Source organism: Flavobacterium sp. GW823-FHT06G12, from assembly GCF_058794775.1.
The window spans coordinates 343,149-390,335 of sequence record NZ_JBXAHE010000006.1 but is presented as its reverse complement, the minus strand read 5'-3'; the positions used below and the strand labels follow the sequence as shown (position 1 = coordinate 390,335).

45 protein-coding genes (1 of these 45 cut by a window edge) are annotated in these 47,187 nt (G+C 33.4%); 20 read left to right on the top strand and 25 right to left on the bottom strand.

Annotated features, from left to right (window positions below):
• Positions 1-209 precede the first annotated feature (209 nt).
• Positions 210-1,436, bottom strand: coding sequence for a bifunctional folylpolyglutamate synthase/dihydrofolate synthase (locus AC1Q5Z_RS22355; protein WP_492446887.1), 1,227 nt, complete (start codon positions 1,434-1,436; stop codon positions 210-212).
• 130 nt (positions 1,437-1,566) lie between these two features.
• On the opposite strand from AC1Q5Z_RS22355, the gene AC1Q5Z_RS22350 reads away from it, so the two are divergent.
• Together AC1Q5Z_RS22350 and AC1Q5Z_RS22345 are read left to right on the top strand one after the other, a co-directional pair.
• On the top strand, positions 1,567-2,262 hold the full coding sequence (locus AC1Q5Z_RS22350; RefSeq protein ID WP_198857833.1) for a MotA/TolQ/ExbB proton channel family protein: 696 nt from the start codon (positions 1,567-1,569) through the stop codon (positions 2,260-2,262).
• 3 nt (positions 2,263-2,265) lie between these two features.
• The gene (locus tag AC1Q5Z_RS22345) at positions 2,266-2,661 is read left to right on the top strand and encodes an ExbD/TolR family protein (RefSeq protein ID WP_008464192.1); all 396 of its coding nucleotides are present in this window, start codon (positions 2,266-2,268) and stop codon (positions 2,659-2,661) included.
• A gap of 409 nt (positions 2,662-3,070) precedes the next feature.
• Here AC1Q5Z_RS22345 and AC1Q5Z_RS22340 read toward each other — a convergent pair whose 3' ends face one another.
• From AC1Q5Z_RS22340 to AC1Q5Z_RS22330, 3 genes are all read right to left on the bottom strand, one after another.
• A complete protein-coding gene (locus AC1Q5Z_RS22340) occupies positions 3,071-3,976 on the bottom strand; it encodes an energy transducer TonB (protein WP_492446884.1) in 906 nt (301 codons plus the stop codon).
• A 361-nt stretch (positions 3,977-4,337) separates the two neighbouring features.
• Positions 4,338-5,564 carry a Glu/Leu/Phe/Val dehydrogenase dimerization domain-containing protein gene (locus tag AC1Q5Z_RS22335; RefSeq protein ID WP_492446882.1) on the bottom strand — a complete coding sequence of 409 codons (1,227 nt, stop codon included), beginning with the start codon at positions 5,562-5,564 and terminating at the stop codon, positions 4,338-4,340.
• 144 nt (positions 5,565-5,708) lie between these two features.
• On the bottom strand, positions 5,709-6,284 hold the full coding sequence (locus AC1Q5Z_RS22330; protein ID WP_198857830.1) for a chalcone isomerase family protein: 576 nt from the start codon (positions 6,282-6,284) through the stop codon (positions 5,709-5,711).
• 496 nt (positions 6,285-6,780) lie between these two features.
• On the opposite strand from AC1Q5Z_RS22330, the gene AC1Q5Z_RS22325 reads away from it, so the two are divergent.
• From AC1Q5Z_RS22325 to AC1Q5Z_RS22300, 6 genes are all read left to right on the top strand, one after another.
• Positions 6,781-7,923 (top strand): acyl-CoA dehydrogenase, encoded by a 1,143-nt coding sequence (locus tag AC1Q5Z_RS22325; protein ID WP_198857829.1) that lies wholly within the window; start codon positions 6,781-6,783, stop codon positions 7,921-7,923.
• A 141-nt stretch (positions 7,924-8,064) separates the two neighbouring features.
• A complete protein-coding gene (locus AC1Q5Z_RS22320; RefSeq protein ID WP_198857828.1) occupies positions 8,065-9,042 on the top strand; it encodes a M28 family peptidase in 978 nt (325 codons plus the stop codon).
• A 35-nt stretch (positions 9,043-9,077) separates the two neighbouring features.
• The gene (locus AC1Q5Z_RS22315; RefSeq protein ID WP_492446880.1) at positions 9,078-9,755 is read left to right on the top strand and encodes an SDR family NAD(P)-dependent oxidoreductase; all 678 of its coding nucleotides are present in this window, start codon (positions 9,078-9,080) and stop codon (positions 9,753-9,755) included.
• Positions 9,756-9,782: 27 nt separating this feature from the next.
• Positions 9,783-9,959: a four helix bundle protein gene (locus tag AC1Q5Z_RS22310; protein ID WP_492446878.1), complete on the top strand. Its 177-nt coding sequence runs from the start codon at positions 9,783-9,785 to the stop codon at positions 9,957-9,959.
• Positions 9,940-10,152: a four helix bundle protein gene (locus AC1Q5Z_RS22305; RefSeq protein ID WP_492446876.1), complete on the top strand. Its 213-nt coding sequence runs from the start codon at positions 9,940-9,942 to the stop codon at positions 10,150-10,152. The genes AC1Q5Z_RS22310 and AC1Q5Z_RS22305 overlap by 20 nt, the downstream gene beginning before the upstream one ends.
• Positions 10,153-10,164: 12 nt before the next feature.
• Positions 10,165-10,767: a SprT-like domain-containing protein gene (locus AC1Q5Z_RS22300; protein WP_492446875.1), complete on the top strand. Its 603-nt coding sequence runs from the start codon at positions 10,165-10,167 to the stop codon at positions 10,765-10,767.
• 80 nt (positions 10,768-10,847) lie between these two features.
• On the opposite strand, the gene AC1Q5Z_RS22295 is transcribed toward AC1Q5Z_RS22300, so the two are convergent.
• From AC1Q5Z_RS22295 to gcvP, 6 genes are all read right to left on the bottom strand, one after another.
• The gene (locus AC1Q5Z_RS22295; protein ID WP_492446874.1) at positions 10,848-11,609 is read right to left on the bottom strand and encodes an ABC transporter ATP-binding protein; all 762 of its coding nucleotides are present in this window, start codon (positions 11,607-11,609) and stop codon (positions 10,848-10,850) included.
• Positions 11,609-12,355: an MlaE family ABC transporter permease gene (locus AC1Q5Z_RS22290; protein WP_198857822.1), complete on the bottom strand. Its 747-nt coding sequence runs from the start codon at positions 12,353-12,355 to the stop codon at positions 11,609-11,611. The genes AC1Q5Z_RS22295 and AC1Q5Z_RS22290 overlap by 1 nt, the downstream gene beginning before the upstream one ends.
• A 79-nt stretch (positions 12,356-12,434) precedes the next feature.
• The gene (locus tag AC1Q5Z_RS22285) at positions 12,435-13,283 is read right to left on the bottom strand and encodes a glycosyltransferase family 2 protein (protein WP_492446872.1); all 849 of its coding nucleotides are present in this window, start codon (positions 13,281-13,283) and stop codon (positions 12,435-12,437) included.
• 94 nt (positions 13,284-13,377) lie between these two features.
• Positions 13,378-13,899, bottom strand: a complete 522-nt coding sequence (locus AC1Q5Z_RS22280) for a methyltransferase (protein WP_492446870.1) — start codon at positions 13,897-13,899, stop codon at positions 13,378-13,380.
• A 141-nt stretch (positions 13,900-14,040) separates the two neighbouring features.
• Positions 14,041-15,099: a 3-oxoacyl-ACP synthase III family protein gene (locus AC1Q5Z_RS22275; protein WP_198857819.1), complete on the bottom strand. Its 1,059-nt coding sequence runs from the start codon at positions 15,097-15,099 to the stop codon at positions 14,041-14,043.
• A gap of 414 nt (positions 15,100-15,513) precedes the next feature.
• Positions 15,514-18,363 carry an aminomethyl-transferring glycine dehydrogenase gene (gene gcvP, locus AC1Q5Z_RS22270; protein ID WP_492446868.1) on the bottom strand — a complete coding sequence of 950 codons (2,850 nt, stop codon included), beginning with the start codon at positions 18,361-18,363 and terminating at the stop codon, positions 15,514-15,516.
• 196 nt (positions 18,364-18,559) lie between these two features.
• On the opposite strand from gcvP, the gene AC1Q5Z_RS22265 reads away from it, so the two are divergent.
• On the top strand, positions 18,560-19,372 hold the full coding sequence (locus tag AC1Q5Z_RS22265; RefSeq protein WP_345158194.1) for a UbiA prenyltransferase family protein: 813 nt from the start codon (positions 18,560-18,562) through the stop codon (positions 19,370-19,372).
• Positions 19,373-19,816: 444 nt separating this feature from the next.
• Here the strand turns inward: AC1Q5Z_RS22265 and AC1Q5Z_RS22260 are convergent, their stop codons facing one another.
• The 7 genes from AC1Q5Z_RS22260 to AC1Q5Z_RS22230 form a co-directional block, all read right to left on the bottom strand.
• A complete protein-coding gene (locus tag AC1Q5Z_RS22260) occupies positions 19,817-20,212 on the bottom strand; it encodes a DUF1090 family protein (protein WP_492446866.1) in 396 nt (131 codons plus the stop codon).
• A gap of 65 nt (positions 20,213-20,277) precedes the next feature.
• Positions 20,278-20,733 carry an SRPBCC family protein gene (locus tag AC1Q5Z_RS22255; protein ID WP_492446865.1) on the bottom strand — a complete coding sequence of 152 codons (456 nt, stop codon included), beginning with the start codon at positions 20,731-20,733 and terminating at the stop codon, positions 20,278-20,280.
• A gap of 149 nt (positions 20,734-20,882) precedes the next feature.
• A complete protein-coding gene (locus tag AC1Q5Z_RS22250; protein ID WP_492446863.1) occupies positions 20,883-21,788 on the bottom strand; it encodes a TIGR01777 family oxidoreductase in 906 nt (301 codons plus the stop codon).
• 109 nt (positions 21,789-21,897) lie between these two features.
• A complete protein-coding gene (locus AC1Q5Z_RS22245) occupies positions 21,898-22,284 on the bottom strand; it encodes a hypothetical protein (RefSeq protein ID WP_492446861.1) in 387 nt (128 codons plus the stop codon).
• Between the two features lie 12 nt (positions 22,285-22,296).
• The gene (locus AC1Q5Z_RS22240; protein WP_198857814.1) at positions 22,297-22,650 is read right to left on the bottom strand and encodes a hypothetical protein; all 354 of its coding nucleotides are present in this window, start codon (positions 22,648-22,650) and stop codon (positions 22,297-22,299) included.
• Positions 22,651-22,669: 19 nt separating this feature from the next.
• The gene (locus tag AC1Q5Z_RS22235) at positions 22,670-23,407 is read right to left on the bottom strand and encodes a YqjF family protein (RefSeq protein WP_492446860.1); all 738 of its coding nucleotides are present in this window, start codon (positions 23,405-23,407) and stop codon (positions 22,670-22,672) included.
• A gap of 60 nt (positions 23,408-23,467) precedes the next feature.
• Complete coding sequence (locus AC1Q5Z_RS22230) at positions 23,468-23,971, bottom strand: GbsR/MarR family transcriptional regulator (protein ID WP_177211992.1); 504 nt, start codon at positions 23,969-23,971, stop codon at positions 23,468-23,470.
• Between the two features lie 329 nt (positions 23,972-24,300).
• Between AC1Q5Z_RS22230 and AC1Q5Z_RS22225 the strand changes: the two genes are divergently transcribed.
• The 3 genes from AC1Q5Z_RS22225 to AC1Q5Z_RS22215 all read left to right on the top strand — a co-directional run bounded on the left by AC1Q5Z_RS22225 (position 24,301) and on the right by AC1Q5Z_RS22215 (position 27,795).
• Complete coding sequence (locus AC1Q5Z_RS22225) at positions 24,301-24,714, top strand: DUF1842 domain-containing protein (protein ID WP_492446859.1); 414 nt, start codon at positions 24,301-24,303, stop codon at positions 24,712-24,714.
• Between the two features lie 136 nt (positions 24,715-24,850).
• Positions 24,851-26,338 carry a hypothetical protein gene (locus AC1Q5Z_RS22220; RefSeq protein WP_492446857.1) on the top strand — a complete coding sequence of 496 codons (1,488 nt, stop codon included), beginning with the start codon at positions 24,851-24,853 and terminating at the stop codon, positions 26,336-26,338.
• A gap of 194 nt (positions 26,339-26,532) precedes the next feature.
• Positions 26,533-27,795 (top strand): cation:proton antiporter, encoded by a 1,263-nt coding sequence (locus tag AC1Q5Z_RS22215; protein ID WP_198857810.1) that lies wholly within the window; start codon positions 26,533-26,535, stop codon positions 27,793-27,795.
• A 100-nt stretch (positions 27,796-27,895) separates the two neighbouring features.
• Here the strand turns inward: AC1Q5Z_RS22215 and AC1Q5Z_RS22210 are convergent, their stop codons facing one another.
• The 7 genes from AC1Q5Z_RS22210 to AC1Q5Z_RS22180 form a co-directional block, all read right to left on the bottom strand.
• On the bottom strand, positions 27,896-28,555 hold the full coding sequence (locus AC1Q5Z_RS22210) for a SanA/YdcF family protein (RefSeq protein ID WP_492446855.1): 660 nt from the start codon (positions 28,553-28,555) through the stop codon (positions 27,896-27,898).
• A gap of 156 nt (positions 28,556-28,711) precedes the next feature.
• On the bottom strand, positions 28,712-30,739 hold the full coding sequence (locus tag AC1Q5Z_RS22205) for a M3 family metallopeptidase (protein WP_492446853.1): 2,028 nt from the start codon (positions 30,737-30,739) through the stop codon (positions 28,712-28,714).
• A gap of 127 nt (positions 30,740-30,866) precedes the next feature.
• On the bottom strand, positions 30,867-31,352 hold the full coding sequence (purE, locus tag AC1Q5Z_RS22200) for a 5-(carboxyamino)imidazole ribonucleotide mutase (protein WP_198857803.1): 486 nt from the start codon (positions 31,350-31,352) through the stop codon (positions 30,867-30,869).
• Positions 31,353-31,699: 347 nt separating this feature from the next.
• The gene (locus tag AC1Q5Z_RS22195; protein WP_492446851.1) at positions 31,700-32,848 is read right to left on the bottom strand and encodes a 5-(carboxyamino)imidazole ribonucleotide synthase; all 1,149 of its coding nucleotides are present in this window, start codon (positions 32,846-32,848) and stop codon (positions 31,700-31,702) included.
• A gap of 189 nt (positions 32,849-33,037) precedes the next feature.
• A complete protein-coding gene (locus AC1Q5Z_RS22190; protein WP_198857801.1) occupies positions 33,038-33,589 on the bottom strand; it encodes a HEAT-like fold family protein in 552 nt (183 codons plus the stop codon).
• A 23-nt stretch (positions 33,590-33,612) separates the two neighbouring features.
• Positions 33,613-35,712, bottom strand: a complete 2,100-nt coding sequence (locus AC1Q5Z_RS22185) for a TonB-dependent receptor (protein ID WP_492446849.1) — start codon at positions 35,710-35,712, stop codon at positions 33,613-33,615.
• Between the two features lie 212 nt (positions 35,713-35,924).
• On the bottom strand, positions 35,925-37,208 hold the full coding sequence (locus AC1Q5Z_RS22180; RefSeq protein ID WP_492446847.1) for a PQQ-dependent sugar dehydrogenase: 1,284 nt from the start codon (positions 37,206-37,208) through the stop codon (positions 35,925-35,927).
• Positions 37,209-37,395: 187 nt separating this feature from the next.
• Here AC1Q5Z_RS22180 and hpt point away from each other — a divergent pair, with 187 nt between their 5' ends.
• From hpt to AC1Q5Z_RS22145, 7 genes are all read left to right on the top strand, one after another.
• Positions 37,396-37,926: a hypoxanthine phosphoribosyltransferase gene (gene hpt / locus AC1Q5Z_RS22175; RefSeq protein WP_233074177.1), complete on the top strand. Its 531-nt coding sequence runs from the start codon at positions 37,396-37,398 to the stop codon at positions 37,924-37,926.
• 66 nt (positions 37,927-37,992) lie between these two features.
• Positions 37,993-38,565, top strand: coding sequence for an adenylate kinase (locus tag AC1Q5Z_RS22170; protein ID WP_233074176.1), 573 nt, complete (start codon positions 37,993-37,995; stop codon positions 38,563-38,565).
• 201 nt (positions 38,566-38,766) lie between these two features.
• The gene (locus tag AC1Q5Z_RS22165; protein ID WP_198857798.1) at positions 38,767-40,041 is read left to right on the top strand and encodes a hemolysin family protein; all 1,275 of its coding nucleotides are present in this window, start codon (positions 38,767-38,769) and stop codon (positions 40,039-40,041) included.
• A 102-nt stretch (positions 40,042-40,143) separates the two neighbouring features.
• Positions 40,144-41,145 (top strand): GTPase ObgE, encoded by a 1,002-nt coding sequence (gene obgE / locus AC1Q5Z_RS22160; RefSeq protein WP_278020373.1) that lies wholly within the window; start codon positions 40,144-40,146, stop codon positions 41,143-41,145.
• Between the two features lie 174 nt (positions 41,146-41,319).
• Positions 41,320-43,464 carry a S46 family peptidase gene (locus AC1Q5Z_RS22155; protein ID WP_492446844.1) on the top strand — a complete coding sequence of 715 codons (2,145 nt, stop codon included), beginning with the start codon at positions 41,320-41,322 and terminating at the stop codon, positions 43,462-43,464.
• Between the two features lie 373 nt (positions 43,465-43,837).
• Positions 43,838-44,524, top strand: coding sequence for a tetratricopeptide repeat protein (locus tag AC1Q5Z_RS22150; protein WP_492446842.1), 687 nt, complete (start codon positions 43,838-43,840; stop codon positions 44,522-44,524).
• Between the two features lie 14 nt (positions 44,525-44,538).
• A complete protein-coding gene (locus tag AC1Q5Z_RS22145; RefSeq protein WP_492446840.1) occupies positions 44,539-45,894 on the top strand; it encodes a UDP-N-acetylmuramate--L-alanine ligase in 1,356 nt (451 codons plus the stop codon).
• Positions 45,895-45,967: 73 nt separating this feature from the next.
• On the opposite strand, the gene AC1Q5Z_RS22140 is transcribed toward AC1Q5Z_RS22145, so the two are convergent.
• Positions 45,968-46,597, bottom strand: a complete 630-nt coding sequence (locus AC1Q5Z_RS22140) for a DUF1287 domain-containing protein (protein WP_492446839.1) — start codon at positions 46,595-46,597, stop codon at positions 45,968-45,970.
• Between the two features lie 106 nt (positions 46,598-46,703).
• Between AC1Q5Z_RS22140 and radC the strand changes: the two genes are divergently transcribed.
• A protein-coding gene (gene radC / locus AC1Q5Z_RS22135; protein WP_488755311.1) for a RadC family protein crosses the window boundary here: on the top strand, positions 46,704-47,187 show its 5' portion. The gene runs 206 nt beyond the window's last position; only the first 484 of its 690 coding nucleotides appear in the window; its start codon is at positions 46,704-46,706; its stop codon lies beyond the right edge, outside the window.

The following is a 47,187-nucleotide window of genomic DNA, read 5'->3' as shown; positions in this document are numbered from 1 at the left end:
AGGTGCTCTGAACCAGCTGAGCTAATCGCCCTATTTTACTAGGTTGCTATCGTTTGTGATTGCGAGTGCAAATATACGCCTGTTTTTGAGTTCTGCAAACAAAAAACAATAAAAAATAAAACTTTTTTAAAAATAACTTATATCTATTTGTTTATGAATTTGTTATTAAAAAGAATTTTTTAAGTTTTTTTCTAAATCAAAAGTATATTTTAATCCAAAGGCAATTCGGCAACAACAAAAGTACTTCCGCCAACGTAAATAAAATCATTTTCTAAAGCATTTTTCTTTGCTTCCGCGAAAGCGATTTCAACAGAATCGTATTTTTCTCCTATTAAACTGAATTTTTCAGCCGCATTTTTTAAAGTTTCAGCAGGCAAAGCTCGTGACGAATTTGGATGACAGAAATAATATTGCGCTTCTTTTGGGAAAAGTGGCAAAATAGAATCTAGATCTTTATCATTCACAACACCCAAAACAATATGCAGTTTCTCGTATTTTTCATTCTTCAGCTGATTCATTACAACCGATAATCCGTGTTTATTGTGAGCAGTGTCGCAAATAATTTTTGGGTTTTCTCCCAATTGCTGCCATCTGCCTTGTAAACCAGTATTTTTTACAACATGCAATAAACCTTCTTTTAATTGTTCAATCGAAACTTTAAAATCGGTTTCATTGTTCAAAATCGAAATCGTCTGCTGAACCGTCTTTTTATTATGAAACTGATAATCTCCAATCAAGTCCGACAAATAAATCTGATCAATCAAATCTGATGCAAAATAAATCGGCGCATTGTTTTCTTCGGCTTTAGCCAAAAATACAGGTTTAGTTTCGTCATTATATTCGCCAATAACAACTGGAACATTCGGTTTTATAATTCCCGCTTTTTCTCCTGCAATCGCTTCCAGAGTATTTCCTAAAAATTGAGTGTGATCTAAACCAATATTAGTAATTACCGAAACCAAAGGCGTAATGATATTGGTAGCGTCCAATCTTCCGCCAAGACCCACTTCGATTATAGCAATATCCACTTTTTCTGCAGCAAAATAATCAAAAGCCAATCCAACCGACATTTCGAAGAAACTCATATCATTGGCTTCAAAAAAATCTTTGTGTTTCGCAACAAATTCAATAACAAACTCTTCCGAGATTTCTTTACCGTTTATTTTAATTCTTTCTCTAAAATCCTTCAAGTGCGGAGAAGTATATAAGCCAACTTTATATCCTGCTTCTTGTAAAACAGACGAAAGCATATGCGAAGTAGAACCTTTTCCGTTTGTTCCCGCGACGTGAATGCATTTTAGCTCGTTTTGCGGATTATCAAGATGAGCTGCCAACAATTTGATATTCGTTAAATCTTCTTTATACGCAGAAGCACCTTGCAATTGGTACATTGGAAGTTGATTAAACATCCAATTGGTAGTTTCTTGATAGTTCATTTGTTTAGATAAAATGGTTGTTGATTGAAATAAATTTCGATTTTTGTAGTTTAATATTACAGCGAAAATTATCTTTATTGCAAATTTCAAATATTTTTTAGAATTAATTATTAAAAACCAGAATTAATATATGTTTAGTTTTATTCAGTTACAAACAGATACAATCGCAAATGCCTCAAATGTAGTGGTCGAGAAGATCGCAGCGCCACAAAATGAAATTTCAATGTTTGGTTTCATCATGAAAGGGGGAGTGTTCTTAATTCCGATCGCGATTTTATTGTTTTACACTATTTACCTGATTTTTGAACGTTATATGTACATCAGCCGTGCGTCTAAAATCGACAGCAGATTAATGCAAGATATTAGTGAAAAATTACATTCTGGAAATATCGAATTGGCAAGAACAATTGTAGAAAGAAATAATACTGCAGCTGGAAATATTTTAAAAGAAGGCGTTTTGGTAATTGGAAGACCAATTTCTGAAATTGAAGCTAATATGGATCGCGCTGCCGATATCGAAATTGGCGAAATGGAAAGACATTTAGGTCACTTAGGACTTATTGCTGGTATTGCGCCAACATTAGGTTTCATCGGAACTATTTCTGGGGTTATCAAGATTTTCTACAGTATTTCGGTTACTGAAAATATCAGTATCGGAAATATTTCTGGAGGTTTGTACGAGAAAATGATCAGTTCTGGTTCTGGATTAATTGTGGGTATTATTGCTTATAGCGCTTACCACTTATTAAACGGAAAGATTGATAATTTTGCTTTAAAAATTCAGAAACAGATTTTAGAATTTGTCAATATAATTCAAAGAGCATAAGCCATGTCTATTAAAAGAAAAAGAAGATTTCACGCCGAAGTTGCGACTTCATCTTTGAGCGATATCATGTTTTTCCTGCTGTTGTTTTTCTTAATTATCTCAACACTGGCAAATCCGAACGTGATTAAGATGACATTGCCAAAAGCTAAAGCGAATGAAAAGACCAATAAACAATTAATTAGTTTATCGGTTACCGAAGATAAAAAGTTCTACATAGACAAACAGGAAGTAGATTTCGAAAATCTAGAAACCAGTTTAATGTCAAAAATAGGAACAGACAAAGAGCAAACTGTCGTAGTTCGAATTCCGTTTAATTTGCAAGTTCAAGACTTAGTAGATGTTTTACAGATAGGAGTAAAGAACAATTTGAAGTTTGTAATCGCAACTAGTCCGAAGTAAAAATAATTATTAGGGCGTGACCACAATAAAAAAATGGGCCAATTAGCATAACGTTGATTTGCCCATTTTTTTATTGTGGTTGTCCCGATAGCTATCGGGAGCGCTACTTCGGTAGCCAGCTTCTATCCCTCACGCGAACTAATTGATAATCTTGACCTGACAGGTTTTTAAAACCTGTTATTTAATAGGAGAAGTAAAAAACGCAATTTTGTCATTTCGACGAAGGAGAAATCTCCACAAGTAGCTCCGCAACGAAAATCCAATCTTTGTAGAGCTTCTCGCGAAGATTTCTCCTTCGTCGAAATGACAAACTGAACGAAAGAAATGAGTCAAACAATTTCTATAAAAAAGGCTTTCAGATTTCTGAAAGCCTTTTTTATAGAAAACAGATTTAGTGTAAATCTGTTTTTTAATCCAAACTGAAATTATAAATAATTTTTCCAACTTGTTTTGCAGGAGCATCACTGTCAGATTCCCATTTGGTATTCATTGCTGCAATTCTTGCTTGATCTAATAAGCATTTTGCGGTATTGGTTGTTCCTTTAATTCCTGGAGTTGCGCTTATTGTTTTTCCGTTTTGGTCAACACTTACTTCAACAACCACTTTTCCTTCTTCGTTACAAGTATATTTTGGTGCTGGTTTAGATAAAGCTTTTCTGTTTCCTAGAGAATATCCAGATCCTCCGCCAGAACCACCGCCAGTTCCTGCTCCGTAACCGCTTCCAGTGCCAATGCCATTTCCGGTTCCGTTACCGCCTCCAGTTCCTCCGCCAGAACCACCAGAGCCATAATATCCGTTAGAGTTTAAGCTTCCGTTAGCTTTTCCTTTATTTCCTGCTGCTTTATCATCTCCATCACCGCCTTTGTTTGAGCCTTTCATAATACTCGCTAAAGCATCGTTTGTTGAGTTAGAAACTTTTGGTTTCTCCGGGACAGGTTTTTGTATCGGTTTTTCAACAGGAACAGGTTTCTTCGGTTTTTCTTTTGTCGGAATCACAACATCATTTTCTGTTGTCGTGTTTTCCTGCGTAATAATCGATTCTTCTTCTGGAGTTGCTTTTGCAGGAGCTTGTTTTACATTGTTTTTTACATCCAAAACTTCGCTTTTATAATTGGCACCAGAACCTAAATCGCTATCTCCAAAATTTACAGTTACGCCGCCGCCACCTCCGCCGCCATCTGCAAGTGCAACATTGTTTTCAGGATTATAAGGAGGCCAAAAACGTATAAAAAACAGCAACGCAATAACTACCGCATAAATAGCGATTGTGAATAGTAATGATTTCTTTTGATCTGAAGAAATAGAGGAACTCATTTAAATTCTGAATTTTGAAATGTATTATTTTAAAAACGTTTAAAAGTAGTAAAAATTGTTTAGAATGAAAGAGAGAATTTAACCGCAAAGGGTGCTAAGGTTTTTTAAAAAATTATAACGCAAAGCACGCTAAGATTTACGCAAAGAAACGCAAAGTTTTAATTGACTTAAATTTGAGTGAATCTTAAGATTAAAAGTTCACAAAGCTTTGTCAAGATAAAGCTTTGCGAACTTAATATTTAGATATTGCTTGCGCTCTGAATAAAAATATCTTAGCATACTTTGCGTTAAATATTTACAGTACAAAAAAACGAGCCAAACAATAAATCTGGCTCGTTTATATATTAAAGTGTAGAATATATTACACCAACTGTTTCAATGCAATCTCAAAAGCAGTTGCACTAATATTTGTTTTTGACGAACTCAGAGCGTGAGCTTTAACAATCGCATTTTTAATGGTATCAGATGTATCGTTAAAAATAGCCTCATCGGTCATTTGAACTTTTTTCTCCATGAAATAAGCAAAAACTCTTGCCATTCCGCAGTTCGAAATAAAGTCAGGAATCAAACTTACTTTACGGTCTACTTCTTCCATGATAGAACCAAAGAAAATTTCTTTGTCAGCAAAAGGAACATTTGCTCCGCATGAAATTACTTCCAATCCGTTTGCGATCAAGCTGTCAATTTGAGCTTGAGTTACCAATCTTGAAGCTGCACAAGGAGTAAATATTTCAGCACCAATAGTCCAGATTTTAGAATTGATTTCCTCAAACGGAATCATATTATCGGCTATTAATTTGTTTCCGTCTTTGTTTAAAAACAACGTTCTAATTTCTTCAAAAGAAAAACCTTCTTCTTTTATTAATCCGCCATCGCGATCAATGATTCCGATAACTTTCGCTCCCATTTCTGCTAAATAAAAAGCAGCTGCAGAACCTACGTTTCCGAAACCTTGAACAATCGCTTTTTTACCTTTAATGTCTCCGCCGTAAGTTGCGTAAAAATGACGAACTGCTTCTGCAACACCAAAACCAGTAATCATATCGGCAACGGTATATTTTCTAGTAACGTCTGGTGAGAATTTAGGATTTTCAATTACTTTAATTACACCTTGACGTAATTGTCCGATTCTATTAATTTTATCAGCTTCGGTTGGTTTAAAGTGTCCATTAAAAACACCTTCCTGCGGATGCCAAACACCACATTCTTCCGTCATTGGAATTACTTCGTGAATCTCATCAACATTTAAATCTCCTCCAGTTCCATAATAGCTTTTTAATAAAGGAGAAACGGCTTTGTACCAACGTTGCAAAACACCTTTTTTGCGAGGATCGTTTGGATCAAAATTTATTCCAGATTTAGCTCCTCCAATTGCAGGACCAGAAACTGAGAATTTAACTTCCATAGTTTTAGCCAATGACAAAACTTCGTTCATGTCTAAGCCTTTTCTCATTCTTGTTCCTCCACCCGCAGCTCCTCCACGAAGTGAATTAATAACAGTCCACCCTTCGGCTTCTGTTTCTGAATCTTTCCAATTGAAAACAATTTCAGGTGCTTTGTTTTCAAATTGTTGTAATAAATCTTTCATTTTGTTGTGATATGTTTATTTTGCGTAAATGTATAAAATAGAATAATGCGAATAATGTATTTTGCATCAAATTTATAAAACAAAAAAGAAAAGCCGTCCCGAAATTTTTCGGGACGGCTTTTTGAATATTCAGAAAATTAAGAATTATTGTCCTAATAAATGTTTTTTCAAAGTTTCGTCAACTGGTTTGTCAGAAAGCCAGATTCCAAATAATGCTTTTTTGAAATCGAATCCAGGAATTTTTCCTTTCAAAACTTCGTTTTTAGAAACATAAACATTTTGGTCTAATGGGTTGTATGCTAAAATGAAAACATCTTTTTCTGTAATGGCATCGCTTAAGAAACTTTTTAACTGCTCAATTCTAGGACGTAATTGTTCAAGATTTGCACCCGCAGATTTTTCAAAACCTGTGTTCATAGCTTTTGTCAGTTTATTTGAAGAAACCATAGAAGAAGTAATTTCGATTCTAACTGCCATTTCAGTATCACTATCAATAATGAATTGAGGATCCTGCGCTAGTTGAGATAAATACAATGCCTGCACATAAACTTCCAACCACATTTTTGATCTTCCACCAGCACCGTTAAGTTGTAAAGTCTTACCAAGAAAATCTATTTTTCTAGGAACTGTTACGCCATTAACATCGATTTGAGTTTGTGCCGAAACAGTAGAAAATTGTAAGCTTAAGAGGAATGTTAGTAATAGTAAAATCTTTTTCATGTTCTATCAATTATTTATTTTTTGGTCAAAAATAATGTTAATTTATTAATATTTGGTTCATTTTTAATATGTTTTTTTTCTGTAAAATTTACATTTAATTTTTGTATTACATTAAAAATCAATTTAGTAAGACTAATTTTACGTAGATTTACGTGTTTTAAGAATTGTTTAATTAAAGACTGCTAAAAAGTCATCAAAAATGTTCGTTTTTCTATACTTTAAAAAGAAAAAAAGACTTTTAAGTTTTAAAAGAATTGTTGCGAGATTAACGCTCATTTGGAGAAAAAGCTAAATAATTACGAAAACGTTATCGTTATCTTTGCTGATCTATTAATTTTGTATGCATGCATTGTAAATTACACTTTTAAAAAGTATCTTTGGAAGCCTTTGCTTTAAAAAAAGAGGCTTCGAAAAAACACAAAAAACATAAAAAAACTATCAACTAAAGAAATCTGTTTTGAAATCTGGTTGAGAAAAACATTTAAAGTAAACTACTATGGATTTTAATCTTACCGAAGAACATTTAATGATTCAACAGGCAGCAAGAGATTTTGCTCAAAATGAATTATTGCCGGGAGTTATTGAACGAGACGAAAAACAAATTTTTCCAACTGAGCAAATCAAAAAAATGGGTGAGCTTGGATTTATGGGAATGATGGTTGATCCTAAATACGGAGGAAGCGGTCTTGACGCTATTTCTTATGTTATTGCAATGGAAGAAATTTCTAAAATAGATGCTTCTGCTTCTGTTGTAATGTCTGTAAACAATTCATTAGTTTGCTGGGGATTACAAGAATATGGTACCGAAGAACAAAAACAAAAATATTTGCCAGGTTTAGCTTCTGGAGAAATTCACGGAGCTTTCTGTTTAAGTGAGCCTGAAGCAGGAAGTGATGCAACTTCTCAAAAAACAACAGCGGTTGATATGGGAGATCACTATTTAGTGAACGGAACTAAAAACTGGATTACAAACGGAAATACAGCTTCTGTATATTTAGTAATTGCACAAACTCATCCAGAATTAAAGCACAAAGGAATCAATGCTTTGATTATGACGAAAGATATGCCAGGTTTCTCAGTTGGTCCGAAAGAACAAAAAATGGGAATTCGTGGTTCGGATACACATTCTTTAATGTTTTCTGATGTTAAAGTTCCAAAAGAAAACAGAATCGGAGAAGATGGTTTCGGATTTAAATTTGCTATGAAAACTCTTGCGGGAGGAAGAATCGGAATTGCATCTCAAGCATTAGGAATTGCTTCTGGAGCTTATGAAATGGCTTTGAAATATTCTAAAGAGCGTAAAGCTTTTGGAACTGAAATCTGCAATCATCAGGCAATTGCTTTTAAATTGGCAGATATGGCAGTGAATATTGAAGCAGCGCGTCATTTATGTATGAAAGCAGCTTGGGATAAAGACAATCATAAAAATTACGATGTGAGTGGTGCAATGGCAAAATTATTTGCTTCACAAGTTGCAATGGATACATCTGTTGAAGCTGTTCAAATTCACGGAGGAAATGGATACGTGAAAGAATACCATGTAGAGCGTTTAATGCGTGATGCTAAAATCACTCAGATCTACGAAGGAACTTCTGAAATTCAGAAAATTGTAATTTCTAGAGCAGTTATTGCAGGATAAATAGATTTCAAAATAAATTTTAAAACCCTTTCAGCTTTTAGTTTGAAAGGGTTTTTTTATGAATATTCTATTACTTTTCATAAGTTTATGCCTTAAAGTAAATTTTTGTTTCTTACTCAGTATTAAATCAAACCAAACATTATGAAAAAGCTATACTTTCTGCTTCCTCTTGTTTTTCTAGCATGCAAATCGGGAACTTCAACAACAAAAGAGAATGAGATAAAAGGAGTTTCAAAACCTATAGAAATCAGTTATAAAGTAAAGGAATCTGAAATTTCAGATTTCTTAAAATATCTTTCTTCTGATGAATTAGAAGGACGTGAGACTGGAACGAAAGGAATTGAAAAAGCGGCCGTTTTCTTGGAAGACTTTTTAAAGAAAAATAAAATTAAACCGTATTTTAAAACTTATCGTGATACTTTAACCAATTTCGAAAAGCCAGCGTTTAATATTGTTGGAGTTATTGAGGGAACAGATCCTGAACTAAAAAAAGAATTTGTTGTTTTGAGCGCGCATTACGATCATATTGGTTTAGAGACAAAAGATCAGGCTGATAAAATTAATAATGGTGCCAATGACGATGCTTCGGGAGTAACTTCTGTAGCTGCAATGGCAAAATATTTTAGCACAACTAAAGCTAACAAAAGAAGTATATTAATTGTATTTTTTGCGGGAGAAGAAAAAGGATTATTAGGATCTAAAAGTTTAGTAGAGAAATTAAAAAAGCAAAATTTCAATCTTTACACGCAATTAAATATCGAAATGATCGGTGTTCCAATGAAACGCGATTATCTAGCTTATATAACAGGTTTTGATAAATCGAATATGGCGCAAAAAATAAATGAATACACAGGAAAAAACACCATCGGATTTTTACCAAAAGAAGCAGAGTATAAGCTGTTTTATAGATCTGATAATTATTCGTTTTTTCAGGCTTTCGGAAAACCATGCCAATCTCTAAGTACTTTTGATTTTGAAAACTTTGATTATTATCATCATGTTTCAGATGAATTTAAATTAATGGATATTCCGCATATCACGGCATTCACACAAGAATTATTGCCTGCAGTAACCAAAATTGCTGTTTCGCCAACTCAAGAAATAACCATGAACAAATAAGAGGCTGTTTTACAGCATTTGATTATTTTTGCGATATGAAAAATATTATCGTTACAGGAACAAGCAGAGGAATTGGTTACGAATTAGCCTTAAAATTTGCTGAAGCTGGCCATCAGGTTTTGGCCATTTCTAGAAAAATACCACAAGCACTTATAGAACATCAAAACGTAACTTGTCTGTCTGTTGATTTGGCAGATGAAAATGCTTTAAGACAGGTTGAAAATTTTCTTTCTTCGACATGGAAAAAAGTAGATGCAGTAGTTCATAATGCGGGTGCTTTGCTTTTAAAACCTTTTGAGCAAACTACACAAGCAGATTTTGAAAGTATTTATAAAGTGAATGTTTTTGCTGTTGCGAATCTAACTCGTATTTGTATTCCGTATTTAGAAAAAGGAAGTCACGTAGTTACGATTAGTTCGATTGGTGGAGTTCGCGGAAGTTTGAAATTCGCAGGATTAGCTGCTTATAGTTCGAGCAAAGGTGCTGTAATTACTTTGACTGAATTACTAGCCGAAGAATATAAAGAAAAAGGAATTTCATTTAATGTTTTGGCTTTAGGTTCTGTTCAGACCGAAATGCTAAACGAAGCTTTTCCTGGATATCAAGCGCCGATTTCAGCAGAAGGAATGGCAACTTATATTTATGATTTTACATTAAACGGAAATAAGTATTTTAACGGAAAAGTTCTTGAAGTTTCTTCAACTAATCCATAATTAGTTATGAATTATGAGTTTTGAATTATGAGTGAGAGTGTTGTGAAAACTAAAAGTTTTGAGTTAGCTGTAAGAGGAGTTAACTTTTATAAATGGCTAGTTGCAGAAAGGAAAGAATTTGTAATGAGTAAACAGTTTTTGCGTTCGGTTACTTCAGTTGGTGCCAATGTTCGGGAAGCTGTGAATGCGCAAAAGCAAAGCTGATTTTATTCATAAATTATCAATTTCTCAGAAAGAATGTGATGAATCAATGTATTGGTTAGAAATATTGATTGAAACAAAGTATATTACTATTGCTGAATTTGAATCAATGCACAAGCAATGTGAAGAAGTGCTAAAAATCATAAAAAGTATAATTTTAACGACAAAGAAAAAACTCATAACTCAAAACTCATAATTCATAATTAAATTGAGCGATACTTTAGCTAAATATATTCCAGAACATGCGGTAAAACCCGTTTTTGATTTGATAGTGGCCAATCAGGTTCATTTGAAAATTGTAAACGAACGCCAAACGCGTCACGGAGATTATAGACGCGGACCAAGTGGAAAACATGAAATTACGGTTAATGCAAGTTTGAATAAATATCGGTTTTTAATTACGCTAATTCATGAAATTGCACATTTAGTTGCTTTTGAAAAATTTGGACGAAATATAAAACCGCATGGAAATGAGTGGAAATTTACATTTCAGCGATTGATGGTTCCGTTTATTCGGCCAGAAATATTTCCTGGGCAAATATTGCCTTTGTTGGCAAGACATTTCAAAAATCCTTCTGCAAGTAGTGACACCGATACCACTTTGTCTTTGGCTTTAAAACAATATGACAAGGATAATGATAAGAACTATGTTTTTGAAATTCCGTATGGAAGTGTTTTTAGGATCAAAAACGGAAAAGTTTTCAAGAAATTGGCCGTTCGTACCAAACGTTTTGAATGCATCGAAATAAGCTCAGGGAAAACATATCTTTTTAATCCGAATGCGGAAGTGGAACTAATCAATGTTCACTGAAAGAAATTCCAATAAAAAAATCCCAAATTCCAATTGTAGTAAACTTTGGAGTTTGGGATTTTTAATATTTTAAAAAGACTTTAGCTTTTCAAATAGGCTTCTCTTACTTTTTTGAAAAGGTTTGAAGAATAAACAAACTTTACGATGTCTTTGTTGTCAGTTCTAAAGATTTCCTCTTTAGTTCCTTGCCAAGCTTTAAGACCTTTCTTTAAGAAAACAATATTCTCACCAATCTCCATTACAGAGTTCATATCGTGAGTATTAATTACGGTTGTAATGTTGTATTCTTTTGTGATTTCCTGAATTAAGTTGTCAATCAAAGTCGAAGTATTTGGATCTAGACCAGAGTTAGGTTCGTCACAAAACAAATATTTCGGATTGTTTACAATAGCACGTGCAATAGCCACACGTTTTTGCATACCTCCAGAAATCTCAGAAGGTAATTTTTTGTGAGCGTCAACAAGATTTACTCTTTCTAAAACAAAGTCAACTCTTTCTTTAATTTGTGCTTTGCTATTATTGGTGAACATTTTTAGCGGGAAAGCTACATTTTCTTCAACTGTCATCGAGTCAAATAAGGCACTTCCCTGAAATACCATTCCGATTTCGGTTCTCAAGTCACGTTTTTCGTCTTTGTCCAAATCAGAATAAACTCTTCCGTCAAATTCAATTGTTCCTGAATCTGGCGTATGAATTCCTAATAATGTTTTTAATAGAACTGTTTTTCCAGATCCACTTTGTCCAATAATCAAGTTGGTTTTTCCTGTTTCAAATATTGTTGAAACGCCTTTTAAAACTTTACTATCGCCAAATGATTTTTCTATATTTTTTACTTCTATCATTATCCTAATAATAATTGAGTTAATATATAATTAAAAAGAATGATACAAACTGAAGTCCATACGAATGATGTTGTACTTGCCTTACCAACTTCTAATGCACCACCTTTCATATAATATCCGTGAAAAGATGGAATTGTTGCCAATAACATGGCAAAGATTAAAGTTTTAATAAAGGCATAAGTAATATGGAACGGTATGAAATCTTTTTGAGCTCCCATTATAAAATCGGCACCAGTTGAAAATCCTCCATAAGCACAAGCCATCCATCCGCCAAAAATTCCTAAAAACATACTAATCCCGATTACAAAAGGGTACATTAGTAAAGCGATTATTTTTGGAAAAACAAGATAGTTTACAGAGTTAACTCCCATAACCTCTAAAGCATCAATTTGTTCTGTAACGCGCATTGTTCCGATACTTGAAGTAATATACGATCCCATTTTTCCGGCCATAATTACCGAAATAAAAGTAGGAGCAAACTCCAAGATTACAGATTGGCGTGTAGCAAAACCTATTAAATATTTTGGGATTAGAGGGTTAGTTAAGTTTAACGCTGTTTGAATGGCAACAACTCCTCCAATGAAAAAAGAGATAAAGCAAACAATTCCAAGTGAATCAATAATAAGATCATCGATTTCTTTTAGAATTAGATTTTTCATAACAGGCCATTTAGTCTGTTTATTGAAAATTTCCTTCAGCATTAAAAAATATTTCCCGATTTGGGATAAATAACGGATTAGCATCATAATTTTTAAATATTGGCTAAATTAAGGATTAGTTTACAGTTTACCGTTTCGGCTTGGCAGTTTTTTAATTTTTTTAAGATTAAAAAAGCTTTTGTTTCATTTTTTGGAAACGATAATTTCTAATAAATTTAGCTTGTTCTGGTGTTACCAATAAAGGAGTTTTAGCTTTTTTCGCTTTCCAAAAACCTCTAATGTAGTCTAGAAATAGAAAAGGTTTTTTCTTCATCATTGCCAATTTTGCAGAAGCAATTGCAGTGATCCAAAAACCATATCCTAAAGTATAAAAAGCTTCGCCTTGTTTATAACGAGCTATTTTGTTATAATTTGCACCAGTTGGTTTTAAGTGTTTTACATGTAAAGATTCGTCTGTAACAATTTTCCAATCGTAATACTTGCAAAGCAATTCGTCGACAGTATCCCAACCCATTGCAGGACGTAAACCTCCAATCTGCTGAAAAGTTGCTGCGCGGTATGCTTTTAAAGCACCGCGAATATGGTCTTTATCGGTAAGGTTTTCCAAAATCCATTCGCCATTTTTATCTATGTAGCAGAATCCGCCAGCCATTCCAACCCTTGGATCTGATTCGAAATGTTTAATAATGGTTTCAAAATAATTAGGAGGAAAAATTAAATCGCCGTCAATTTTTACAATAATGTCGTAATTAGAATCTAAAGTTTCAAAACCTTTTTGAAAAGCTTGAATCACTTTACTCCCCGGCATATGAATCGCATCTGAAGTTTTATTTACAACAGAGATGTACGGATTCTCTTTTGCAAAACCCAATACAACTTCTTCTGTTTTATCAGTCGAATTGTCATTTACAACCACAACTTTTGAAGGCAAAACAGTTTGTGAAACCAATGATTGTAAAGTAAGACCAATAAGATCTTGTTCGTTGTGTGCGGGAATGACGATGTAATATTTCATAAAATTTTCAATTTAAATCCCAATTTTTATAAATTCCAAATTCCAATCGAAACGAGTTCAATTGGAATTTGAGATTTTTTATTAGAATTTGAAGTTAAGCTCTTTCAGCTACAACAATATAATATCTTGGAGTGAAGTATCTTAATAAAGGTCTTAAACCAAACTTTTTTACTGGATGTGTAAATTGTAATCGGTCGGTTATTTTCCAGCCTGTTTTTTCTAAAAGCCAATCTAATTGCCAATCTTCAAATTCATGGTAATGTCTGTCCCACATATCTGTTTTAGAACGATATGCTGGCGAAAACCATAAGCGTAACGGAATTGAAATTAGTAATTTATCACATTTTACATTTTGCAAAATGGTATATGGATTTAGTAAATGTTCGAAAATCTCAAATGCAGTAAAAACAGTATATTCTTCTGTTTGTAGCGCCGTATGATTGTTGTCTAAATCTTCGCCTTTTGTATTTTTTACAGTATATCCATTTTCTTCCATTATTTTAGAGAACGGATTTGGAACTCCAAAATCAAAAATAGTCTCTGATGTGCTAACGTGCTTTTGTAAAAACTCTAAGGAAAGTTTGAATCTTTTATTCGGAAACGTTTTTTCGTACATAGTTATTGCGAACGAACAATCTCTCGTTCTTGATTTTAATTAGGTCGCAAATATACTAAAAAAGTCCGCACCTTATAGTGCGGACTTTTTTAGTTTTCAGTCTCAATCAGAGTTTTCAGTCTATGAAACTGAAAACAGCGACTAGTATCGGTAAACAAAAGCATTAATGTTCATTCCTGCTCCAACCGAAGCAAAAATAAGAACGTCGCCTTTGTTGATTTCGTGATTTTCTATTTTTCCTTGTAGAATCAAATCATATAAAGTAGGAACAGTGGCAACACTACTGTTTCCTAAATCATGAATACTCATTGGCATAATATCTTTTGGAGGTGTTTTATCGTAAAGTTTGTAGAAACGTTCGATAATTGCTTCGTCCATTTTTTCGTTTGCTTGATGGATCAGGATTTTTTTGACTTCATCAATTGAAATACCGCTTTTATCTAAGCAACTTTTCATGGCGCATGGAACATTGCTTAAAGCAAATTCGTAGATTTTACGTCCGTACATTTTGATGTATTTAATGTCTGGATCTAAATCTGGATTATAAGATTTTCCGAAGAAAAGATAATTGGCTTCATCATTGGCGAAAGTGGCGCTCTCATAAGATAGTAATCCAGTTTCATCTGTTGATGCTTCTAAAATTGAAACTCCAGCTCCGTCAGAGTAAATCATAGAATCACGATCATGATCATCAACAACTCTAGATAGAGTCTCGGCTCCAATTACCATAACTCTTTTTGCCATTCCAGATTTGATAAAAGCGTTCGCTTGCAATACGCCTTCAATCCATCCAGGGCATCCAAAAAGAATATCGTAAGCTACACATTTAGGATTTTTGATTCCTAATTTGTTTTTCACTCGAGTTGCTAAACTTGGTAAAACATCTGTTTGATGCGTTCCTGTTTTTACGTCACCAAAATTATGGGCGAAAATAATATAGTCTAGAGTTTCGGCATCTATTCCTGCATTTGCAATTGCTTTTTGTGCAGCAAAAAAAGCTAAATCAGAAGCATTATATTGAGGTTCGGCATAACGACGGTTTTGGATTCCAGTGATGCCTTTAAATTTTTTAATTACAACTTCATTCGGATAACCAAAAGGAGTTCCATCCTCATTTAAAAAAACATGTTTATCAAAATCTGTGTTTTTTACTTCTAGATTAGGAATATAGCTCCCAATACCAATAATTTTTATTTTCATTTTTTCCCTTAATTATCCGATAAATTTATTGCTAATGTATAAATAATATTATGATAACTATCATAAAAAATAGTATGCATGCATATAATTATGAAAAAACGATTTTTAGGTTGATATATTGTTTTTTTTCTAATGATTTTTTAATATTTCCTAGATTTCAAACGATTGAAATAGTTTTTAGGACTGATTTTTTTTTCGGTGTAATGTTTATTTTATTGAAATAATTTCACAAAAGATTAGCAGAAAGTTATGTTTCTTTAAATCAGATTTCTTCTTTAGTCTTTTGTTTGAAGAAAGTTTAAAGTTTCAGGTTTAAAGTAGCAATCATAAACTGAAACTTAAAATCCAAAACAAAAAATAAACCCGACAGGTTTTTGAAATCTGTCGGGTTTGGATATTTATAAAAGCTAATTCTTAGCTTTCCATGTAAGCTTCAATAGGAGCACAGCTGCAAACTAAGTTTCTGTCACCATAAGCATCATCTACACGACGAACAGATGGCCAAAATTTATTATCTGCGATGTAATCTAATGGATAAGCTGCTGTTTCTCTTGAGTAAGGGAAATCCCAAGCATCAGAAGTTAACATTGCTAATGTATGAGGTGCATTTTTCAATACATTGTTTTTATCATCAGCAGTTGCAGCTTCAATCTCTTTTCTGATTGAAATAAGTGCATCACAGAAACGATCTAACTCAGCTAAATCTTCAGATTCTGTTGGCTCGATCATTAAAGTTCCAGCAACTGGGAAAGAAACCGTTGGAGCGTGGAAACCGTAATCCATTAAACGTTTTGCGATATCACCAACTTCGATTCCGTTTTCTTTAAATGCACGGCAATCTAAAATCATTTCGTGAGCCGCTCTTCCGCATTCTCCAGTATAAAGAATTGGGTAGTGACCTTCAAAACGAGATTTCATATAGTTGGCATTCAAGATTGCGTGTTCTGTAGCACTTTTTAATCCTTCAGCTCCCATCATTGTAATGTAGCCATAAGAAATTAAACATACTAAAGCAGATCCGTAAGGAGCAGATGAAATTGCGGTAATTGCTTGTTCACCACCTACTTTTAAGATTGGATTTGTTGGCAAGAACGGAACTAATTTTTCATTCACACAGATTGGTCCAACTCCAGGTCCACCGCCACCGTGAGGAATAGCGAATGTTTTGTGTAAGTTTAAGTGACAAACGTCAGCGCCAATTGTAGCAGGATTTGTTAATCCAACTTGCGCGTTCATGTTTGCACCATCCATATATACTAATCCGCCATTATCGTGGATTAATTTAGTGATTTCAATAATTGAAGATTCGAAAACTCCGTGAGTAGAAGGATACGTTACCATTAAACAAGATAAATCATCTTTGTGCTCAATCGCTTTTTCTCTTAAATCTTCTACGTCAATATTTCCTTCTGGAGTGGTTTTAGTAACGATAATTTTCATTCCCGCCATCGCAGCAGAAGCAGGATTTGTTCCGTGAGCCGATGATGGAATTAAACATACATTACGGTGACCTTCGTTTCTTGACATGTGGTAAGCACGAATAGCCATTAAACCAGCATATTCTCCTTGAGCTCCTGAGTTTGGCTGTAAAGTTGTTCCAGCAAAACCAGTAATTACATTTAATTGTTGCTCTAATTTTTTAAGCATTGTAATGTAACCTTCAGCTTGCTCAACTGGTGCAAACGGGTGAATGCTGTTCCAGTTTGGCATTGAAAGAGGCAACATTTCTGAAGCTGCATTTAATTTCATTGTACAAGAACCTAAAGAAATCATAGAATGATTTAATGATAAATCTTTACGTTCTAATTTTTTGATGTAACGCATCAATTGGCTTTCTGAATGATGATTGTTGAAAACATCATGAGTTAAGAAAGACGAAGTTCTTTCTAATGAAGCAGGTAATTGACTAGCTTCAGTTAATTCAGAAACCGTAACAATTTCTTTTCCTAAAGCTTCAGCGAAAATCGTAATGATTTGGTTGATGTCGGCAATAGAAGTTGTTTCATTTAATGAAATTGAAACTGAGTTAGCATCAGGATAGAAGAAGTTTACTTCGTTTTTCTCAGCAATAGCTTTTACTTTTTGAGCATCTGCTTTTACCAAAATAGTATCAAAATAAGCTGAGTTAATTTGAGAAACTCCAATTTTATTTAAAGCCTCAGCAGTAGTAACCGCCGATGCATGAACTTTATTTGCAATGTATTTTAAACCTTCTGGTCCGTGGTAAACCGCGTACATTCCAGCCATAACTGCCAATAAAACTTGAGCAGTACAAATATTTGAAGTCGCTTTTTCACGTTTAATGTGCTGCTCACGAGTTCCTAAAGCCATACGTAAAGCACGGTTTCCATTTGTATCAACAGAAACTCCAATAATACGACCCGGCATAGAACGTTTGTATTCGTCTTTAGTTGCAAAGTAAGCTGCGTGAGGACCTCCGTAACCCATTGGTACACCAAAACGTTGAGTAGTTCCAACCACAACTGCTGCACCCATTTCTCCTGGAGAAGTTAAAGCAGCTAATGATAAAATATCAGCAGCAAAGGCAACTTTAATTTCGTTTTCTTTTGCCTTAGCAACAAAAGCACTATAATCATTTACTTGACCGTATTTTCCTGGGTATTGTAAAATAGCTCCGAAAAATTCATTTGAAAAATCAAATGTTTCGTGGTTTCCAATAACCAATTCAATTCCAATTGGAGTTGAACGCGTTTGTAAAACAGATAAAGTTTGTGGTAGAATTTCTTCAGAAACGAAGAATTTATGAGTATTGTTTTTCTTTTGATCTCTTGTACGAACATCAAATAATAAAGCCATAGCTTCTGCAGCTGCAGTACCTTCATCTAATAAAGATGCATTTGCAATTTCCATTCCTGTTAATTCAATAACTGTAGTTTGAAAATTCAAAATAGCTTCCAAACGACCTTGAGCAATTTCTGCTTGGTAAGGCGTGTAAGCTGTATACCATCCTGGGTTTTCAAAGATGTTTCTCTGAATTGGAGCAGGAACAATAGTTGGGTGATAACCCAATCCAATATAAGATTTGAATACTTTGTTTTTTCTTCCTAATTCTTGAATGTGATTTGCAAATTCGTACTCGGTCATCGCAGGATCTAAATTCAAAGGTGCTTTTAAACGAATGTCATCTGGAAGGGTTTCATAAACAAGTCGCTCGATTGAGTCAACTCCAATAGTTTTCAGCATATGCTGAAGATCAGTTTCTCTTGGACCAATGTGTCTTAAAGCAAAAGCATCTGTTTTCATGTAGCTATCTAAGTTTTTTTAATTAATGTGCTCGTACACCATTTTATGGTACGAATCACATTTAAAAGTAAATGTGTTGTTTTTTTGTGGCGCAAAATTAAGTATTATTACTAATTTAATAGGTATTTTTAACTTCATTTTTTATCAAATTTATAATCAAATACTTGGTTTGTTAATAAAATATTAGATTTGGGGTATGATAGTATCAAAACGCATCTTAGATTTTTATCTAAATAGCAGTATTCATGTGGCTTTATCTTGTTACGCTCTTGTACGAATTACGTTTCATGTATTTCATATTCAATATGATGAGCCGATGGCACTTTTTGTTTTTTTTGGCACAATTGTAGGATATAATTTCGTAAAATATGATGCGCTAGTTCGCGTAAAGAAAAATCAAATAGGAACGCAGCTAAAAATTATAGCCGTTTTGAGTTTTATTTCGCTAATTTTGGTTGGATATTATTTTTTCCATTTAAAGCGAATTACCCAAATTGTCTCCGTTGGAATTTTTGCCATAACAGCACTTTATACATTACCATTTTTTCCAAACCGAAAAAATGCCAGGAATTGGGCTGGCGTAAAAATTTACATTGTAGCACTTTGTTGGGTTGGAGCAACTTTGGTTTTGCCCCTCATAAATGCCGAAATTCCATTTACAACAGATTTCTTTATCAAATGTATTCAGCGATTTATATTGGTTTTTGTGTTGATTTTGGTTTTTGAAATTCTGGATCTCGCAAATGATGACCCGCATCTTCAAACCGTTCCGCAGACAATTGGCGTTAAGAAAACCAAACTTTTAGGATTTCTTTTATTAATCCCATTTTGGTTTTTAGAAGTTTTTATTTCAACATTCAATTATCACGATGCGATTATAAATCTTATCATGGTCATTATGCTGATGTTGTTTATTGCATTTGCCAATCCAAATCGTTCCAAATATTATACTTCTTTTTGGGTAGAAAGTGTACCGATTTTTTGGTGGCTGATGATTCTTTATCTATAAAAATATTTAGGGCGTGCCCCCGATAATACAAGCGGGCAAAATTACTTTGCGCTTATTCGCCCGCCTGTATTATCGGGGTCGGGCTATCCGCGCTACTTCGGTAGCCAGCTCCTATACCTCACGCAAAACGTAAAACGAGGAAAATTCATTTTTAAAATATATTTAGAGAAATAACATATTAAGAACATTGCAAATAATTTTAACTATTGAAACCACGGGCAATGTTTAAAATCAGAATTTGAAAAATAAATTTTAATTTAATTGTTTTGAATTGCCTCCAGCTTTAGCTGGAGGTAAAAGAAGTCTTCAAACAGGGCTTTAGCCAAATGAGAAAGTTCAGCTAAAGCCAAGGCAATCTATCATAATTTATCCTCCAGCTAAAGCTGTAGGCAATTGAAATTAGCTTTTTTTATCTGCTCAATCTATTAAATCTGCGAGAGAAAATTATTTCGTTTTCTGTTCCGCCAAAGCTTTATTTAAATCAGCTTTCGCTTCATTTAGTTTTTTTCTTTTCTTATCGATTTTTTCTTTGCTTTCATTGTCTTTAATCGCTTCATTCAAATCAGCAGTTCTTTCGTTTACTTTTTGCTGTTTTTCTTTTACCTTTTTGTCAAGATCTTTGTTTACTGTTTTAGTAGTGCAGTTTTTCTTGGTTTGCGCAATAGCTTCTTCAACACCTTTTATCTGATTTTGATTTCCAGCTTTTTTTGCGGCAGTTAGTTTTGTGTTTAATTCACATAATTTTCTTTCGCATCCTTTCAAAGTGGTGCAATTACTTTGAGAAAATCCAACAAAAGAAATGGTAAAAAGAAGTATAGCTAATATCGTTTTTACTTTCATAAGTATATTTTTTATTTGTAATTAATTCGTTTTAAGAATAATACTTATAAAGTTAAATAATTTATCTAAACGTACTTCTCTGAAACCGCTTTTAAAATTTTATTTCTTTCTAAAAGAAAATTCGTCAAATGTTTTTTCAAAAACAAAACATCAAATAATTTTCCAAATATCCCAAACGGAGTTTTATATTGCAATTTATCTTTCATGATTGTAAAACCATTTTCTTCATCAAAAAAATGCTCATGTTTGAAAAATTTGAATTTACCTTTTTCCATTTCATCTACAAAATAATCATAAAAATTCATTGCGGTAATTCGGCTTTTGTGCGTGATATAAAATCCGAAATGTTTACCGCGCCAGGTTACAGTTTCATTTAAATTTATTAAACCAGATGTTATTCCAGCAATCGCTTTTTCTTTTGAAGGACTAGCAGATTGTTGGTGAATATCGATATTCCTTGAGAGATCAAAAACGATTTGTTTCGAAGCGTTTATTTTTGTTACGAGATTTATTGTTGTCATGATTTTAGTTTGTTTTTTACGCAATATTGTCATTTCGACGAAGGAGAAATCTCCATAAGTAGCTCCGTACAGAATGTCGCCAATCTTTGTAGAATTAGTCGCTAAGATTTCTCTCTCTTCGAAATGACAAAACTGTGTGAATTTGGGTTCTAAATTAAATCTCGAAAAGCCTCATCAATATCACCAAACTTAAATTGAAACCCATTTTCTAAAAGTCGTTTTGGAATCACATTCCTGCTTTTTAAAACCAATTCCGTTTCAGTTCGAATAAAGAAAGATCCAATTTCGAGAAAGAATTTGCTCAACGGAATTCCAAAAGGAAAACCAACAGCTTTTCGAAGTTTTTCCATAAAATCAACATTTCGAATTGGAGTAGGAGAAACAATATTGATCACACCAGTCATTTCTTTTTCAATAATAAAATCAACCGCATTGGCAAAATCTTCTTCGTGAATCCAACTTACAAACTGATTACCATTTCCTTGTTTTCCTCCAAAACCCATTTTTGCCAAAGTCTTTAATGGAATAAAAGCACCGCCATTTTTACCTAAAACAATTGAAGTTCGCAAAGCTGTTTTTAAAGTCTTTGGAGTTTCGGTTTTAAAGAATGCTTTTTCCCAAGAAAGCGCCACATTTATAGAAAAATCATTTCCGATTTCGCCGTCAATTTCATCCATTTGTTTATCTAGAGAAAAACGATAAATAGTTGCTGTTGAAGAATTCAACCAATGTTTTGGCGGATTTTTACAATTCAAAACCGCTTTGTTTAGAATTTTTGTGCTTTCAATTCTAGACCAAAGAATTTCTTTTTTATTCTTTTTCGTATAACGACAATCTACAGATTTTCCTGCGAGATTAATTAAGACTGAAGCATTTTCTAATTCCTTTTCCCAGCCAGTAAAAGTTCTGGCATTCCAGTTTACATATTTGATTCCACCAATTGTTTTAGATTTTCCTCGTGTGAGAATTACAATTTCTTCAAATTTATCTTTGAAATGATCAATTAAAACTTGTCCAAGAAAACCAGTTCCAGCTGCAATTATGAGTTTTTTCATTTGAGTTTTTTTTAGCCACGAGTCACACGAATTTTCACGAATTTAAAAAAGCATAAAGGCAATTTGAAAATTAATTCGTGAAAATTCGTGCGATTCGTGGCAAATAATTTTAAGCTTTAAAAACTAATCTTTCTTCTCTCTGAGCTTCTTTAGCTTTTCTTTTTCCTCTAAAAAAGAAATACAAATTAAAGAACAACATGATACCAAGATAAATAGAAAATCCTCTAATTTTATAACTCAGTCTTTCAATTAATTCCTGATAACTGTCATGGCTTAATTGCAATTCTAAAATCATTAATGCAAAACCAATATTTAAAAGATAGAATCCAGTTTCAAAAAGTTTGTTTGTAGCTTCAGCAATTTCTTCACGGCCTTTAAATATATCGAGCATAAAGATTTTTCCGTTTTTGAAAAGGGTTTTAGAAACATAATAAGTTAAAAATAAAGCGACTGGTAAATAAATTCCGTAACCAATTAAGATTTTTGTAGTTTCCATAATATTTGAATTTTAGTTGTTGTGAATTATTTTTTTAGCGTATTTGGTTATAATCAAAATGTTGAGGTAATGCAGAATTGAGATAATAAAAATTATGACAGCTGTTTTTATGCAGAGTATTTCGACCAATTGAGACGAAGAAATAATTTTTTGCCAGGAAATTAAAGTCATTGCACAATAGCCAATGTTTAAAAGATAATAGGCTAAAAGTAAAACCTGATTAATTTTTTGGCAGAGATCCGCATGATTTGGAATTAGTTCTAAAACAAAAATATTCCCATTTTTGTAGCAGATTTTTCCAACTTTTAGGATAATGAAAATGGTTATGCTGAGGTAAATAAAATACCCAATGATATTAAAATTCATGATTTCCCAATTTATGTGGTTAATACATCTCTTTCAGAACAGGAAGTATTTGCAATTTCCTTTTGTTCTTCACTGTAATTTTTGAACCTTGAGCTAAGAAAATAGAAGTTGGTTTTTGAGTTTGAAGAAATCCAAAATCACTTCCATAATTTTTTTCGAAATCAATATCAATTCTATGATTTACAACTTCAAATTGTTCCCATCTTGGATGTGTCACTTCATATTCAAAAGTGGTTTCTTCATCGATTTTGGTATATCCAAAGTAATGTTCTGTAATGAATTCAGCTTCAGAATCGATTTCGATTTTACTTAAATCTTTTTTGATTTCAATTTCAATTGTGTTCCATTCTTTGTCATTCTTCCATTGATAGATAAAAGTATTCGTGTTTTTATTTTCTATTATTTCATGTCTCATTTTCTGAGTTTCATAATGTTCTTGATACAAATTATTGGCGATAAAAGTGATGGCTTTTTTAGGAACAATTTCTTTAATGAAAACTACACCACGTTTCCATTCATCGTTTTCAAAACGTTTTACATAAAATCTCAGATTCACTTCTTCAAAATCGATATGAAACGGAACTTTCAATCCTAAAACTCTTGTGTTTTTAAACATAAATCCAACTAGACTGACATAACATTTGTTGTCCCAAATATCGATCTCAGTTCCTGTAGGAAGATATTTTTCTAAGATTTCAGCATCAATTTCATAATTGACAAGCGCTAAGTTTTTCCATTCTGCTTTTAAGAAGTTCATATCAATTGTTTTTAAAGTTTTAAACTTTCAGAAAAAAATGAAAGTTTGAATTAAATTTTTTTACTTCATCATTTTCATGACCAATTTTCCTAGCCAGTTATCATTGAATTCAGTCATTTTGTCTAACATATTATCTGCTTTCAAAACAAAATCGTATAATTTGGTAGTTTGATCTACAAAGTGTTTTTCTTCTGCTGAATCTTTTGCTTCAATAGTCGAAACTTCTTTTAAGATTTTCAGCGTTGGTTTAATTTCTCTTTTACTTCTTTCTCTGGAAATTTTAACCGCTAATTCGTCTAAATCTTTTTCAGCCGTAAAGAATTCTTTTCTTTCTCCAGCTTTAAATTCTTTATAGACAATTCCCCAATCCATTAAACTTCTTAAATTCATGCTTGCATTTCCGCGAGAAATTTGCAATTCTTCCATAATGTCTTCCATAGAAATAGGTTCGTTTGAAACCATCAATAAAGCGTGGATCTGTGCCATCGTTTTATTAATTCCCCATTGAGAACCTAATGCTCCCCAGGTTTGTACGAACTTATTTTTTGCTTCCTTGAATTCCATGAAACAAATGTATGTAAAAGTTTTTAAACTTTCAAAAATAATTGAAAGATATTTTAAAAAGAGGAATATTCTTAAAATCAGGTATTTATACTTATTTCTTTTTCTTACAATCTCCTTTACTTTGTTTACTGTAAGAAAAGCCTCTGTCTCATTTCTCATTTTAAGCCTACTATTCGAATCTGCACTTTTGATTTGATAAAATAAACCTAAGTACTTATCTGAAATGAATTCTGAGCTGTTTTTTTAACAAAAGTGTGGAGCAGAACCCACTATAAAAAACGAGGCGGATCCGAAAAGCCTTATGAGTAGGAAACCAAAAACAACAAATTATGTCAGAATTATTAGCAGGTGCTTATTTAGCAAAAGGCACAATCGGAAATGTAGGAACACCAGGTGCTCCAATTGCAGCATTTAGTTTAGTCGTTGTTCCATCGCAACATTCTGTTTCAGGGACAGTAGTAATTACACAAGCTGTTAAAGGAGCAGACAGCCACATTGTAGTTCAAGTAAAAGGAAAGATATTTTCTACTGGGTTTGGCGAATTTACGCAGGTAGTGAGTTTGCAAGGACAATACGTTCAATCTGTTCCGCCTCCAGGGATTGGTTCTTTCTTAGCAGAATTTAATGCTCATTTAGCAATTGATAATGCTTGGAATGGTAAAGGCGGTTTCGGATATTGGAATCACGCTGTTGAAAATGTGCCAGTTACAGCTGCAAAAGAATTAAAGTCTGAGTTGGTTTAAAAAAAAACAAAAAGTGAGTAACTCGGATGAATTAAATTTTCGTGTGTTATTTACAATTTGGATTCAGAGGAGCCGTCTGTAACAGGCGGCTCTTTTACATTCAATTCCCTAAAAAAAACTTAATCAAAAAAAACAAATGAAAAGAAAACAAGTTATAATCGGTTTAGTAGTTGTTGTTTTAATAGCAGCTATTACACTCTTTTTTCTAAATAAGGAAAAAATAATAAACAAATACGATTCATCTTCTGGATATGCTAATGCATCGGCACCTTCGGCACCATGCGAATGTGAGTCTAGCTGGTTTCCTCATGAGCAGACTCCAGCTCCAGCAGAAGGTGATGGAAGTCCGTTTGATAGCAAGACGACTACAAACTGTGATTTTCATCAATGGTCATGGCAAAAGTTTTTGTGGGTAACAAAACCTTTGCCTAGCGGAAATCCTTTCTTTTTAGATTCTTTAACTTTGGTGAGTCCTCAAATGGAAGATGTAGCACCACAGTTAGGTATAAAATTAGCGCTGAGTTCTATTAATCAGGCTGGTTCGCGTGGCGTTTTGCGATCTAATCCAAAATTTAACAATGCTGCAGATACCGTTTATTATTCAATTCACGTTAACAATCTGCTAAAAGACAAGGCTGTTACGACTGCTGCGTTGATCAACAGCGGAAAATTACCGGTTTCGAATTCAGAAACATTTCCTGTTGGGGCATTAGAATTAAAAGTTTCCTGGATTAACATAGATGCAATTGCAAAAGAGCAGCAAAAAAATTATTTTACAACAAAAGCTGCTGTTTTAAACAGTAAAGGGAAATATGTTGTAAGAACTGTGGCATTATTAGGTATGCACGTGGTGGGGATTGTAAAAAATCATCCTGAATTTATCTGGGCTACTTTTGAGCATAAAGATATGACGCCTGTCTACGATAAGAAAAATAATTCTGTAACAGCTGCGAATGAAATGTTGTTTTATGAAAAAGGAACAAGTACTGGTATAAATGGGATAAAATGGCAAAAAAGTACAGCCTCGCCGATCACTCCAAATAAGGCATTTATTCTTTATGAGTATGGTATTCCAAAAGATTTAGGCACGGGTTCATTTATGGCAACAAGTCAGACAGAACCAGTTAACTTTAATAATATAGATAATATTAATAAGTGCGTCGCTTCTAATCTGAAAGATGTTTTTAATAATTATTTTTATAATGGTTCTATTTGGTTAGATTTTGATGGATTTTCTTCTCAAGATCAAATCAAAGCAATTGTCACTAGAGATATTTCAAGTGCACTTCCAGATTCATTAGCAAGAGGTTCGGTTAATTTGGCAAATATTACAATGGAAACCTATACGCAGACTTTCCAAAATGATATACACCAAATTAATAATACAAATTTAATTAGTTGTTTTTATTGCCATCAATCTGAAAACTTTGACGACAAAAGACCAGGTAAATCTCCATTATTCTTAAGTCATTTATTTGGAGATTATTTACTATTTACCAAACCTACAGTTGCACTTACTGGTAAAAATGCCGCTAATTCTGCTAGCTCAAGAGCAAAACGTATAGAAGAAATAGAGGCTTTGAAAGTTAAACAGTTAGAGAAATTTATTAAAGAGAAAAAGTAAAAAAATAATTTTCATATTAGAAACTAAATAATACTATTTCGATTTTATAAAGCCAAAGTAGATTTAATTTTACTTTGGCTTTTATTTATAGTAATGGTTCGGAGTTATTTAACGAATAATAAAGTTATGTTAATTCAACGCACGAAATTTTTGATTAAATAATGGTACAGCTATTTTTGTAAAAATCACAATTTATGGAATTATACTACACATTTTCGGTGCTAATTGTATTGGCATCTTTTTTCGCCTATTTGAATTTAAGATTTTTAAAACTTCCAGGAACCATCGGAATCATGATTATTGCCATGTTGGTTTCGGTTGGAATTCGCCTTTTAGGAGATTCTTATTTTCCTGCAACTACTAAACATTTTTTCGATCTGATAAAAGAATTCGACTTCAACGAAATCCTAATGGGAGCCATGTTGAATTTTCTTTTATTTGCTGGAGCATTGCACGTAAATATGGCTGATCTGAAAGAACAAAAAGTGCCTATTATGATTTATTCTACGGTAAGTGTTGTTTTATCGGCTTTGATAATTTCGATGCTTCTTTTTTATATTGCGCCACTTTTAGGAATAAAAATACCTTATATATTTTGTTTAGTTTTTGGAACTCTAATTTCTCCAACTGATCCAATTGTGGTCTTAGGAGTTTTAAAAGAGGCAAAAGTTCCAAAAAGAATAGAAACTAAAATTGTTGGTGAGTCATTGTTTAATGATGGAGTAGCAGTAGTAATGTTTGCTGTTGTTCTAAAAATGGCAACCGATCCAACATTTGATGCAACTTTTAGCTCGATCTCTTTGTTATTTATAGAGGAAGGAATCGGCGGACTTTTATTAGGAGCTGTCTTCGGATTTACAGCTTCAAGAGTCATGAAAAAAATTGACGATTATAAAGTTTCGGTCTTAATCACGCTCTCTATAGTAACGGGCGGATTTTTAGTTGCCCAAGCATTACACGTTTCTAGTCCGCTAGCGATGGTTGTTGCCGGATTGATTATTGGAAATTATGGTAAAAAAGTGGCTATGAGCGAAGTCACTAAAGACTACTTAGGAAAGTTTTGGGAGCTAATAGATGAAATCTTAAATGCTGTTTTGTTCCTTTTTATCGGATTTGAATTACTATTGCTTCCAGATTTGAATAAACAACTATTAACAGGTTTTGTAGCTATTTTTATTGTACTGTTTTCAAGATTAACTTCGATTGTTTTACCTTGGAAATTCTTCGATATCTTTAAGTTCTTCGGAATTAAATCGGCTTACAATAAAGGTTCGTTGATGGTTTTGGTTTGGGGAGGAATTCGTGGAGGAGTTTCTATTGCGTTAGTTCTTTCAATGCCAGAAAGCGAATATAAAAACTTGTTGCTTGAGGTAACTTATATTGTTGTTTTATTCTCAATTGTAGTTCAAGGATTAACTGTTGGAAAGTTGGCAAAAAGAGTTTTAGAAAAAGAGTAAAGATTTTATAGAAATAAGATTAAAGAAGCAAGATTTTTTTCTTTATCTAAGCATTATAAAAAAGAAAACCCTGTAAGTTTTTTTTACAGGGTTTTGCTTTTTATCGCTTATCTTCTTTAGAGTAATTTGATTCTCCATTAATATTAATTTCTCCGCCTAAAAAACGGGGTTCGCGATTTCTTAAAACATCAAAAAAGGATTTACAAATAGAAAGAGACTCTCTAAAACGAACATAATTATATCCAAGATATTCTCCATTATTAGCAGAATATCCAGAAGATTTAATGCCTAGTTTTTGTCCAATATAAATGGCGCGATTTAAATGGTATTCCTGTGAAATTAAAGTTGCTTTTTTAATCTTAAAAATATGTTTGGCGCGATACATGGTTGAATACGTATCAAATCCCGCGTAATCAATAAAGATTTTTGTGGTGTCAACGCCATGATTGTAACAGTAATTTTTCATTACCGTCAATTCATCATACTCATCACGGCCATTATCTCCAGAAAGTAGAATTTTATTGATACGTTTTGCTTTCCAAAGCATAATTCCGGCATCAAGTCGGTCCTTTAAATACTTGCTTGGTTGATTCCCATTAATTCCAGCGCCAAAGATAATTCCGACATCGTTTTTCGGAAACTTTTTTACTGAATAATAGATATGGTTTTTGGTCGAAGATTTCACATAATAATTAATAGAAACAATCGCGACCAATCCTATAATGGCAAGATAAAGGGCTATTTTAAAATATTTTTTCAAAATGTATTTTGTAAGATTAAGATTTAAAAAGGCTAAGATAGTTAAAGTAAAACCAAATAAAAAACCGAAGTATTTCTACTTCGGTTTTAAAATTTAATTCTCTAGGAAACTTAGCAACTTAGTCCCGATAGCTATCGGGATAGTATCTTAGAAACTCTATAATAATCCCGCTCTTTTCAATAAAGCTTCTGGTTTCGGTTCTTGACCTCTAAAGCGTTTGTATAAAACCATTGGGTGTTCTGTTCCTCCTTTAGAAAGAACGTTGTCTTTAAATTTCTTTGCTATTTCTTCGTTGAAAATTCCATTTTCATGGAAATATTGAAAAGCATCGGCATCCAAAACTTCCGCCCATTTGTAGCTGTAATATCCAGAAGAATATCCACCTTGGAAAATATGAGAAAACGCTGTACTCATTGCATTTTCTTTTACATCCGGATACAATTGTGTGTTAGCAAATTGTTCCGTTTCGAAAGCTTTAAGATCTGTAATATTAGTTGGATCTTGTCCGTGCCAAGCCATGTCTAGAAGTCCAAAACTTAATTGACGCAACGTTGCTAAACCTTCTTGGAAACTTGCACTTTCTTTAATTTTCTGAACATACTCAATCGGAATGATTTCTCCCGTTTCATAATGATTTGCAAACAAAGCCAAAGCTTCTGGCTCATAACACCAGTTCTCCATAATCTGACTTGGTAATTCTACGAAATCCCAATAAACAGAAGTTCCAGATAAACTTGGATAAACTGTGTCGGCCAACATTCCGTGTAATCCGTGTCCGAATTCGTGGAATAAAGTTGTTACTTCATTAAAAGTCAATAACGAAGGTTTTGTTTCTGTTGGTTTTGTAAAATTGCAAACGTTAGAAATATGTGGTCTTTCGTTTACGCCGTCTTTTACATATTGTGATTTGAATGAAGTCATCCAAGCACCATTTCTTTTTCCTTTTCTTGGGAAGAAATCAGCGTAGAAAATAGAAACCAAATTTCCGTTAACATCTGTTACTTCATAAGTAGTAACTTCTTCGTGATATTTATCAATGTCAAAAACCTCTGTAAAAGTTAATCCGTATAATTTTTTGGCAACTGTAAAAGCGCCGTCTAAAACTTTTTCTAATTGGAAATATGGTTTCAGTTTTTCATCATCTAAATTAAAAAGCTGTTGTTTTAATTTTTCAGAATAATAAGCACCATCCCATTTTTCTAATTGCTCAATTCCATCTAGTTCTTTCGCGAAAGCAGCCAATTCAGCAAACTCTTTTTGAGCAGCTGGTTTTGCTTTTGCCAATAAATCATTTAAGAAAGAGAAAACTTTCTCTGGACTTTCGGCCATTCTTTCTTCCAAAACAAAATGTGCGTGCGTTTTGTAACCTAATAAATTAGCTCTTTCATGACGAAGCTTGGCAATTTTTAGAACATTTTCTTGATTGTCAAATTCGTTGTTTTGAAAACCTTTTGCGCCAAAAGCAATTGCCATTTTTTTACGCAATTCGCGATTATCAGCATAAGTCAAAAACGGAATATAACTTGGATGATCTAAAGTGAAAATCCAGCCTTCTTTTTCCTGATTTTTTGCTAATAATCTAGCAGCTTCAATTGTTCCTTCTGGTAAGCCAGATAAATCTTTTTCATCAGTTAAATGCAACTCGAAGTTGTTGGTTTCTGCCAAAACATTTTCGCCAAACTGTAAACTCAATTTTGATAATTCTTTGTCGATTTCTCTTAATTGGTTTTTCTTGTCTTCTGGCAGGTTGGCTCCGTTTCTCGAAAAGCTTTTGTATTTTTTATCTAATAAAGTAGTTTGTTCGGGATTCAGATTTAAACTTTCTTTTTGATCATAAACGGCTTTTACTCTCGCAAATAAATCTGCATTCAAACGAATGTCATTTCCAAATTCTGAAAGTAAAGGCGAAACTTCCTGCGCAATTTTCTGCATTTCGTCATTCGTTTCAGCCGAATTCAAATTGAAGAAAACGCTAGAAAGACGATCTAAAACATCACCAGAAAAATCCATTGCCACAATGGTATTTTCAAAAGTCGGTGCGTCTGGATTGTTTACGATTGCATCAATTTCGGCTTTAGCCAAAGCAATTCCTTCATTGAAAGCAGGAAAATAATCTTCGATTTTAATTTGCGAAAAAGGTGCGGTGTTATGTTTGGTATTGAAATATTGGGTTAAGATACTCATATTGCAGTTTTTTATCCTGCAAGGTTTTCAAAACCTTGTAGGTGTTTTAGAAGTATTTTATTTTGATTATGATTATGATAATCAGACCTACAAGGTTTTGAAAACCTTGCAGGAATTTATGGGAGAATTATTTCTTCAAACCTTCAGCCGCTTTATTAACTGTAGCTTTCAATTCTTCTTTATAAGAAATAATCGTATCTAAAACTTTTTTGTCGTGGCTTCCGATGATTTGTGCGGCTAAAATTCCGGCATTTTTTGCGCCGTTTAAAGCTACCGTTGCAACAGGAACGCCGCCTGGCATTTGCAGAATTGATAAAACTGAATCCCAACCATCGATTGAATTGCTTGATTTTACTGGAACTCCAATTACCGGAAGTGGAGACATAGAAGCCACCATTCCTGGTAAATGCGCAGCACCACCCGCACCGGCAATAATTACCGAAATACCGCGATTGTGTGCATTTTTGCTGAAATCGAATAATTTTTCTGGCGTTCTGTGTGCCGAAACAATATCTACTTCAACTTCTACATTAAATTGTTTTAATATGTCGATTGCATCTTGCATAACTGGCATGTCTGAGATGCTTCCCATTATAATAGCTACTTTGCTCATGTTTTTTGTTGTATTTGTTTCAGGTTTCAAGTTTTGTTGAGACTGAAAACTGTCATTATTTTAAATTTTCCTAGTTATAGGATTTTTTTAATCTGTTTTTAATTACGTTACCCAAAAAATAAATTACAAGTAAAATAATTGTAACTGTAATAAAATTTATAATCAAAAATTCTGGATAAAAATAATCGTTAACGTAACATTCCGCATCAACTCTTCTAAATGCCTGAAATGGAAAACCTATAGAAAAACCTCTGCCATGTTTAGTTATAGGTATAGTTATTAATTGTATTGTGAAATAAATTAAGATTGTTAATCCAGAGATTTTTAATGCTTTTTTCATTTCATTATTAAGCGCTAATCACTTTAATAGTTTCCTTAACTTCTTGTGCAATTCTTCTTGCCTCAGCCATATCTTCATTTACAATTGTAACGTGACCCATTTTTCTAAACGGACGTGTTTGTTTCTTTCCATAAATATGAGGAGTAACACCGTCCCATCCTAAAATGGTTTCGATGTTTTCATACACTACATTTCCAGAATGACCTTCGGCACCGACTAAATTTACCATAATTCCGGCAACTTTACTGTCTGTGTTTCCTAACGGAAGATCTAAAATAGCACGTAAATGATTTTCGAATTGTGAAGTATAACTTGCTTCGATAGAATAATGACCAGAATTGTGTGGGCGAGGAGCAACTTCGTTAACCAAAATTTCGTCGTCCTGAGTCTGGAACATTTCAACTGCCAAAAGTCCAACGTGATTGAAATTCTCTGAAACTTGTAAAGCAATCGATCTGGCTTTTTTAGCTACTTTATCATCGATTCTTGCCGGACAAATTACATATTCAACTTGGTTGGCTTCTGGGTGAAATTCCATTTCGACAACTGGATACGTTTTCATTTCGCCTGATGGATTTCTAACCACAATTACCGCCAATTCATTTTTGAACGGAACCATAGTTTCTGCAATGCATTCTACATTTGGCAATGCATCTAAATCTGAAGCTTGGCGAACTATTTTTACACCATTTCCATCATAACCAAATTCGGTACATTTCCATACAAAAGGTAATTTCAGATCGTTGATTTTAGATTTTAGTTGATCTAAATTTTCAAATCTTTCGAATGGTGCTGTTGGGATATTGTTTTTAGCGTAAAAATCTTTTTGAACACCTTTATTCTGAATTCCTTTTAAGGTCTTTGGAGATGGATATATTTTTAAACCTTCGTTTTCTAATTGCGTTAAAGCTTCCAGGTTTACCAATTCGATTTCAAAAGTCAAAACATCGACTTGTTTCCCGAAATTATAAACCGTTTCATAGTCCATTAAATCGCCTTGAAAGAATTTGTTACAGGCAATTTTACTTGGCGCTTCGTCGCTTGGATCTAGAACGTAAGTTTGTATGTCAAATTTTCTGGTATCGAACAAAAGCATTTTACCTAATTGTCCGCCGCCTAATATTCCTAATTTAAAATCAGAAGAAAAATAATTCATTTTGTGTTGTGTTTTTGCAAAGATACTTTTTAATCTTTTTTAGCCAAAATTTAGTTTTTCTGCCACAGATTAAAAGGATTAGAAAGGATTTTTTTTGTTTGCCACGAATTACACGAATTTACACGAATTTTTTTAGTTGAATTTGAAAAAATAATTCGTGAAAATTCGTGTAATTCGCGGCTATAAAAACTATTTTATTTTCTTCAAAACTTCTTTGGCGACGGCTTTATAGGCTGCTGAATGGTCTCCGAAATCTTTGTCAATAATCACTTTTAGTTCGGGGTGAATCCAGTCGTAATGATTTCCTAAAACATATAAAGTTCTTATAGAATAGGCTTTTGTTGCCACTTTGACATCGTTTATCAACCAATCAAAAGAAGCTTCAATAATATCTTGTAAATTGTTTTCGGAAAGAGAAATACTATTTTCGTTTTTTTTGTAATGAGATTTTACCAAAAGCTGCGTCACTTTTGCGATTGGACGCATGGAACTTTCGTCTTTTAAAATTTTTAGATTCGAACAGAAAAAATCTAAATGAGGTTGGAGCCAATGCAATTCTTCGTACGAAACAAATTCTAAAATCCAGCAAGCTTTATGATTGTTTTTATCTTCGGGTGAAAAGCAAATCGAAACTAACTCACTAAAAAGTGAAGGGTTTTCTAAAACATCCTGCGCTGCTTTTAGACGGTTTTCTCTATAAGCATTAACATAATCCAATTTTTTTTGCAATTCAGACGGCATTGTTTTTTGTATTTAGTACAATGCTAAAATAAGTAATTTAATGAGATAATTCCGTAATAGTTTATAGGCAATCCTGGATAATAGAATCGTGGTTGCGCATTTCCAACTCCGGTTGCATTGGTCAAAATCATGGAAGCGTATTTTTCGTTTGTAACATTATTAATTCCTGCATCGAGATGTGCTTTTAATCCAGACAAAATTTCAAATTGATAACCTGTTTTTAAATTTAGTAAAGAATAAGAATCTGAAAAATTGGCATTTGAATCATTCATCGGAATTTTATCTGTGAACTGAAAATCTGCTGAAAAATAAAAACCTGAATTGGTATTCAAATTAAAACCAGCACTTGCAGTATTGGCAGGAACTCCAGTTAATTTGTTGCCTGAATAATCATTTCCGTTATCGACAAATTCTTTAAATTCATAATTTCCGATAGAAGCGCCAGTGTAAGAGTTTAAATTGAAAGTTCTATTGATTGTCCAATTGTGTTTTAATGCAATTTCGATTCCTTCATGAAATGTTTTTCCAGCATTTACGCCTTCATATTGATCGTCTCCAATTCTTTTGGCAACCAATAAATCTTTAATTTCCATTCGGTAAACGGCAATTTCAGCATATAGTTTTTTGCTAAAAAGATGAAGTTTGCTACCTAATTCAAAATTATAACCTGTTTCGGGTTTAATGTCTGAATTGATATTTCCTGTGCTTGTTAAAGTTTCTTCGGTTGCAGGAAGAGAAAATCCTCGGCTTGCAGAGAAGTAAAAAGTCTGGATTTCATTTGGCTTGAACAAAAAAGAAAGTTGTGGCGAAAAAATGCCATCATAACTATATTGCTCCACTGGATTATTTGCGGAAGCGGGAAAATCATTCTGAAGTTCAAATTTGGTTTTGTTGTAATTTAAACCTGCCTGAATTTCAAATCGGTCAGAAAGTAAAGTTCTGATTTGAGAAAAGATATTATAAAAACGCCTTTTCTGATTCGTTGCTGTAAGCTGATTACCTTGTAAACTTCCGTTTCCATTATTTTGCTGATACAGATTTTGAAAAGTATTTCCGCTGTAATTGTCTGCGAAATATTCAATTCCGCCAATAAATTGATTTTTGATTTTTCCGATTTTAAAGTCTCCCGAAAATTGTGTTCTAGCGCCAGAAGCAAAAGTATATTGACGCAAAATGTCAAAAGGACGCGGTTCGTTGCTGCCTTTATAATTGATAAAAACAGAAGTCGAATTGTTTAAATGATCATTTATTTTAAAATCGTAAGCCAATCCGCCCAAAGTCGATTTGTATTCTTTAAATCCTTTTGAAGCAACCCAAGTCGGTGCGCCCGCTTGTGGATTATTTTCGAAAGTGGTTTTATTGATCGAACTCGGAATATATGCTTTTAAATAGGTATAATTAGAAAAATAGGTCAATTTGCTGTTTTTCTTTCTAAATAATTCTCCGCCAAGTGTAACTCCTTCACGATTATAGGCACTGTTTTCGCGCCAGCCATCGGTTTTTAGATTGTGATAACTCAGGTTTAAAGATGCATTATTTTCATTTAAATCAAAACTTATTCTGTTTTTCAATAATCCGTAAGAGCCAAAAACCGAACTAACTTCAGCTTGATAATTGCCACTTTTTAAAGATTGAGGAGAAATCAAAATCGCACCGCCCAAACCAGCACCATAAACACTAGAAAGCGGCCCCTTTATAATCTCAATCTGATTGATGTTTTGAAGATCGATATCGTCAATTACAGTTTCACTGTTTCCTGAAGTTAATGGAATACTTCCATAAAAAGCTCTAATTTTATTCGTCCCATAAGGAGTTCTCGCGCCAATTCCACGAATCGAAATTCGGGTTGTGGTAATATTGGAAGACTGCATAAAAACGCCAGGAATTGTATTGATGACATTACTAATATCAGTTGTGTTATTTCGAAGTAATTCTTTTTCGGATAAAATACCAATTGAAGCGGGACTATTTTGTAAATCACGATTAATATGAAGCGGACTTATTAAAACTTCATTCAGTTTTTGAGTTTTAACTGAATCAATATTTTGAATTTTTTCTTGTGCTGAGATGCTTTTAGAAGTAAAAAGAATAAAGAGAAGAAGAAAATATTTTTTGGAGGGCATAAAATGAGCTGATTAAAAGGCAGTTTTATTTTAACACATAGAAACACAGCATTGATTGAGGCAAAAAAGGCGTTTTACTTGTCAAAAGCCACATAATAACTATGTGCGAAAACTAATTTTCTTAATAACATCTTTTTAAACAAAAATCTATGTCTCTATGTGTTTAAAATTTTCTTTTTAAAATTTGTTCCGATAATTTTCGGAATTGGAATTTATTTCTTTGCTGTAACCTTCCAAATAGTATTTCCGCTATCATCATTTACCAAAAGCGATCCGTCTTTCATTACAGTAACTGCAACTGGACGTCCGTAAACTTCAGCTTTATCATTGTCAGAAATAAAACCAGTTAAAAAATCTTCTGGTTTTCCTGAAGGTTTTCCGTCTTTAAAAGGAACAAATAAAACTTTATAGCCTGAAATTATAGATCGGTTCCAAGAACCATGTTGGCCTACAAAAGCGCCATTTTTGTATTTTGCAGGAAAAGCGTCTTTCGTGTAAAAAGCTAATCCTAAAGAAGCAGTATGAGCGCCAACAGGAACATCGGGAACAATAGCTTTTTCTATCAAATCTTTTCGTTCGCCTTTACCTTTCCATCTTGGATCAGGAATACTTCCAAAATACGAATAAGGCCATCCGTAAAAACCGCCTCTTTTTACACTTGTAATATAATCTGGAACTAAATCATCTCCAAGTTCATCTCTTTCATTCACCGCTGTCCAAAGTTCTTTTTTGTTGGCTGGATTCCAATCCATTCCCATTGGATTTCTAAGGCCTTCAGCATAAATTTTTTCGCCAGTTCCATCAGGGTTGATTTCTAAAATTGCAGCGCGGCGAACTTCTTTATCCATTCCGTTTTCTCCCACATTGCTTCCTGAACCAACACCAATATAAATTTTTGTTCCTTCAGGATTAGCAAGCAAACTTCTTGTCCAGTGATTGTTGTATCCGCCAGCTGGTAGTTCAACAATTTTAGTTCCTTGAGTTTCTAATTTTAATGGTGCGTTTTTATAAGGATAACGGTAAAGTCCGTCAGTATTGGCAATATAAAAAAAGTCTTTTAGGATTAACATTCCTAAAGGTCTGTTTAAACCAGAAATAAAAACTTCGCGAGTTTCATATGTTCCGTCTTTATCATTGTCACGCAAAACTATAATTTGGTTTTTGCTTGTTCTGGTGCCGCTTTCAACAACAAAAATATCATTGTTTGGACCTATATAACTCCATCGTGGATTCTCAAATCCGTCAGCAAATTTAGTTACTGTAAAACCTTCAGGCGCTTTTGGCGTTTTGCCTTCTGGCCATCCAATTACTTTGCTATTTTTGGTTTTAGATTCGGTTGCGTAAGGAGCGGGAAGAGTAATTTCTCCGATAGCAGTTTTTACAACATTGCCAGAATGGTTGGCTAAGGCTTCTTTTTCTTCTTTTTTTACTTGCCCATTACAGGCAGTCATAAAGGCTAATAACGTTATCGAGATTAGGGTTAAAGGTTTTTTCATTGGTTTTTTGGAGTTAAATAATTAGATCATAACAATTTACTTAAAATATGTAGAGTGACAAAAAAATATTTGTAAAGATTAACTGAGATTTAACATTCCTAAAAAATATCTCGAATACAGTTTGTTTTGATAGAAGCTGTTAAGTTCTAATTCTTTATCTTTGTCCATTATTTTAAAAAGAAAAATAATGATACAACTTCACGATAAACAATTTGTTCCGTTTATTTCGGCAAAAGAAATTGATTTTGCTTTGGCTAAAATGGTCGCTCAGGTAGAAGATGATTTTGGTGATGATACACCAATTTTTATTGGAGTCTTGAATGGTGCTTTTATGGTGGTGTCAGATTTTCTGAAAAAATATAAAAAACCGTGCGAAGTCTCATTCATCAAAATGGCTTCGTATGAAGGAACAGAAAGCACAGAATCGGTTAAAGAATTAATAGGTATCAGTCACGATCTTTCAGGAAGAACTGTAATCGTGATCGAAGATATTGTCGACACAGGAAATACTGTAGAAGAATTGAAGCATTTGTTTAAAGCACAAAATGTAAAGCATTTTAAGATTGCAACGTTGTTCTTTAAGCCAGAAGCTTATAAAAAAGACATTAAGATAGATTATATCGGAATTCGTATTCCGAACAAATTTATTGTAGGTTACGGTTTAGACTATGATGGTTTAGGAAGAAACCTTACTGAAGTTTACAAATTAGCAGAATAACAAAACACAACTATATATTCATTTTAAAACTTCTGAAAGACAGAAGTAACAACACTCATTTCAATTATGATTAACATCGTTTTATTTGGAAAGCCTGGTGCAGGAAAAGGAACTCAGGCAGAATTTTTAAAAGAAAAATACAATTTAACACACCTTTCAACAGGAGATATTTTTCGTTTCAATTTAAAAAATGATACTGAACTAGGAAAACAAGCAAGAGTTTTTATGGACAACGGAGAGTTGGTTCCTTGTGAAGTAACAACTGCAATGTTAATTGATGAGGTAAAAAAACATCCAGATACTGCAGGATTCTTGTTCGACGGTTACCCAAGAACAATCAATCAAGCAGAAGCTTTAGACCAGTTTTTGCCAACGATCGGATCTAGCGTAACAGCAACAATCGCTTTAGAAGCTGATGACGAAATTTTGGTAAAGCGTCTATTAGAGAGAGGAAAAACAAGCGGAAGAGTTGACGATCAAGACGAAGAAAAAATTCGTGTAAGATACCAAGAGTACAATGAGAAAACAGCTCCTCTTATTGGATATTATAAAGAACAAGGTAAGTTTCATGCCGTAGACGGTATCGGAACTATCGAACAAATTACAGAGCGATTAACGTCAGTTATAGATAATTTGTAGAAACTTATTCCAGCTGTACGTGAATCCTGATAGCTATCGGGACGCAAAAAAAACTATTTTTCTAACTCTAAAACGGGCTTTTCAAATGTTTTTGATGATCAATGTTTTTGAGTTAGAAAAATTAGTTTTTTAATTCACAGCCATTTTTTAAGATTACAAATTACATTTAACGAGACCATTTTATAACGAATCCACTATCAATTGGAAATACTAATTATATTTTTTCTAATTCTATTAAACGGAGTTTTCTCCATGTCTGAAATCGCTTTGATTTCGGCCCGTAAAAACAGGCTTGAAACAGCTGCGAAAAAAGGCAATAATAGTGCAAAAACGGCACTAGATTTAGCTAATTCCCCAAATAAGTTTTTATCGACAGTACAAATCGGAATTACCCTTATCGGAATTTTGACAGGTATTTATTCTGGTGACAAAATTACTGCAGATGTTGAGCTTTTTGTAGCAGGATTTGAAGTTCTTAAACCTTACGCACATTCTATTGCGGTGGGAATTGTAGTTGTAGTTTTAACTTTCTTCTCATTGGTTTTGGGAGAATTACTTCCTAAACGAATCGGATTAAATTATCCAGAAGCAATTGCAAAAATGGTTGCAATGCCAATGAAAGTGATTTCTATTATTACAGCTCCATTTATTTGGTTGCTTACTACATCGACAGATTTCTTATTGAATGTTTTCCAAATAAAACCAACCGCTGACGGAAAAGTTACGGAGGAAGAAATTAAAGCTATCATTAAAGAAGGAACAGAAGTAGGAGAGGTTCAAGAAATTGAACAAGATATTGTGGAGCGTGTTTTTCATATTGGAGACAGAAAAGTAAACTCTTTAATGACACATCGCAAGTCGGTTGATATGTTGCCATTAAAAGCCGATAAAGAAAAAATCAAAGAATTGGTTGTTCAAGACCTTCACGCAGTCTATCCTGTTTACAATGATAATTACGATGATATTGTTGGAGTCGTAACACTTAAAAATATTTTTGCTAACATCGAAAGCGATAATTTTGATTTAGCGGCAATTATGTCTGACGCGCCCTATTTAATGGAGCAAACAACGGCATACAAAGCTTTAGAAAATTTCAAAAAAACGGGTGTCCACTATGCTTTAGTTTCAGACGAATATGGAGTTTTTCAGGGACTGATTACTCTTAATGATATTTTGGAAGCTTTAGTTGGTGATGCTGCAGAATTTTATAAAGACGAATTCCAGCTTATAGAAAGAGAAGATGGTTCGTGGTTAGTTGATGGACATTATTCATTACACGACTTCTTGACTTACTTCGAATTGGATGAGTTAACAAACGATTATGAAGTGAATACCGTAAGCGGAATGATTATGACCGAGCTTTCTCACATTCCAAAAGAAGGAGAAAAATTAGTTTGGCAAAAATTCGTCCTAGAAGTAATCGACATGGACGGTGTTAAGATTGATAAAGTACTTGTGAAAGCACTAAAAGAGTAGAGAGAAAATTTGTTTCAGGTTTCAAGTTTCAAGTTTCAGGTTATATATTAAACAACTTGAAACTTGAAACCTGAAACTTGAAACTTTACATAAACAAAGAAAATGACAGAAGGAAATTTTGTAGATTACGTTAAGATATATGTTTCTTCCGGAAAGGGAGGAAAAGGTTCTACGCATTTACATAGAGAGAAATTTATTGAAAAAGGAGGTCCAGATGGTGGCGATGGAGGTCGTGGTGGACATGTATATTTAGTTGGAAATAAAGGGCTTTGGACATTATTTCATTTGAAGTTTGCGCGTCATATTAAAGCAGGTCACGGTGGAGACGGAGGTTCTGACAGAAGTACTGGTGCAGACGGAGAAGATAAAATCATTGAAGTGCCATTAGGAACTGTTGTAAAAGACAAAGAAACTGGAGAAACGCTTTTTGAAATTACAGAACACGGAGAAAAACAAATTCTTGCAAGAGGAGGAAAAGGAGGTTTAGGAAACTGGCATTTTAGAAGCTCTACAAACCAAACGCCTCGTTATGCACAACCGGGTTTGCTTGGTATTGAAATGGATGTGATTTTGGAACTTAAAGTTTTGGCTGATGTTGGTTTGGTTGGTTTTCCTAATGCAGGAAAATCTACTTTATTGTCTGTATTGACTTCGGCAAAACCAAAAATTGCCGATTATCCGTTTACGACTTTAAAACCGAATCTAGGAATCGTGGCTTACAGAGATTTTCAATCTTTTGTAATTGCTGATATTCCTGGAATTATTGAAGGCGCGGCAGAAGGAAAAGGTCTTGGTCATTACTTCTTGCGTCATATTGAACGTAACTCAACTTTATTGTTTTTAATTCCTGTTGATACGGCAGACATTAAAGGAGAATATGATATTTTGGTTAACGAATTAACAAAGTATAATCCTGAAATGCTAGACAAAGAACGTCTTGTGGTAATTTCAAAATGTGATATGTTGGATGATGAATTGAAAGCTGAGCTGAAAGCAGAATTAGATGTTTCTTTTAAAGGCGTTCCTTATATGTTTATTTCATCTGTAGCACAACAAGGTTTGACAGATTTAAAAGACAGACTTTGGAAAATGCTTAACGAATAGTAAAGCTTACTTAGATATCAAAAAGGTGTTCTGTTCTCAGGGCACCTTTTTTGTTTTATAATGTTAAATTCGTAATAAACTGCTAAAAATCTAATATCATTTTTAATTTTAAGATTGTTTGGGTTGAGATAATTGCTAAAATGGCTTATATTCGCATCACTTAAACAAAATAACATGAAAAAAGTAATTTTATTCTTGACCATGTGCCTTGTGGCTTTCCCAATGAGAGCCGATGAAGGAATGTGGTTTTTGATGTTTATCGAAAGATTGAACCATAGAGATATGGAAAAAATGGGCTTGCAATTGACAGCCGAAGAAATTTACAGTATCAATAATCATAGCTTAAAAGATGCAATTGTACAATTCAATGGAGGATGTACAGCTGAAATCGTTTCAAACAGCGGTTTGGTTCTTACTAATCACCACTGTGGCTATAGTTCAATTGCAGAACTTTCAACTGCAGAACAAAATCATTTGAAAAATGGTTTTTGGGCAAAAAATCGTTCAGAAGAACTAAAACCAAAATCTTTATACGTTCGTTTCTTTGTTCGTATGGATGATGTTTCAAAAAGAATCCTGTCTAAAGTAAACGATACGATGACAGAAACTGAAAGAAACACAATCATCCAGCAAGAAATCGCTTTGATTGAAAAAGAAAATAGTGAAAATGGAAAATACACAGTTTCTGTTCGCCCTTTCTTTCAAGGAAATGAATATTACTATTTTGTTTACCAAGATTACACAGACGTTCGTTTAGTTGGAACTCCTCCAGAAAGTGTTGGTAAATTTGGTGGAGATACAGACAACTGGGAGTGGCCTCGTCAAACTGGAGATTTCTCTATGTTTAGAGTTTACGCTGACAAAGATGGAAATCCGGCAGCATATTCTAAAGATAATGTGCCATTAAAACCAAAACACTATTTACCAGTAAGTTTAAAAGGAGTTAAAGAAAACGACTTTGCAATGATCTTAGGATATCCAGGCAGAACAAACCGTTGGATGCCGGCTGGAGGAATCGAGCAAAACATTAAATATGCTTATCCTGCTTGGGTTGAAGGTGCAAAAACCGGAATGGACGTAATGAAAAAGTATATGGATAAAGATGCAACTGTTCGTTTACAGTATGCTTCTAAATATGCTTCGACTGCTAACTACTGGAAAAACCGTCAAGGTATGATCGACGCTTTAACAAAAGCTGGAACTGTAGACGCTAAAGCAGAACAAGAAGATAAATTCTACGAGTGGGCAAGTAAACCTGCTAACAAAGAAAAGTACGAGAATGTAATTCCGACTATTAACGATTATTACAGAGAAACAAACTTAAAAGCGCGTCACGATAATTATTTGACTCAACTTTTACGTACTTCTAGCTACGCAACTGGACCTGCTAATTTAGGAAATGCATTAATTGCTTACTACAAAGAAAATGATGCTAAGAAAGCAGAAATGCTTCCTAAAATCAATGAAATGATTGAGAAAATTTATGGTGAGTTTCATGCTCCTTTAGAAAAAGACATTTTAACAGCTCAATTAAACTTATATGCTGAGAAAGCTGCTGAGTATGGACTTGCTCCAGAAATTGCAAAAATGAAAACAGCTAACAATGGTGATTTTACTGCAGATGTGGCAAAAGCTACAGAACAGAGTTACTTTACAACTAAGGAAAAAGTATTAGGATTTTTAGCAGATCCTAAACCAGTAGCCATTACACACGATCCGTTGTATATTATTTCTAATGATTTATTGACAAAATACCGTTCTAAAACAGATGATCAAGCAAAAGCTAATGATGGTTTCGCAACTGCATACCGTAAATTGGTAGAAGGTTTAAGAGAATCTAAATTGAACGCAATTAAATATCCTGATGCAAACTCTACGTTGAGGTTGACTTACGGAAAAGTTCGCGCTTTACCTGCTGATCCTCGTAACGATGCTAAGATTAACAACTATACTACAATGGAAAGTATGGTTAAAAAGTATAAGGCAGGAGATCAGGAATTTGACTTGCCAGCTCGTTTGTTAGAGTTAAACAAGAAAAAAGATTACGGGCAATATGCTGACAAAGCAGGTTATATGCCAATCAATTTCTTGACTGATAATGATATTACAGGAGGAAACTCTGGTTCGCCAGTTCTTAACGGAAAAGGAGAATTAATTGGTATCGCTTTTGACGGTAACATTGAGGCTATGGCTGGAGACGTAATTTTCGATTCTAAATTGCAAAGAACAATCAACGTAGATATTCGTTATGTACTTTGGATTATCGACAAATATGCAGGAGCTAAAAACATTATTGATGAATTGACGATTGCTAAATAATCTCAAATTCTTTTATAAAATAAAACCCGACAGTTTTTAAGCTGTCGGGTTTTTTATTTTTTTAGTTTGTGTAAAGTATACAAGGCTGATAGAAGTCGGGGCCTTTTGAATGCGTGTGTTCGACTTCACTCAGACAGACAAAAGATACATTTGATGATTTCAAAATTTGGATTTTCTCAAGTAAGAAATTTTAAATTGTTTTACATTTTATACTGAATGAAAGCACGAGTGTTTTTATTGTTGTAATTGTACTTTTGAAGCTGATCGGGGATTTATATAAAAAGGTTGGAATAAGATTGACTATATTTTTCGTACAAATTACTAATTTATATTCAAAAGCAAATAGCATTTTATATTTCCTTATTTTTGAAATATGAAAAAGCTGCTAATTTTCTTTTTGATTGTTCCAATGTACTGTTGGTCACAATCTAATTTTGAGAAAGCAGAGAAATTATTCCGCGCAAAAAATTACGATGAAGCTAAACTCATATTTGAATTTGTCCTTAAAACAAATCCGTCAGATATAAAGTCACTGGAATATCTTGGAGAAATAGAAGCACATCAAAAATCTTGGGTAAAAGGGGCGGAATATTTTAAAAAACTAAAAGAATTGAAACCCACAGAGGCAGATTATTTTTTTAAATACGGAGGATGTTTGGCGATGCATGCTGTAGAAGTGAATAAAATTAAAGCGTTTTCGATGGTGGGCGATATGAAAGAAGCTTTAGAAAAAGCCATTGAACTTAATCCAAAACATGTTCAGGCACGTTGGGCATTGATTGAAATTTATCTGCAATTGCCTGGAATTTTAGGCGGAAGCGAATCAAGAGCAATTGCATATTCTAATGAATTAGCACAGTTTTCTCCAATTGATGGCTATCTGTCAAGAGGAAGAATTGAAGAATATTTTAAAAGATATGATCTTGCCGAAAAAAATTATAAGAAAGCACATGAAATTGGCAATTCAAAAGTCACATTTCAAAAATTATATAATTTATATTTGAACAAACTAAAAGACACAAAAAAAGCGCAGGATTTAAAACGAAAATTCGAAGCATAAAATAAAGATTCTAAATGAAAACACATTTCATTGCCATTGGCGGAAGCGCAATGCACAATTTAGCATTAGCATTGCATAACAAAGGATATCAGGTTACAGGAAGTGACGATGCTATTTTTGAACCTTCAAAATCAAGATTAGAAAAGAAAGGAATTCTTCCTGCTGAATTGGGTTGGTTTCCAGAAAAAATCACTTCAGATATTGATGCTATTATTCTTGGAATGCATGCTAAAGCGGATAATCCTGAATTATTAAAAGCACAGGAATTAGGTTTAAAGATTTATTCGTATCCTGAATTTTTATATGAACAATCTAAAAATAAAACTCGTGTTGTAATAGGTGGTTCTCATGGAAAGACTACGATAACTTCTATGATTCTTCATGTAATGCATTATCACAACATTGCAGTCGATTATATGGTAGGAGCACAGTTGGAAGGTTTTGATACGATGGTTCATTTGACTGAAGAAAATGATTTTATAGTTCTAGAAGGCGATGAATATCTATCTTCTCCAATTGATAGACGTCCGAAATTTCATTTGTATCAACCAAACATTGCCTTAATTTCTGGAATTGCTTGGGATCATATTAATGTTTTTCCAACGTATGAAAACTATGTGGAGCAATTTGAAATTTTCATTGAAAAAATTACAAATGGCGGAATTTTAGTTTATAACGAAAATGATCCAGAAGTAAAACGTGTTGCCGAAGCAGCAACAAATCCGATTCGAAAAATTGCTTATTCGACTCCAGAATATTCGGTAAATGATGGAGTAACTTTATTAAAAACTCCAGAAGGCGATATGCCAATTGAAGTTTTTGGCGCACACAATTTAAATAATTTGGCAGGAGCAAAATGGATCTGTCAAAATATGGGGGTTGATGAGGCCGATTTCTACGAAGCGATTGCTAGCTTTAAAGGTGCTTCTAAACGTTTAGAGAAAATTGCTGAAGGAAAAGGAAAAGTGGCTTATAAAGATTTTGCGCATTCGCCAAGTAAAGTGGCCGCAACAACAAAAGCGGTAAAGGAGCAATATCCTAATAGAACTCTCGTTGCTTGTTTAGAATTGCATACTTATAGTAGTTTAAATGCTGAGTTTTTAAAAGAATATGAAGGTGCTTTAGAATATGCTGATGTTGCAGTTGTTTTCTATTCTCCAGATGCGGTTAAAATTAAACAGCTAGAAGAAGTTACCTACGAGCAAATTGCTACAGCATTCAATAGAAAAAATTTAATTATTTATACCAATCCAACTGAGTTTAAAGAATATTTGTTCAATTTAAATTTAGACAATTCTGCACTTTTATTAATGAGTTCAGGAAATTATGGAGGTTTAAATTTTGATGATGTAAAAGGTTTGATTAATTAGAAATTAGTCATTTTGAAAATTAGATAATGTGCCAATGCTTTTGTAGTTGGCACATTTTTTTTAGTCTAATTATTTAATTAGAATTTTCATATTTAAAATGTCCAACTATTTTGTATTCAAATAAACAATCTTCTAAAACTTGTCCGCTGCCGACGTTATGAACAATTAAATTACGTTTTCCGTCAGCTGATTTTTTATTAGTTACAATTCCAATATGCGGAAGTTTATCATTAATCATCCAAGTTACTAATTCTCCAGTTTTGTAATCTTTTGCGTTTTGAGTTACAGGTAATTTGGTTCCTTTTCTTTCAAAAAACACCTCTAGGTTCGGGACTCTTCTATGATCAATATTGGTATCGGTTTTTGTCATTCCCCATTTTTTTAAATTTGGATAAAGAGAAAAATTTTCAACCATATCTTGATGAACTTCTTTTTGTAAATCGATATTTAGAACTCGATACGACCGTATTATAACATCTGTGCAAACTCCCTTGTTTTTTGGAACATCGCCATTTGGGTAATCAATTTTGAAATAAGCAGGATCGTAATCAATCGAGGCATCAATTATTGAAATTGCGGCTTGAGATAATTTTTCGGCAAAAGTTTTAGGTTCGGTATAATTTGAAACAGCTGCGCTTTTGTTTTCTTTTTGGTGACATGATATAAAAAATAATAAAAGAAAGCAGTAAATTAATGGTGTCATTTTTAGGCAATTTAGTTTTTAAAGATACTAAAATTTAAGAAGGACTGATAAAAATTGAGAGATTTTTCTTCTTTTTTAAATATCTTCGCTTCTTAAAATTATTATTATGGAAGGAGGGCATTTCGCTATAAAAAATTGGTCTGATGATGATAAACCGCGCGAAAAATTAATGCTCAAAGGAAAAGATGCTTTAAGTGATGCTGAATTAATGGCTATCTTAATTGGTTCTGGAAGCCGCAATGAATCTGCTGTCGCTTTAAGTAAGCGAATTTTAGCTACAGCCAAAAATCTAACTGCTTTAGGAAAAATGACAATTTCTCAATTAATGCAATTTAAAGGTATTGGCGAAGCAAAAGCTGTTTCAATTGTATCTGCTTTAGAGTTGGGTAGGAGGCAACGTATAGAAGATGTTTCGAAACTAAAAAAAATAACTTCAAGTAAAGCCGTTTTTGATATTATGCAACCCATTATTGGAGAGCTTCCGCATGAAGAGTTTTGGGTGCTTTTTCTTAATAATTCAAACAAAGTGATTTCTAAATCCCAATTAAGTAAAGGAGGTATTGCTGGAACAGTTGTAGATATACGATTGG

Bases quoted from the DNA above. Each gene is read 5' to 3' on its own strand.
- gcvP (WP_492446868.1), bottom strand. From the start codon at position 18,363: ATGAAAACAGATGCTTTTGCTTTAAGACACATTGGTCCAAGAGAAACT.
- purE (WP_198857803.1), bottom strand. From the start codon at position 31,352: ATGAGCAAAGTAGCTATTATAATGGGAAGCATCTCAGACATGCCAGTT.
- AC1Q5Z_RS22215 (WP_198857810.1), top strand. From the start codon at position 26,533: ATGGAATTATACTACACATTTTCGGTGCTAATTGTATTGGCATCTTTT.
- AC1Q5Z_RS22275 (WP_198857819.1), bottom strand. From the start codon at position 15,099: ATGAAAATAAAAATTATTGGTATTGGGAGCTATATTCCTAATCTAGAA.
- AC1Q5Z_RS22145 (WP_492446840.1), top strand. From the start codon at position 44,539: ATGAAAACACATTTCATTGCCATTGGCGGAAGCGCAATGCACAATTTA.
- AC1Q5Z_RS22355 (WP_492446887.1), bottom strand. From the start codon at position 1,436: ATGAACTATCAAGAAACTACCAATTGGATGTTTAATCAACTTCCAATG.
- AC1Q5Z_RS22285 (WP_492446872.1), bottom strand. From the start codon at position 13,283: ATGAAATATTACATCGTCATTCCCGCACACAACGAACAAGATCTTATT.
- AC1Q5Z_RS22155 (WP_492446844.1), top strand. From the start codon at position 41,320: ATGAAAAAAGTAATTTTATTCTTGACCATGTGCCTTGTGGCTTTCCCA.
- AC1Q5Z_RS22205 (WP_492446853.1), bottom strand. From the start codon at position 30,739: ATGAGTATCTTAACCCAATATTTCAATACCAAACATAACACCGCACCT.
- AC1Q5Z_RS22295 (WP_492446874.1), bottom strand. From the start codon at position 11,609: ATGATAGAAGTAAAAAATATAGAAAAATCATTTGGCGATAGTAAAGTT.
- AC1Q5Z_RS22245 (WP_492446861.1), bottom strand. From the start codon at position 22,284: ATGGAAACTACAAAAATCTTAATTGGTTACGGAATTTATTTACCAGTC.
- AC1Q5Z_RS22195 (WP_492446851.1), bottom strand. From the start codon at position 32,848: ATGAATTATTTTTCTTCTGATTTTAAATTAGGAATATTAGGCGGCGGA.
- AC1Q5Z_RS22240 (WP_198857814.1), bottom strand. From the start codon at position 22,650: ATGAATTTTAATATCATTGGGTATTTTATTTACCTCAGCATAACCATT.
- AC1Q5Z_RS22180 (WP_492446847.1), bottom strand. From the start codon at position 37,208: ATGAAAAAACCTTTAACCCTAATCTCGATAACGTTATTAGCCTTTATG.
- AC1Q5Z_RS22190 (WP_198857801.1), bottom strand. From the start codon at position 33,589: ATGCCGTCTGAATTGCAAAAAAAATTGGATTATGTTAATGCTTATAGA.
- obgE (WP_278020373.1), top strand. From the start codon at position 40,144: ATGACAGAAGGAAATTTTGTAGATTACGTTAAGATATATGTTTCTTCC.
- AC1Q5Z_RS22225 (WP_492446859.1), top strand. From the start codon at position 24,301: ATGTCAGAATTATTAGCAGGTGCTTATTTAGCAAAAGGCACAATCGGA.
- AC1Q5Z_RS22290 (WP_198857822.1), bottom strand. From the start codon at position 12,355: ATGATGCTAATCCGTTATTTATCCCAAATCGGGAAATATTTTTTAATG.
- AC1Q5Z_RS22185 (WP_492446849.1), bottom strand. From the start codon at position 35,712: ATGCCCTCCAAAAAATATTTTCTTCTTCTCTTTATTCTTTTTACTTCT.
- AC1Q5Z_RS22170 (WP_233074176.1), top strand. From the start codon at position 37,993: ATGATTAACATCGTTTTATTTGGAAAGCCTGGTGCAGGAAAAGGAACT.
- AC1Q5Z_RS22255 (WP_492446865.1), bottom strand. From the start codon at position 20,733: ATGACAACAATAAATCTCGTAACAAAAATAAACGCTTCGAAACAAATC.
- AC1Q5Z_RS22220 (WP_492446857.1), top strand. From the start codon at position 24,851: ATGAAAAGAAAACAAGTTATAATCGGTTTAGTAGTTGTTGTTTTAATA.
- AC1Q5Z_RS22315 (WP_492446880.1), top strand. From the start codon at position 9,078: ATGAAAAATATTATCGTTACAGGAACAAGCAGAGGAATTGGTTACGAA.
- AC1Q5Z_RS22150 (WP_492446842.1), top strand. From the start codon at position 43,838: ATGAAAAAGCTGCTAATTTTCTTTTTGATTGTTCCAATGTACTGTTGG.
- AC1Q5Z_RS22305 (WP_492446876.1), top strand. From the start codon at position 9,940: ATGCGCAAAAGCAAAGCTGATTTTATTCATAAATTATCAATTTCTCAG.
- AC1Q5Z_RS22235 (WP_492446860.1), bottom strand. From the start codon at position 23,407: ATGAACTTCTTAAAAGCAGAATGGAAAAACTTAGCGCTTGTCAATTAT.
- AC1Q5Z_RS22345 (WP_008464192.1), top strand. From the start codon at position 2,266: ATGTCTATTAAAAGAAAAAGAAGATTTCACGCCGAAGTTGCGACTTCA.
- AC1Q5Z_RS22250 (WP_492446863.1), bottom strand. From the start codon at position 21,788: ATGAAAAAACTCATAATTGCAGCTGGAACTGGTTTTCTTGGACAAGTT.
- AC1Q5Z_RS22335 (WP_492446882.1), bottom strand. From the start codon at position 5,564: ATGAAAGATTTATTACAACAATTTGAAAACAAAGCACCTGAAATTGTT.
- AC1Q5Z_RS22310 (WP_492446878.1), top strand. From the start codon at position 9,783: ATGAGTGAGAGTGTTGTGAAAACTAAAAGTTTTGAGTTAGCTGTAAGA.
- AC1Q5Z_RS22140 (WP_492446839.1), bottom strand. From the start codon at position 46,597: ATGACACCATTAATTTACTGCTTTCTTTTATTATTTTTTATATCATGT.
- AC1Q5Z_RS22260 (WP_492446866.1), bottom strand. From the start codon at position 20,212: ATGAAAGTAAAAACGATATTAGCTATACTTCTTTTTACCATTTCTTTT.
- AC1Q5Z_RS22230 (WP_177211992.1), bottom strand. From the start codon at position 23,971: ATGGAATTCAAGGAAGCAAAAAATAAGTTCGTACAAACCTGGGGAGCA.
- AC1Q5Z_RS22350 (WP_198857833.1), top strand. From the start codon at position 1,567: ATGTTTAGTTTTATTCAGTTACAAACAGATACAATCGCAAATGCCTCA.
- AC1Q5Z_RS22340 (WP_492446884.1), bottom strand. From the start codon at position 3,976: ATGAGTTCCTCTATTTCTTCAGATCAAAAGAAATCATTACTATTCACA.
- AC1Q5Z_RS22330 (WP_198857830.1), bottom strand. From the start codon at position 6,284: ATGAAAAAGATTTTACTATTACTAACATTCCTCTTAAGCTTACAATTT.
- hpt (WP_233074177.1), top strand. From the start codon at position 37,396: ATGATACAACTTCACGATAAACAATTTGTTCCGTTTATTTCGGCAAAA.
- AC1Q5Z_RS22265 (WP_345158194.1), top strand. From the start codon at position 18,560: ATGATAGTATCAAAACGCATCTTAGATTTTTATCTAAATAGCAGTATT.
- AC1Q5Z_RS22320 (WP_198857828.1), top strand. From the start codon at position 8,065: ATGAAAAAGCTATACTTTCTGCTTCCTCTTGTTTTTCTAGCATGCAAA.
- AC1Q5Z_RS22280 (WP_492446870.1), bottom strand. From the start codon at position 13,899: ATGTACGAAAAAACGTTTCCGAATAAAAGATTCAAACTTTCCTTAGAG.
- AC1Q5Z_RS22325 (WP_198857829.1), top strand. From the start codon at position 6,781: ATGGATTTTAATCTTACCGAAGAACATTTAATGATTCAACAGGCAGCA.